This window comes from Hymenobacter sp. H14-R3 (assembly GCF_030063445.1).
In the GTDB taxonomy this organism is placed as follows: Bacteria; Bacteroidota; Bacteroidia; order Cytophagales; family Hymenobacteraceae; genus Hymenobacter.
The window spans coordinates 1-56,518 of sequence record NZ_JASITD010000015.1 but is presented as its reverse complement, the minus strand read 5'-3'; the positions used below and the strand labels follow the sequence as shown (position 1 = coordinate 56,518).

Annotated in this window: 54 protein-coding genes and 1 tRNA gene (1 of these 55 cut by a window edge); 35 read left to right on the top strand and 20 right to left on the bottom strand. The window is 61.8% G+C overall.

Annotated features, from left to right (window positions below; translation table 11 throughout):
* Together ilvC and ilvA are read left to right on the top strand one after the other, a co-directional pair.
* Positions 1-318: the 3' end of a ketol-acid reductoisomerase gene (gene ilvC, locus QMK33_RS14625; RefSeq protein WP_283565344.1), read on the top strand. It extends 744 nt beyond the left edge of the window; only the last 318 of its 1,062 coding nucleotides appear in the window; its start codon lies off the left edge, out of view; the stop codon is at positions 316-318.
* 163 nt (positions 319-481) lie between these two features.
* A complete protein-coding gene (ilvA, locus tag QMK33_RS14620; protein WP_283565343.1) occupies positions 482-1,756 on the top strand; it encodes a threonine ammonia-lyase IlvA in 1,275 nt (424 codons plus the stop codon).
* A 7-nt stretch (positions 1,757-1,763) separates the two neighbouring features.
* On the opposite strand, the gene QMK33_RS14615 is transcribed toward ilvA, so the two are convergent.
* Positions 1,764-3,665 (bottom strand): right-handed parallel beta-helix repeat-containing protein, encoded by a 1,902-nt coding sequence (locus QMK33_RS14615; RefSeq protein ID WP_283565342.1) that lies wholly within the window; start codon positions 3,663-3,665, stop codon positions 1,764-1,766.
* 131 nt (positions 3,666-3,796) lie between these two features.
* On the opposite strand from QMK33_RS14615, the gene pyrG reads away from it, so the two are divergent.
* From pyrG to QMK33_RS14600, 3 genes are all read left to right on the top strand, one after another.
* A complete protein-coding gene (gene pyrG / locus QMK33_RS14610) occupies positions 3,797-5,446 on the top strand; it encodes a CTP synthase (protein ID WP_283565341.1) in 1,650 nt (549 codons plus the stop codon).
* Positions 5,447-5,550: 104 nt separating this feature from the next.
* Entirely contained in the window at positions 5,551-7,344 is a 1,794-nt protein-coding gene (gene yidC, locus QMK33_RS14605) for a membrane protein insertase YidC (protein WP_283565340.1), read from the top strand.
* A gap of 189 nt (positions 7,345-7,533) precedes the next feature.
* Positions 7,534-8,025, top strand: a complete 492-nt coding sequence (locus tag QMK33_RS14600; protein ID WP_283565339.1) for a DUF6438 domain-containing protein — start codon at positions 7,534-7,536, stop codon at positions 8,023-8,025.
* A gap of 33 nt (positions 8,026-8,058) precedes the next feature.
* On the opposite strand, the gene QMK33_RS14595 is transcribed toward QMK33_RS14600, so the two are convergent.
* The gene (locus QMK33_RS14595) at positions 8,059-9,726 is read right to left on the bottom strand and encodes an ABC transporter substrate-binding protein (RefSeq protein ID WP_283565338.1); all 1,668 of its coding nucleotides are present in this window, start codon (positions 9,724-9,726) and stop codon (positions 8,059-8,061) included.
* A gap of 92 nt (positions 9,727-9,818) precedes the next feature.
* Here QMK33_RS14595 and QMK33_RS14590 point away from each other — a divergent pair, with 92 nt between their 5' ends.
* The 9 genes from QMK33_RS14590 (at position 9,819) to QMK33_RS14550 (ending at position 16,681) form a co-directional block, all read left to right on the top strand.
* Positions 9,819-10,499 carry a metal-dependent hydrolase gene (locus tag QMK33_RS14590; RefSeq protein ID WP_283565337.1) on the top strand — a complete coding sequence of 227 codons (681 nt, stop codon included), beginning with the start codon at positions 9,819-9,821 and terminating at the stop codon, positions 10,497-10,499.
* 261 nt (positions 10,500-10,760) lie between these two features.
* Positions 10,761-11,570, top strand: coding sequence for a ParA family protein (locus QMK33_RS14585; protein WP_283565336.1), 810 nt, complete (start codon positions 10,761-10,763; stop codon positions 11,568-11,570).
* An 18-nt stretch (positions 11,571-11,588) separates the two neighbouring features.
* Positions 11,589-11,924: a hypothetical protein gene (locus tag QMK33_RS14580; protein ID WP_283565335.1), complete on the top strand. Its 336-nt coding sequence runs from the start codon at positions 11,589-11,591 to the stop codon at positions 11,922-11,924.
* A 16-nt stretch (positions 11,925-11,940) separates the two neighbouring features.
* Positions 11,941-12,162, top strand: a complete 222-nt coding sequence (locus QMK33_RS14575; protein WP_283565334.1) for a DUF433 domain-containing protein — start codon at positions 11,941-11,943, stop codon at positions 12,160-12,162.
* An 88-nt stretch (positions 12,163-12,250) separates the two neighbouring features.
* On the top strand, positions 12,251-13,231 hold the full coding sequence (locus tag QMK33_RS14570) for a ParB/RepB/Spo0J family partition protein (protein WP_283565333.1): 981 nt from the start codon (positions 12,251-12,253) through the stop codon (positions 13,229-13,231).
* A gap of 42 nt (positions 13,232-13,273) precedes the next feature.
* Positions 13,274-14,026 carry a DUF5683 domain-containing protein gene (locus QMK33_RS14565; RefSeq protein ID WP_283565332.1) on the top strand — a complete coding sequence of 251 codons (753 nt, stop codon included), beginning with the start codon at positions 13,274-13,276 and terminating at the stop codon, positions 14,024-14,026.
* 24 nt (positions 14,027-14,050) lie between these two features.
* Positions 14,051-14,773, top strand: a complete 723-nt coding sequence (dapB, locus tag QMK33_RS14560) for a 4-hydroxy-tetrahydrodipicolinate reductase (RefSeq protein ID WP_283565331.1) — start codon at positions 14,051-14,053, stop codon at positions 14,771-14,773.
* A gap of 101 nt (positions 14,774-14,874) precedes the next feature.
* A complete protein-coding gene (lepB, locus tag QMK33_RS14555) occupies positions 14,875-16,026 on the top strand; it encodes a signal peptidase I (RefSeq protein ID WP_283565330.1) in 1,152 nt (383 codons plus the stop codon).
* Between the two features lie 160 nt (positions 16,027-16,186).
* Positions 16,187-16,681, top strand: coding sequence for an HNH endonuclease (locus tag QMK33_RS14550; protein ID WP_283565329.1), 495 nt, complete (start codon positions 16,187-16,189; stop codon positions 16,679-16,681).
* Positions 16,682-16,749: 68 nt separating this feature from the next.
* Here the strand turns inward: QMK33_RS14550 and QMK33_RS14545 are convergent, their stop codons facing one another.
* Positions 16,750-17,670 (bottom strand): alpha/beta fold hydrolase, encoded by a 921-nt coding sequence (locus QMK33_RS14545; protein ID WP_283565328.1) that lies wholly within the window; start codon positions 17,668-17,670, stop codon positions 16,750-16,752.
* A 197-nt stretch (positions 17,671-17,867) separates the two neighbouring features.
* Between QMK33_RS14545 and QMK33_RS14540 the strand changes: the two genes are divergently transcribed.
* The 9 genes from QMK33_RS14540 to QMK33_RS14505 all read left to right on the top strand — a co-directional run bounded on the left by QMK33_RS14540 (position 17,868) and on the right by QMK33_RS14505 (position 28,739).
* Positions 17,868-19,097, top strand: a complete 1,230-nt coding sequence (locus QMK33_RS14540; RefSeq protein ID WP_283565327.1) for a DUF3298 and DUF4163 domain-containing protein — start codon at positions 17,868-17,870, stop codon at positions 19,095-19,097.
* A gap of 32 nt (positions 19,098-19,129) precedes the next feature.
* Positions 19,130-19,720 (top strand): DUF4202 domain-containing protein, encoded by a 591-nt coding sequence (locus tag QMK33_RS14535; protein WP_283565326.1) that lies wholly within the window; start codon positions 19,130-19,132, stop codon positions 19,718-19,720.
* 61 nt (positions 19,721-19,781) lie between these two features.
* Positions 19,782-20,468 (top strand): precorrin-2 dehydrogenase/sirohydrochlorin ferrochelatase family protein, encoded by a 687-nt coding sequence (locus tag QMK33_RS14530; RefSeq protein WP_349361751.1) that lies wholly within the window; start codon positions 19,782-19,784, stop codon positions 20,466-20,468.
* A gap of 154 nt (positions 20,469-20,622) precedes the next feature.
* Positions 20,623-20,847, top strand: a complete 225-nt coding sequence (locus QMK33_RS23610) for a DUF8507 family protein (protein WP_502867066.1) — start codon at positions 20,623-20,625, stop codon at positions 20,845-20,847.
* 379 nt (positions 20,848-21,226) lie between these two features.
* Positions 21,227-21,541, top strand: a complete 315-nt coding sequence (locus QMK33_RS14525) for a HEAT repeat domain-containing protein (RefSeq protein ID WP_283565325.1) — start codon at positions 21,227-21,229, stop codon at positions 21,539-21,541.
* 446 nt (positions 21,542-21,987) lie between these two features.
* Positions 21,988-23,877, top strand: coding sequence for a 30S ribosomal protein S1 (gene rpsA / locus QMK33_RS14520; RefSeq protein ID WP_283565324.1), 1,890 nt, complete (start codon positions 21,988-21,990; stop codon positions 23,875-23,877).
* A 110-nt stretch (positions 23,878-23,987) separates the two neighbouring features.
* Positions 23,988-24,058, top strand: a tRNA-Cys gene (locus QMK33_RS14515).
* 138 nt (positions 24,059-24,196) lie between these two features.
* Positions 24,197-26,836, top strand: a complete 2,640-nt coding sequence (gene cphA / locus QMK33_RS14510; protein WP_283565323.1) for a cyanophycin synthetase — start codon at positions 24,197-24,199, stop codon at positions 26,834-26,836.
* Between the two features lie 100 nt (positions 26,837-26,936).
* Positions 26,937-28,739 carry a DUF885 domain-containing protein gene (locus tag QMK33_RS14505; protein WP_283565322.1) on the top strand — a complete coding sequence of 601 codons (1,803 nt, stop codon included), beginning with the start codon at positions 26,937-26,939 and terminating at the stop codon, positions 28,737-28,739.
* 18 nt (positions 28,740-28,757) lie between these two features.
* Here the strand turns inward: QMK33_RS14505 and QMK33_RS14500 are convergent, their stop codons facing one another.
* Genes QMK33_RS14500 through QMK33_RS14490 form a run of 3 tightly spaced genes read right to left on the bottom strand, consistent with a single transcriptional unit; the run spans position 28,758 to position 29,546 of the window.
* Positions 28,758-29,063: an SMP-30/gluconolactonase/LRE family protein gene (locus tag QMK33_RS14500; RefSeq protein WP_283565321.1), complete on the bottom strand. Its 306-nt coding sequence runs from the start codon at positions 29,061-29,063 to the stop codon at positions 28,758-28,760.
* The gene (locus QMK33_RS14495; protein WP_283565320.1) at positions 29,064-29,261 is read right to left on the bottom strand and encodes an SMP-30/gluconolactonase/LRE family protein; all 198 of its coding nucleotides are present in this window, start codon (positions 29,259-29,261) and stop codon (positions 29,064-29,066) included.
* A gap of 21 nt (positions 29,262-29,282) precedes the next feature.
* Entirely contained in the window at positions 29,283-29,546 is a 264-nt protein-coding gene (locus QMK33_RS14490; RefSeq protein WP_283565319.1) for an SMP-30/gluconolactonase/LRE family protein, read from the bottom strand.
* A gap of 285 nt (positions 29,547-29,831) precedes the next feature.
* Between QMK33_RS14490 and QMK33_RS14485 the strand changes: the two genes are divergently transcribed.
* The 4 genes from QMK33_RS14485 to QMK33_RS14470 all read left to right on the top strand — a co-directional run bounded on the left by QMK33_RS14485 (position 29,832) and on the right by QMK33_RS14470 (position 33,245).
* Positions 29,832-30,239, top strand: coding sequence for a DoxX family membrane protein (locus QMK33_RS14485; RefSeq protein ID WP_283565317.1), 408 nt, complete (start codon positions 29,832-29,834; stop codon positions 30,237-30,239).
* Positions 30,240-30,323: 84 nt separating this feature from the next.
* The gene (locus QMK33_RS14480; RefSeq protein ID WP_283565316.1) at positions 30,324-31,700 is read left to right on the top strand and encodes a POT family MFS transporter; all 1,377 of its coding nucleotides are present in this window, start codon (positions 30,324-30,326) and stop codon (positions 31,698-31,700) included.
* Between the two features lie 32 nt (positions 31,701-31,732).
* On the top strand, positions 31,733-32,497 hold the full coding sequence (locus QMK33_RS14475) for a creatininase family protein (RefSeq protein WP_283565315.1): 765 nt from the start codon (positions 31,733-31,735) through the stop codon (positions 32,495-32,497).
* Positions 32,498-32,615: 118 nt separating this feature from the next.
* Complete coding sequence (locus QMK33_RS14470) at positions 32,616-33,245, top strand: flavin reductase family protein (protein ID WP_283565314.1); 630 nt, start codon at positions 32,616-32,618, stop codon at positions 33,243-33,245.
* An 85-nt stretch (positions 33,246-33,330) separates the two neighbouring features.
* Here QMK33_RS14470 and QMK33_RS14465 read toward each other — a convergent pair whose 3' ends face one another.
* Positions 33,331-34,335 (bottom strand): MBL fold metallo-hydrolase, encoded by a 1,005-nt coding sequence (locus QMK33_RS14465; protein WP_283565313.1) that lies wholly within the window; start codon positions 34,333-34,335, stop codon positions 33,331-33,333.
* Positions 34,336-34,479: 144 nt separating this feature from the next.
* The gene (locus QMK33_RS14460) at positions 34,480-34,857 is read right to left on the bottom strand and encodes a hypothetical protein (protein ID WP_283565312.1); all 378 of its coding nucleotides are present in this window, start codon (positions 34,855-34,857) and stop codon (positions 34,480-34,482) included.
* Between the two features lie 159 nt (positions 34,858-35,016).
* On the opposite strand from QMK33_RS14460, the gene QMK33_RS14455 reads away from it, so the two are divergent.
* The 4 genes from QMK33_RS14455 (at position 35,017) to QMK33_RS14440 (ending at position 39,436) form a co-directional block, all read left to right on the top strand.
* Positions 35,017-36,114: an esterase/lipase family protein gene (locus QMK33_RS14455; protein ID WP_283565311.1), complete on the top strand. Its 1,098-nt coding sequence runs from the start codon at positions 35,017-35,019 to the stop codon at positions 36,112-36,114.
* 76 nt (positions 36,115-36,190) lie between these two features.
* Positions 36,191-37,156, top strand: coding sequence for a T9SS type A sorting domain-containing protein (locus tag QMK33_RS14450; protein WP_283565310.1), 966 nt, complete (start codon positions 36,191-36,193; stop codon positions 37,154-37,156).
* A 148-nt stretch (positions 37,157-37,304) separates the two neighbouring features.
* Positions 37,305-38,972, top strand: a complete 1,668-nt coding sequence (locus QMK33_RS14445; RefSeq protein ID WP_283565309.1) for an MFS transporter — start codon at positions 37,305-37,307, stop codon at positions 38,970-38,972.
* Between the two features lie 212 nt (positions 38,973-39,184).
* On the top strand, positions 39,185-39,436 hold the full coding sequence (locus QMK33_RS14440; RefSeq protein WP_283565308.1) for a hypothetical protein: 252 nt from the start codon (positions 39,185-39,187) through the stop codon (positions 39,434-39,436).
* 110 nt (positions 39,437-39,546) lie between these two features.
* On the opposite strand, the gene QMK33_RS14435 is transcribed toward QMK33_RS14440, so the two are convergent.
* The 4 genes from QMK33_RS14435 to QMK33_RS14420 form a co-directional block, all read right to left on the bottom strand.
* A complete protein-coding gene (locus tag QMK33_RS14435) occupies positions 39,547-39,960 on the bottom strand; it encodes a response regulator (protein ID WP_283565307.1) in 414 nt (137 codons plus the stop codon).
* A 26-nt stretch (positions 39,961-39,986) separates the two neighbouring features.
* The gene (locus QMK33_RS14430; RefSeq protein ID WP_283565306.1) at positions 39,987-40,202 is read right to left on the bottom strand and encodes an ATP-binding protein; all 216 of its coding nucleotides are present in this window, start codon (positions 40,200-40,202) and stop codon (positions 39,987-39,989) included.
* Entirely contained in the window at positions 40,169-42,538 is a 2,370-nt protein-coding gene (locus QMK33_RS14425; protein WP_283565305.1) for a PAS domain-containing sensor histidine kinase, read from the bottom strand. Before QMK33_RS14425 ends, QMK33_RS14430 begins: the two co-directional genes overlap by 34 nt.
* A 187-nt stretch (positions 42,539-42,725) precedes the next feature.
* Positions 42,726-44,006 (bottom strand): TPM domain-containing protein, encoded by a 1,281-nt coding sequence (locus QMK33_RS14420; RefSeq protein ID WP_283565304.1) that lies wholly within the window; start codon positions 44,004-44,006, stop codon positions 42,726-42,728.
* Positions 44,007-44,319: 313 nt separating this feature from the next.
* Here QMK33_RS14420 and QMK33_RS14415 point away from each other — a divergent pair, with 313 nt between their 5' ends.
* The gene (locus QMK33_RS14415) at positions 44,320-45,384 is read left to right on the top strand and encodes a fatty acid desaturase family protein (protein WP_283565303.1); all 1,065 of its coding nucleotides are present in this window, start codon (positions 44,320-44,322) and stop codon (positions 45,382-45,384) included.
* Between the two features lie 79 nt (positions 45,385-45,463).
* On the opposite strand, the gene QMK33_RS14410 is transcribed toward QMK33_RS14415, so the two are convergent.
* Entirely contained in the window at positions 45,464-46,903 is a 1,440-nt protein-coding gene (locus tag QMK33_RS14410; protein ID WP_283565302.1) for an amidohydrolase family protein, read from the bottom strand.
* A gap of 95 nt (positions 46,904-46,998) precedes the next feature.
* Between QMK33_RS14410 and QMK33_RS14405 the strand changes: the two genes are divergently transcribed.
* Positions 46,999-48,327, top strand: coding sequence for a DUF2254 domain-containing protein (locus QMK33_RS14405; RefSeq protein WP_283565301.1), 1,329 nt, complete (start codon positions 46,999-47,001; stop codon positions 48,325-48,327).
* A gap of 17 nt (positions 48,328-48,344) precedes the next feature.
* Positions 48,345-48,494, top strand: coding sequence for a hypothetical protein (locus QMK33_RS14400; RefSeq protein WP_283565300.1), 150 nt, complete (start codon positions 48,345-48,347; stop codon positions 48,492-48,494).
* 343 nt (positions 48,495-48,837) lie between these two features.
* Here the strand turns inward: QMK33_RS14400 and QMK33_RS14395 are convergent, their stop codons facing one another.
* The 3 genes from QMK33_RS14395 to QMK33_RS14385 form a co-directional block, all read right to left on the bottom strand.
* Positions 48,838-51,006, bottom strand: a complete 2,169-nt coding sequence (locus tag QMK33_RS14395; RefSeq protein ID WP_283565299.1) for a hypothetical protein — start codon at positions 51,004-51,006, stop codon at positions 48,838-48,840.
* 96 nt (positions 51,007-51,102) lie between these two features.
* A complete protein-coding gene (gene eutC / locus QMK33_RS14390) occupies positions 51,103-51,888 on the bottom strand; it encodes an ethanolamine ammonia-lyase subunit EutC (protein WP_283565298.1) in 786 nt (261 codons plus the stop codon).
* A 12-nt stretch (positions 51,889-51,900) separates the two neighbouring features.
* On the bottom strand, positions 51,901-53,289 hold the full coding sequence (locus QMK33_RS14385) for an ethanolamine ammonia-lyase subunit EutB (RefSeq protein WP_283565297.1): 1,389 nt from the start codon (positions 53,287-53,289) through the stop codon (positions 51,901-51,903).
* Positions 53,290-53,522: 233 nt separating this feature from the next.
* Between QMK33_RS14385 and QMK33_RS14380 the strand changes: the two genes are divergently transcribed.
* Entirely contained in the window at positions 53,523-53,645 is a 123-nt protein-coding gene (locus QMK33_RS14380; protein WP_283565296.1) for a hypothetical protein, read from the top strand.
* 958 nt (positions 53,646-54,603) lie between these two features.
* Here QMK33_RS14380 and QMK33_RS14375 read toward each other — a convergent pair.
* The 4 genes from QMK33_RS14375 to QMK33_RS14360 form a co-directional block, all read right to left on the bottom strand.
* Positions 54,604-54,957, bottom strand: a complete 354-nt coding sequence (locus tag QMK33_RS14375; protein WP_283565295.1) for an ISAs1 family transposase — start codon at positions 54,955-54,957, stop codon at positions 54,604-54,606.
* A 161-nt stretch (positions 54,958-55,118) separates the two neighbouring features.
* On the bottom strand, positions 55,119-55,388 hold the full coding sequence (locus QMK33_RS14370; RefSeq protein ID WP_283565294.1) for an ISAs1 family transposase: 270 nt from the start codon (positions 55,386-55,388) through the stop codon (positions 55,119-55,121).
* A gap of 3 nt (positions 55,389-55,391) precedes the next feature.
* On the bottom strand, positions 55,392-55,652 hold the full coding sequence (locus tag QMK33_RS14365) for a transposase family protein (RefSeq protein WP_283565293.1): 261 nt from the start codon (positions 55,650-55,652) through the stop codon (positions 55,392-55,394).
* A gap of 78 nt (positions 55,653-55,730) precedes the next feature.
* On the bottom strand, positions 55,731-56,297 hold the full coding sequence (locus tag QMK33_RS14360) for a GNAT family N-acetyltransferase (protein ID WP_283565292.1): 567 nt from the start codon (positions 56,295-56,297) through the stop codon (positions 55,731-55,733).
* Between the last annotated feature and the right edge of the window lie 221 nt (positions 56,298-56,518).

Genomic DNA, 56,518 nt, shown 5'->3' with positions numbered 1-56,518 from the left:
CTCACCCAAAGCCTCGTGCCGCTGGTGGGCGAAAACGGCATGGACTGGATGTTTGCCAACTGCTCGGTAACCGCCCAGCGCGGCGCCCTCGACTGGAAAGGCAAGTTCCGCGACGCTACCCTGCCCGTACTCAACGAGCTGTATGACAGCGTAGCCAGCGGCGAGGAAGCCCGCCGCACCATCGAGCGCGGCTCGACCCCCAACTACCGCCAGGAGCTGGAGGCGGAGCTGAAGGAAGTGCGCGAATCGGAGCTGTGGGCTACCGGCGCGCAAGTGCGCGAGCTGCGCTCGCGCAGCAGTGTCAGTGTGGAGGCGTAAATCCTTCTATCACCGATTATAACAGGCCGTCATGCTGAGCCTGTCGAAGCATCTCTACCACGCCGCCAGGGTTACCAATCCAACGAAGCGGTAGAGATGCTTCGACAAGCTCAGCATGACGTTCTTTTTTTCTGTACTGACTTAGAACCAGTTCCCTACCCCCATGCCCGACCTGCTCGCCCCGGCGGCCACCGCCGTCACCCTCAAAAACGTGGAGGCCGCCGCGCGCCGCCTCAAAGGCGTGATTACCAAGACGCCCCTTATGCTGAACCTGGGACTCTCGCGCACCTACGACGCGACTATTCTGCTCAAGCGGGAGGACTTGCAGGTGGTGCGCTCTTACAAAATCCGGGGGGCTTACAACAAGATTTCGATGCTGCCGATTACCGTGCCGGGCCGCCAAATCGTGTGCGCCAGCGCCGGCAACCACGCCCAGGGCGTGGCCTACGCCTGCCAGCTATTGGGCTTGCAGGGCGACATTTTCGTGCCAGCCCAGACGCCCGCCCAGAAGGTGGACAAGGTGCGCCTCTTCGGCAAAGACATGGTAACGGTGCACCTCACGGGCCGCACCTTCGACGACTGCTACCAGGCGGCGCAGGCGTTTTGCGACGCGCGCGGCAGCACCTTCGTGCACCCGTTCGACGACTTGGCCATTGTGGAAGGGCAAGCTACGGTGGGGCTGGAAATTCTGAAAGCGGCTCACCACAAGCCGATTGACTTTTGCTTCATGCCCATCGGCGGCGGCGGGCTGGCCTCGGGCTTATCGAGCGTGTTTCGGCAATTGAGCCCCGAAACCAAACTCATTGGCGTGCAGCCACTGGGCGCACCCAGCATGCACGACGCCATCCGGGCCGGGCGGCGGCAGGCGCTGGCCAGCCTCGACACCTTTGTGGACGGCGCGGCCGTAAAGTGCCCTGGCGAACTCACGTTTGAGATTTGCCAGGCCCTGCTCGATGAGGTGCACCTCGTGCCCGAGGGCCAGGTGTGCGAAGACCTGCTGAAGATGTACAACGAGGAAGGCATGGTGCTGGAGCCCGCCGGCACGCTCGCCATCTCGGCGCTGCACGCCTACGCCGACCAAATCAAGGGCAAAACGGTGGTGTGCATCGTCAGCGGCTCCAACAACGACATCACCCGCATGGAGGACATTAAGGAGCGCGCCCAGCGCCACCAGGGCCTCAAACACTACTTCATGGTAACGTTCAACCAAGCGCCCGGCGCGCTGCGGCGCTTCGTGAACAACGTGCTGGCCGAGGGTACTGATATCATTCAATTTCAGTACATTAAGAAGAATAACAAGGAGAAAGGCCCCGTATTCATCGGCGTCGAAGTCAGCAACCCGCACGATGTGGAGGGCATCAAAGCCCGCATGGTGGAGGAAGGCTTTGGGTTTGAATACCTCAATGGCAAGCAGGATTTCCTGAGCCTGTTGGTGTGATTACCAACTAATTGCCCGGCGCGGCCACCGGCGCGGGCGCTGGCGGCCGGCTCCTAATAGCGCCCGCTGCCACGCGCAGCTGGCCCCGCCCGGCGGTGGCCACCTCGGCCTGCGGTGGCTGGTCGAAATACGCGCCAGTTTCCACCACTAACTGCCCTTCAATCAATACCTTGGTGCGTGGCGCCAGCCGCAGCGCGCCGCCTTTTTTAACAACCAGCCGCGAGGCCGGGCCAATATATAACTCCGGCATCCGGCCCGCCTGGGCCTGTAGCAGCAGCACGCTGCCCGCCTCCACCACTACCTGCGCCGCACCCCCGGCCCGCCCAATACGCAGGCCCGACTGCACCACATAGTCGCTGGGGGCGGCCAGGCGCAGGCGGCCAGGCCCCAGCACCACCGTGGGGCTGCTGCCGGTTGAATCGCCCAGCAACATACGGGGGGCATTGATATTCAATGCATTACTATTCAATAGGTTATCACCACCAAACACGACGCCCAGCAGCTGGTCGCGGCTGCCCAGCGGCGGGTTGCTGCCGTAGGCGTAGCTGAACGTGCAGCCGCGCAGCCGGAAGGCACTGGCCGTATCGGGCGCGGCCGGGCGGGCCAGCAGCCAGTAGCTGTGGTGGCCGATGAAGTGGCAGTTGGTGAAGCTCATGCGGCGCGCCTCCTTGTCGGAATGCACCAAAAAGAGCCCGTAGGCCGCCTGCCCGCGGTACGGCCGGTCCTCGAAGGTGCAGCCCACGAAGCGGGTGGCCCCCGCCGCCTGGGCGCAGCCATTGACAAAGGCCCCGTAGAAGCGGCAGTTTTCAAACAGAAAGTCGGGCTGCCGCACCCAGGCCGACCAGTTGGTGATGCCCCATAACAGGCAGTTGCTGAGCACAATATCCTGCGTAACGGGCGGGCCATCGCCGTAGTGGTCCGATACCAGGCCCTGGCCGGCGTTGTCTACGAAGCGGCAGCCAGCCAGGCGCACGTGGCTGACGTAGCCGCCCTCGGGCTCAATGTCTACGCCCGCGCCGGGGTTGGAAAACAGCGCCTTGCCCAGCGCCGGAATCACGACCCGCCCGGTGTAGCTAAAGCTGCACTTGACGGCCCGCAGGCCATTGACGCCCGTGATGGACAGGCCCTGCCGGCCGTTGTAGTCGAAGGTCGAGTTTTCGAGCACAATATCCTCGCGGTTGGGGTCGTCGAGGCGCTTGGCCAGGCGATTGAGCACCTGAACACCGTCGCGGCCGAAGTGGTGCACCGCCAGCCGCCGCAGCGTAATGCGCCGCGAGTCTTGCACAAACACGCCATCGGCCGGCAGCTGAATGCCGGTGTCGCCCCAGTGCCCGCCCACCACCAGGTGCGGGCTGCTGCCATTGAGCATAATATCGGCAACTTCCACGTTATCACACTGTTGCAACACAATGGCGACACCCAGGCCGAAGCCGTAATTGCCATCGGTGAAGTACGCGGTGGCCGCCTCAAACGGCAACCTGGTGGCGGGGTCGAAGGAGCCGTAGCGCAGCCCCCGGGCGTAGCGGATTTCGGTGGTGGCGCTGTCGGCCCCCACTATGCGCAGGTTGCGGCAGCCGCTGAGGGCCAGCAAGTTACCCAGGCTACCGGGCGCGCCAGGGTCGCCCACGAGGTAGGTGCCCGCCGGAATGCGCAGCACAGCCCGCCCCGCCCCGGCCGGCGTGAGCGCCCGCTTATTAAAGAATTCGGCGGCGCGCTGAAAGGCCGGCTGGTCGTTGGCGCGGCCGTTGCCCACGGCCCCAAAATCTTTTTTCAAGTCTTTCTGCAACCCGGCCTGAGCGTGGGCGGGCAGCCCCCAGCCCACCCACAGCAGGGCACTCAAAAGCAAGGGCCCCAGCCAGCCACGGGCCTGAGTAGCCGCGCGCTGGGGCAGTATTTGGGTGTTTTTCATAAGAAGAAAAGCCGGCGCGGCCAGCCGCCAGCCGGGCTGGGCGCGGGCCGAAAGTAGGGCCTGGTTTTGGGGCGGGGCGGGTTGGGCCGGCTAGGGCCGCGGCTGGCCACGCCGTAACTTTGACCCCCGTCATGCCCGAACGCTCCACCTCCCCCAGCGCGTCGGCCACGAAGTATATCTTCGTCACCGGCGGCGTCACCTCTTCCCTCGGAAAAGGAATTATCTCAGCTTCTTTGGCCAAGCTCCTGCAAGCCAGAGGCTTCCGGGTAACCATTCAGAAGTTCGACCCTTACATCAACATCGACCCCGGCACGCTCAACCCCTATGAGCACGGCGAGTGCTACGTAACCGACGACGGGGCCGAAACCGACCTCGACCTGGGCCACTACGAGCGGTTCCTGAACACGCCCACCTCGCAGGCCAACAACGTGACCACCGGCCGCATCTACGACACGGTTATCCGCCGTGAGCGCGAAGGCGCGTTCCTCGGCAAAACCGTGCAGGTAATCCCCCACATCACCGACGAGATAAAGCGCCGGATGCTGCTACTGGGTCAAAATGGTGATTTTGACGTAGTTATCACCGAAATTGGCGGCTGCATCGGCGATATCGAAAGCCTGCCCTTTGTGGAGGCCGTGCGCCAGCTGCGCTGGGAGCTGCCGCCCCACGACTCGCTCGTGATTCACCTCACGCTGCTGCCCTACCTGGCGGCGGCCGGCGAGCTCAAAACCAAGCCTACCCAGCACTCCGTCAGGGACTTGCGTGAGGCGGGCTTGCAGCCTGATATTCTGGTGTGCCGCTCCGAGCACCCGATTCCGCCCGAGATGCGCCGCAAAATCGCGCTCTTTTGCAACGTCCAAATCAACTCCGTCATCGAGAGCCTCGACGCCGACACCATCTACTCGGTGCCGCTGCTGATGCTGAAGGAGGAACTCGATACGCGCGTTATCAGCAAGCTGCGCCTCAACGGCGGCCACGCCCCCGACCTGGAGGAGTGGAAGGAATTTCTGGGCCGCCTCAAGAACCCGACCGAGGAAGTAACCATCGCGCTAGTGGGCAAGTACGTGGAGCTGCCCGACGCGTATAAGTCTATTATTGAGTCGTTTATCCACGCCGGGGCCTTCAACGAGTGCAAGGTGCGGGTGCGCAGCATCCAGAGCGAGCACCTGACGCCCGAAAACGCCGTGCAGCAGCTCGAAGGCGTGGATGGCGTGCTAGTGGCCCCCGGCTTCGGCGAGCGGGGCTTTGAGGGCAAGGTGGCCGCCGTGCGCTACGTGCGGGAAAACAACATCCCGTTTTTCGGCATCTGCCTGGGCATGCAAGTGGCGGTGGTAGAGTATGCGCGCAACGTGCTGGGCCTGCCGCAGGCCAGCTCGACCGAGATGGACCCGCTCACGCCCGACCCGGTTATCGCCCTCATGGCCGAGCAAAAAGACGTGACCCAGAAGGGCGGCACCATGCGCCTCGGGGCCTACGCCTGCGAGCTGAAGCGCGGCTCGCGCGCCGCCAAGGCCTACGGCCGCAACCTCATCAGCGAGCGTCACCGCCACCGTTTCGAGTTCAACAACGAGTACCTCGCCCGCTTCGAGGAAGCCGGCATGTCGGCCAGCGGCACCAACCCCAAAACCGGTCTGGTGGAGGTAATCGAACTGCCCAAAACGGTACACCCGTGGTTTGTGGCCGCCCAGTTTCACCCCGAGCTGAAAAGCACCGTAGAGAATCCGCACCCGCTATTCGTGCGGTTTGTGAAGGCCGCCATGCAGCGCAAAAAAGGGCTGTAACCCCATTTGTCCTTGCGAGCGCAACGACAGCCGTTTGTATTCGCCGTAGCAATCGGCGCGCCTGCCCCGCCGTACCTTTGCCCTTCGTATTCTTTTTATTGTAAATGGACCGCAATCAAGCGACTGGCCTCTTCCTCATCTCGGCCTTGCTCCTGGTGTATTTGTTTTTCTTCTCGCCTAAAGCCGAGCCGGACAAAAACAAAGCCCAGGCAACTACCACCACCGCCGCTAAAACGCCGGTGGCCGCCGCGCCTTCGCCCGGCCTGCCGCCCGTAGTGGTGCTCGATTCGGCCGCCGGCCCGGTGCGCAGCATCGAGCTTAAAAACCCCGAGCTGACGCTGACTTTCTCCACGCAAGGAGGCCGCGTGGCCGCCGTGCGCCTGAACAACTACAAGACGTTCTTCGGCAAGCCGCTCGACCTGTTCGACGCCCAGAGCGCCCGCTATAACACCACCTTCACCACCACCGGCGGGCAAAAGGTGGACTTCGCGGGACTGAACTTTCAGGCCAGCGCTCCGGTAGCTACCGCCGATGGTGGCCAGCAGCTGGCCTTCGTGGCCCCCGTGGGCGGCGGCACCATCACCCAGACCTACACCGTGCCCAAAACCGGCTACGAGGTGAAGTATAACCTCAAGCTGGCCGGCGTGGCCGTGTCGGCGGATCCGCTCAAGCTCAGCTTCGTGGATAACGTGCGCCAGACCGAGCAGGACCTCAAGCAGAACCGCAACCACACTACCATCAACCACTACCAAGCCGCCGGCAACCACGATGCCCTGGCCGAGGCCAGCGAAAAGCCGGAGGAAGTGACCGTGGCCGTGCCCCTGCTGTGGGCCGCCGACAAGCACGACTTCTTCGTAGCGGGCCTCGTGGCCGACTCGCAGCCCTTCACCAGTGGCCAGTTCAACGCCACGGTGAACTTGGCCGACTCGACCTACATTAAGACGCTGAGTACCACGCTGGGCCTACCCGTAGCCGATGTGACGAGCGCGGCCGGCGGCCAGTACCGCTTCTTTTTCGGCCCCAACCAGTTTAGCCTGCTCAAGAGCGTGGCCCCGGATTTCGACCGCAACGTGTACCTGGGTTGGGGCTTGTTCCGCTGGGTAAACCGCTTCGTGGTGCTGCCCGTGTTCACATTTCTGGAGCAGTACATCAGCTCGTACGGCATAATCATCCTGCTGCTGGTAGTACTTATCAAGCTGGTAACGTGGCCGTTGACCTACAAGACCTACGAAAGCCAGGCCCGCATGAAAGTGCTGAAGCCCGAGATAGACGAGATTAAGGCCAAGCACCCCGACGACGCGGCCAAGACCCAGCAGGAGACCATGAAGCTGTACACGCAGTTTGGCGTGTCGCCGCTCAGTGGGTGCGTGCCTACGCTGCTCACGCTGCCCATTCTGTTTGCCATGTTCCAGTTCTTCCCCAACGCGATTGAGCTGCGCCAGCAGCCCTTCCTGTGGGCCAGCGACCTGAGCACCTTCGACAGCCCGATTCACCTGCCATTTACGCTACCTTACCTGGGCAGCCACATCAGCCTGTTCACGGTGCTGATGACGATTTCGACGCTCTTCATGACCTACCAGAGCAACCAGATGAACGCGGCCGCTATGCAGGGGCCCATGAAGTTCTACAGCTACCTCATGCCGCTGGTGTTCTTCTTCGTGCTGAATAGCTTCGCCGCTGGCCTCACGTGGTACTACCTGGTTTCCAACGTGGTAACCTTGGGCCAGCAAGCCCTCACCCGCTCCTTTGTGAACGACACCAAAATTCGGGCCCAGCTCGAAGCCAACAAGGTGAAGAACAAGGACAAGAAGCCCGGCGGCTTCCAGGCCCGCCTGGCCGAGGCCATGAAAACCGCCCAGGAGCGCGAAGCCCAGGCCAAAAAGCCTGGCAAAGCGTAGCTCCAACGCAAACGCCTTCCCAAGCCAAAAAGCGTTCCGCAGTGCCAGGCACTACGGAACGCTTTTTTTTGTGCGTACCTCTGGCCCGGTTTTCGTTTTAGCGCTTGCGCCGCAACTTTGCCGTACCGGGCTCAGTGGTTTACACTTGCCTCGGTCAAGTTATTTTTAAATCTTTCGCCCCTCCCTGCCATGCGTTCTTTACTCTGGCTCCTCGCCCTTTCCCTGGCCCTGCCCGCCTGCGCCCAGCAGAAGCCGCCGCGCAAAACCAAGGCCGTTCGCGCCGCCGCCGTGCCCAAAGAAGCCGCCCCCGTACTCGTGTTTCAGCGCACGCCCTGCAACGGTACCTGCCCGGTGTACACGGCCACCGTTTTTGCCGATGGGCGGGTGGAGTACGATGGCCAGCGCTTCGTGAAGTTCCTGGGCAAGCAAACGCTCAGCCTGCCCGTGGCTACCATCAACGACATCCTGGCCGAGGCTAAGCGCATCAATTTCAGCCAGTTCGACGAGCGCTACTCGGGCCTCACCGTCGACCTGCCGGCGGCCATCATTACGGTGCAGCCAGTAGGCCAGCCCCGGCACGCCGTGCTGGCGGAGGAAGGCTTTCCGCCCAGCCTCAAGGCGTACATCGACTACGTAGGTGCCCGCATTGACCCGTTGACGCAGCAGAGCCTGGAGAAATAAGGCACTTCCCAAGTCGCTGCCGGTAGCTGGCGCTCAATCCTTGCGCACCTGCTCCAGCAGCAGCTGGTTCATGGGGTTGGCCGTGAGGCCGCGCACATTGCGCTGCGTGAGGCGAATTATCTCATCGTAATACAGCGACACCACGGGCGCGTCGCGCACTACCAGGCGGTCCATGGCCTGGTACAGGGCCGTGCGCTTGGCACCGGCCTGCTCCCGAATAGCGCGCTGGTACAGCTGGTCGTACCCCGCTGATTTATAGTGCGTTTTATTGGGGCCGGCGGGGCTGAAATTGGGCGAGTAGAACAGGGCCAGGTAGTTCTCGGCATCGGGATAGTCGCCGAGCCAGCTCTTGGTGAAAAAGGCCGTGCGGCCGTTATCCACCAGCTCCTGCTGGGCCGCCGATTGGTTGATATCAATCTGCACCTGCACGCCCACGTCGGCCCAGTTTTTTTGCAGGTATTCGGCCACGGCCTTGCGCTCGGCCACGGTGCTCAGGCGCAGCTGCAAGGGCCGGCCGGGGCCGTAGCCGGCCGCCGCCAGCAGGGCCCGCGCCCGCTGCGGCTGGTAGTCGTAGCCCGGCACCTGCGCGGCCGAAAACGAGGGCAGCGCCGCCGGCACGAAGCCCGACGTGCCCGGCCGCCCCACGTGGTTGAGCACGTAGGCCAGCATTTCGGCCCGGTTGATGGCGTAGCTCAGCGCCTGGCGCACGCGCACATCGCGCAGCTTGCGGCCCTGGGTGGCTTGCTCGCCGGTGAGCTTGGCACTATCCAATTGAAAGCCAAGGTATTCCGTATTCAGGTAAGGAGCTTTTTGCAGGTTGAAGCGCCCCTGGAAATCACTGCGCACCGAGCCGTCGGGGTTGAGAATGAGGTCGCGCGAGCCCTCGCGGATACCACTCAGAAAGTCCAGCTTGCCCTGCAAAAACGTGAGGAACTCCGTTTTGCGGTCGGCGATGAAGCTGATGGCAACGGCGTCTAAATAAGGTAGTTGGCGGCCCTGCTCATCTTTTCGCCAGTAGGTGGGGTTTTTATGAAACAGCAGCACGTTGCCCTCATCCCACACCTTGAACTGGAACGGCCCGGTGCCCACCGGATGCTCCCGAAAGTCCTTGCCATACTTGGCTACCGCCTCGTGCGGCACCACGTAGGCGTAGGGCATCGTTAATATCCCCAAAAATGGAATAAACGGCGCTTTCATGTGAATGCGCAGCGTCGAGTCGTTGGCCGCGACAAAGCAAGTGTCGCTGCTATTTCCCTGCTTATCTTCCAGCACTTTACCCCGAAATATCCAGCCGCCCGGCGAAGCCGTTTTGGCATCGAGCAAGCGCCGAAAACTGTACACGAAGTCGCGGGCCACCAGCGCCCGGCCCTGACCGCCCGCAAACGCCTCGCTAGCCTGAAACCGCACCCCTTGCCGCAACCAAAAAGTGTACGTGAGTCCATCGGGCGAAATCTGGTAGCGCCTAGCCAGCGACGGCGCGGGCTGCAAAGTAGAATCTAGCTCCAGCAAGCCATTGTAGAGTTGCGCCACGGCCCAGCTGTTGGCCTGGTTGCGGGCAAAGGCGGGGTCGAGTGAGGTGAGCGCCTCGGGCTGGTTGTAGCGAAACACGCGCCGCTCATCGGCCGCCGACGGGCCCGCGCCCGAGCAGGCGGCCAGCAGCGCCGCGCCGGCCGCCACGGCCAGCCCAGCGGCCCGGCGCATTCGCAATTCAGGTAGAAACATCGGTTTGGGGTGTCGGTTGCAAAGGTAGGGGCCGCGCCGGCCCCGGTTTTTCGTTTTTTTCTACCCATTTTATGCAGCTTACCTATTTCGGTCATGCATCGTTTTTGGCCACCATCGGCGGCGTGCGCGTGCTTTTCGACCCCTTCATCAGCCCCAACCCGCTGGCCAAAGCCATCAACGTGGAGGCCATTGAGGCCGACTACATCCTGGTTTCGCACGGCCACGGCGACCACATTGCCGACGTCGAAAGCATTGCCAAGCGTACCGGGGCCAAGGTGCTGGCCATTGCCGAAGTCGCCGGCTACTTCGGCGCCAAAGGCCTCGACGTGATTGGCACCAACCTGGGCGGCAAAGTGGCCCTGCCCTTCGGTACGGTGCATTGCGTGGCCGCCGCCCACAGCAGCTCGTTCCCCGACGGCTCGTACGCAGGCGTGGCCATGGGCTTCGTTATCAAAACCACTGAGGGCCAGACGCTTTACTTCGCCGGCGACACGGCCCTCACCTACGACCTCAAGCTCATCGGCGAGCGCCATAAAGTGGATGTGGCCCTGCTGCCCATCGGCGACAACTACACCATGGGCCTCACCGACGCGCTGGTGGCCGCCGACTGGGTAGGCACCACCGAAATCATCGGCATGCACTACGACACCTTCCCGATTATCGCCATCGACCACGCCGCTGCCCAGGCCGAAGCTAAAGCCGCTGGCAAAAACCTGCGCCTGCTGCGCATCGGCGAAACGGTGGAATTATAAGGCTCCTTGTCCTTGCGAGCGCAACGAAGTGGCGCGCGGTAATCTTTCCTGGTCGGCTGCCTAAATGGTTTACTAACCCAGCGGAAAGGAAAGATTGCCACGCGCCACTTCGTTGCGCTCGCAAGGACGGTCGGGGCCAATTCTGGCTATCTACTTGGCTAATCCAGTTTTTTTAGCCTTATTTTGTAGATTAAACAGCGCCGGTCCCGGCTGACTTATTTCTTCGCGCAACGCGTTTCCTCTGTTATATCGTTTGTTGTTATGGGTAAAATTATCGCGGTAGCCAACCAGAAGGGTGGCGTCGGCAAAACCACCTCGGCCATCAACCTGGCCGCCTCGCTGGCGGCCCTGGACTACCGCACCCTGCTCGTGGATGCCGACCCGCAGGCCAACGCCACCTCGGGCGTGGGCTTCGACCCCAAAGACATCGAAAACAGCGTGTACGAGTGCATGGTCGATGGCATCGACCCGCAGGATATCATCCTGAAAACGAACATTTTACCCCACCTCGACCTCATGCCCTCGCACATCGACCTTGTGGGGGCCGAAGTGGAGATGATTAACCTGCCCAACCGCGAGGAGAAGATGAAGGAGGCCCTGCGCCCCCTCGTCGACCAGTACGATTTCATCATTATTGACTGCTCGCCCTCGCTGGGCCTCATCACGGTGAACGCCCTCACGGCGGCGCACTCGGTTATCATCCCGGTGCAGTGCGAGTACTTCGCCCTCGAAGGCCTGGGTAAGCTCCTGAATACCATTAAGATAATTCAGAGCCGCCTCAACACCAACCTCGAAATCGAAGGTATCCTGCTCACAATGTACGATGTGCGCCTGCGCCTCAGCAACCAGGTGGTGGAGGAAGTGCAGCTGCACTTCCAGCAACTCGTGTTCGACACCATCATCCCACGCAACGTGAAGCTGAGCGAGTCGCCGAGCTTCGGCATCCCCGTCATCCTGCACGACGCCGAGAGCAAAGGCGCGGTGAGCTACCTCAACCTGGCCCGCGAAATTGTGGAGAAGAACAGCGTGGAAGCCAACCCCGAGGAAGCCGCCGAGGATGAGCTGGTGTAAGTAAAATAGCTTACAGCTATGAATGGTTGGAAATTCGCCCTCAATCCGCCCTTCGCTGACGGCCTATTCTCGGAGCAACAAACTGCCGCTTGGGAAACACTAAAAAAGCAGCTGCCTTTGGGGACCATTCTCACTGGCAAGGTATATATTCAAACCCAGTTCGGTGTCTTTTACAATGCCGAACTGGGTTTTCCGGTGCTTCTGAGAGTTGTAGAATTCAATGTAAAGCAAGGGCCAATACTATTCCCGGATGATTACCCGGCGCTGGATAGTGTGCTTACCGGGAGGCTGGTTGGGTTCGATAATGGCAACCGGCAATTGGATGTTATGGCCTATTCACTGACAACTCCTTAGTCTATAATTACCCTTCATGCCTCCCCACCCGCACAACCCGCTCATCAGCACCGACGCTACCGTGCGCTCGGGGCGGCCCTACCTCACGGGCACCCGCATCAGCGTGGCCGATGTGCTCGACTGGCTCAACAGTGGCTTGACGGAGGCCGACTTGCTGCGCGATTTTCCGGTTTTAACCCCCGCCATGATTCGGGCCTGCCTCCACCATTCCGCCGACCGTGGGCACTGGTCGTATTGAATTTGGCAAAGGCTTGCCCTTCGCCCCCTAGTCCGTAATTTTGAAGTTCTGGGCGGGCCGGCCTTTCGGCCCCCAGACCCTTGCCAAGATGTCTGTAGAGAAGAATAACGATAAAATCCAGGCGGCCCTGAACGCCAACCCTGGCGCGGCCAGCGTGGCCAAGCGCCGCCTTGGTGGCCTGGGCCGGGGCCTCAACGCCCTTATTGAGGGCAGCTACGACAAACCCAGCGAGCACCTCCTTGCCTCCACCCCCAACCCCGTGAGCTCGGTGGGCCTGATTCCGGTGGGCCACATTGAGGCAAACCCCTACCAGCCCCGCACGCACTTCGACCAGGAATCATTGGCCGAGCTGGCCGATAGCATTAAGATTCAGGGCATTATCCAGCCCGTAACGGTGCGCCAGCTGGGTACCAACTCCTACCAGCTCATCTCGGGCGAGCGCCGCCTGCAAGCCAGTAAGCTGGCCGGCCTCGACACCATTCCGGCCTACGTGCGCAAGGCCGATGACCAGCAGATGCTGGAAATGGCGCTCATCGAGAACATCCAGCGCGAAAACCTCAACGCGATTGAAATTGCGCTCAGCTACCAGCGCCTGCTCAGCGAGTGCAGCCTGCGCCAGGAGGACCTGGGCGAGCGGGTGGGCAAAAACCGCTCGACCGTCACCAACTACCTGCGCCTGCTAAAGCTGCCGCCCAGCATCCAGATTGGCCTGCGCGACTCGGTTATTGGCATGGGCCACGCCCGCGCCCTCATCACCATCGAAGACCCGCAGCTGCAAGTAGACCTCTACCGCCGCATTGTGGCCGAAGACCTCTCGGTGCGCCGCATCGAGGAGCTGGTGCGCAACGGCTACGGCCGCGCCGAAGCCCCCAACTCCGCCAGCCCCCAGCCCGCGGCTGCGCCCGTGGTGCCCGTGGCCGAACTGCGCCGCACCGAGCGCCAGCTCACCGACCACTTTGGCTCGAAGGTGCAGCTGCGCCCCGGGGCCCAGGGCCGCGGCGAAATCAAAATATCCTTCGATTCGGTGGAGGACATGCAACGCATTCTGCATATTCTGCAACCTGCATAGGTACCGCACTACCAATCGCCGGTCGGCGTTAGCGGCTTACTTATGAAGAACTCCTTGCTTTTTCTGGGCCAGTGGCCCGCCCGTTGCGGCTGGCTGCTGGGTTTCGTGCTGCTGCTGGCCGGGGCGCGCCCGGCCCTGGCCCAAATACCCACCGCCACCAACCCGCTGGAAATCAACCCCGCGGCGCCCGTGCTGGTGCGCCCCGACACGGCCACCGTCCGCCGCAAGCCTACCAAAAAGGAGCGGCGCGCCCTGGCCGCCGCTGACTCGGCTAAGCGCACCGAACGGCTTTTCGGCCTGCACCTAACGCGTCCGCAAAAGGCTGGCATTCTGGCGCTTGCACCTAGCGGTGGGCAGATTTACAATAAGAAGTATTGGAAGCTGCCCATTGTGTACGGCATGGTGGGTGGCCTAGGTTACTGGGTTTATTTCCAGCAAAGCCGCTACATCGAATACCGGGAGGCATACTACATAGTTCGTGCAATTCCGGCCACGACAAATCCTTTACCGCTTACCAGCTACCTGAATAAGGATGATTATCCGAATGCCCGCAAGGAAACGTCCCTAACGAACGTTTACAATAACCTCACCGGCTACCGCAGCTACCGCGATTTGGCCATCCTCATCAGCGCGCTGGGCTATTCGCTGCAAATACTGGATGCCGTGGTGGATGCCCACCTGCACGACTTCGACGTGAGCGACAACCTCTCGCTGAACTGGCAGCCCACGCTGCTGCCGGTACCCGGCCAGGTGGTGCCTGCGGGCGGCATAGCCTTGACCTTAAGCTTAAAATAACTTGTTGCTTAACAAGTAATTAGCATGAAAATACTCCTCATCGGCTACGGTAAAATGGGCCAGACTATTGCCGGCCTGGCCGCCAGCCGGGGCCACGAAATCGCGGGCGTGGTGGACCACCAAACGGGTACCCAGCGCATCGAGGACTTCACCCCCGCGCAGGTCGACGTAGCCATTGAGTTTACGCATCCAGAGGCGGCGTTTGCCAACGTGGCGGCTTGCCTGCGCCAGGGCCTGCCGGTGGTGTGCGGCTCCACGGGCTGGCTGCACCAGTTTGACGAGGCCAGCCAGTTGGTGCAGGACACCAACGGAGCGCTGTTTTACGCCTCCAACTACAGCGTGGGCGTGAATCTGTTTTTCCACTTCAACGAGTATATGGCGGCCAAGATGAACCAGTTTGCGGCCGGCTACGACGTGCAGATGACCGAGATTCACCACGTGCACAAGGTAGACCAGCCCAGCGGCACGGCCCTCACGGCGGCCCACGGCATTATGGAGAATTTCCCGGCCAAAACCACCTGGCGCAATGCCCCCGCCCAGGCCCCGCACGAGCTAGCGATACTCAGCGAGCGGCGTGGCGAGGTAGTGGGCACCCACGAGGTACGCTACGTATCGAGCGCCGACACCATCGAGCTGCGCCACGAGGCCCACTCGCGCGAAGGCTTTGCCCTGGGCGCGCTGCTAGCCGCCGAGTGGCTGCCCGGCCGCCACGGCGTGTTCGGCATGAAAGAATTGCTGGGCCTGTGAAACGGCTTAGCCCGTCATGGCTTCGCAGGCTCGCAATGACGGGCTAAGCCGTTTATTTGTTGGATATTCTACTGGCTGGGTAACGCCCGCCGTCCCGTTTCATGCTTTTTCGCAAAACCGACCCTACTGCCCCACCCCGGCCGCCCAAAACCAAAAGCCGCGAGTGGTTCGATTCGCTGCTGTTTGCGGTTATCGCGGCCACGCTCATTCGCTGGGCCACGTTTGAGGCCTACGTTATCCCGTCGCCGAGCATGGAGCACTCGCTGCTGGTGGGCGACTACCTGTTTGTGAGCAAGTTGCACTACGGGCCCATTACGCCCCAAACGCCGTTGCAGGTGCCCCTCACCCACCAAACGGTGCCGATTCTCAATATCAAGAGCTATTCCGACGCCATTCAGCTGCCCACCTACCGCCTGCCGGGCTTTAGCTCGATTAAGCGCAACGACGTGGTGGTGTTTCACGTGCCGCACGAGGCGCAGTACCCGGCCGACCTGCGCACCAACTACATCAAGCGCTGCATTGCCATTGCGGGCGACACGCTGCAAATTCGCAACGGCGAGATTTTCCTCAACGGCAAGCCCGGCGCCATTGGCGGCTCGCCCCAAACCACCTACTTCCTGGAGGTAGAAACGCCCAACGACGAGGTACGCCAGGCCCTGCACGAGCAAGGTGTGGTGGACTACGACCAGCCCGACGGCATGCCCGCCGCCGGCACCGACCCCGAAACTGGTAAGCTGGGCTACTTCATCAGCTGCCCCGCCCCGGTGGCCGAGTTCTTCAAAAAGCAGCCCTACGTGAAGTCGCTGACCGTGACTGCGCCTGGCGTGCTGCTCTTCCCCGACGTGGCCGATTTCCACGGCTCGGGGGCCATGAGCGCCGTGCAGCGCAAGTGGCAGCTTGATAGCTACGGCCCGCTGCCGGTGCCCAAAAAGGGCCAGACCATTGCGCTCACGCCCGGCAACGCCGCGATTTACTACAAAATAGTGGGCCAGTACGAGCACAACACCAACATCAGCTGGAAGGATGGCATGATTACGCAGAATGGCCAGCCGCTCACCAGCTACACCATCAAGCAGAACTACTACTTCATGATGGGCGACAACCGCCACAACTCGGAGGACTCGCGCTTCTGGGGCTTCGTGCCCGAAGACCACGTAGTGGGCAAGGCCGTGCTCATCTGGCTCTCGCTCGACCCCTTCGGCGATGCCTGGCACAAAGTGCGCTGGAACCGCCTGCTCCATACCATCGACTAAGCGGAGGTAGCGTGGACTTTGTGAGTCCGCGTTTGCAGCAGCCAAAACGCGGACTACAAAGTCCACGCTACAAGCCCCAGCCGGAATTATTCGGCTGGGGTTTTTTGTTCATGTGCATGAAACCTAGTAGCTTGCAGTCTGCTAGTTTTCGCTATCGTATATGGACCAGAAAGTGCTCGTACTCAATGGCGATTACACCGCCATCACCTTATGCAGCGTGCAGAAGGCATTCGTATTATTATTCCTGGATAAAGCGGAAATGGTAGCCAAATCGGAGCACGGGGTGCTGCGCACGATTTCGCAAGCCTTTCCCAAGCCCAGCATCATTCGGCTGGCGCGCTACGTGCGGGTGCCCTACAAGGGCATTGCCCTCAGCCGCCACAATATTTTCAAGCGCGACCAGTACGAGTGTCAGTACTGCGGCTCAACCAAAACGCTGACCCTCGACCACGTGATGCCCCGCTCGCGCGGCGGCGATTCGGGCTGGACCAACCTCGTGGCGGCCTGCTCGCGCTGCAACCACGCCAAAGGCCAGCGCACCCCCTCCGAGGCCAACATGCCGCTGCGTACTCAGCCCAAGAAGCCCACCCTGGCGGGCTTTCTCAAGCTCTCGGCCGGCACCCTCGACCAGAACTGGCACGCCTACCTGGGCTAACCGGGCGAAACGCAAAAAGGGCTTCCCGCTACGTAGCGGGAAGCCCTTTTTTGTTAACTATCAGTCAATTAATACGTGGCCGTAGCAGAGCCGTTTTCAGCGCGGCGGGGCATGGCCTCTGGGCCGTCGGCATCAAAATTATCCCGCACCGGCTGGCCGCTGAGGAAGGTGAGCAAGTCGCGGTTGAGGCGGTCCTTGGCCGTTACGTTCAGGCCGTGGGGCTCGCCACCGTACACCACCAGCTGGGCACCAGCTACTAGCTTAACAGCGCGCTGGGCGCTGTTCTCGAGGGGTACCGTTTTGTCGGCATCACCATGGATGAACAGCGTGGGCACTTTAATACCCTGCAAGTCCTGGCGAAAGTCGGTGTCGCTGAATGCTTTGGCGCACTCGGTGGTGGCGCGGGGCGTGGCTTGCAGCGCAATGCTCTGGCTCCAGTCCAGCATAGGCTGGCTCACGGGGTGGCTCAACACACCCACGCCGTAGAAAGCTTTGCCGAAATCGGCCAGGAAGCCGGGGCGGTCCTTGCCTATACCCTCAATCATGCCATCGAAGGTTGATTTGTCAACCCCATCGGGGTTACCGTCGGTCTTCAACAAGTAAGGCGTTACGGAGCTGATAAACACTACTTTGCTCACGCGCGCGCCTTGGTGGCGGCTCATGTAGCGGGCCACTTCGCCGCCGCCCATCGAGAAGCCTACGAGGGTTACGTCTTGCAGATTTAACTCATCGAGCACGGCCTTCAGGTCGTCGGCCAGCGTGTCATAGTTGTAGCCGTCCCAGGGCTTCGACGACTTGCCAAAGCCGCGGCGGTCGTAGGCAATCACGCGCACGCCGTGCAGCGGCAATTCGGCCAGTTGAAATTCCCACGACTGCAAGTCGAGGGGCCAGCCGTGAATAAGTACCACGGGCTTGCCCTGGCCGTAGTCTACATAATTGATTTCTACTGGTTTTCCGGCAGCGTCGCTGCCTGCTTTAATGAAGTTCATATAAAAAGAAAAGGAACGGGAATGGAAAGAGAATGCCCTGTACTTACGGCTCAGCTAAAGCGAAAGACTAACAATGCCCAAATTTTATAGTGGATAGGCTAGCTGCTTGGTTAACATTGGCTAACGACTCAGGCTTTCCGACAGCGCCCGGGCGCGCAGGCAGCTGGCAATCGTGGGCTGCCCCGTTCTTTTGCGGCATGAAAACCTCCCTTCTGGCCCTGGCTGGGCTGCTCAGCCTGGCCGCCTGCAACCCGCCCACCACCTCTACCCCGGCGGCCACTACCCAGGCACCGGCCGGCCAAAAGACTGCTAGCCAGCCCATAGCCAACTCGCCCGGCACGGCCTACCAAGTGTATCGGGGGCTGCTACCCGGCCAGGCCGACAGCATTACGCTGCACCTCGTTGCGGCTCCGCAGCCCCTCTATGATGCGGCTGGCCCCAGCAGCCACGGCAGCTACTATGGCCCCGATGGCCACCCCTATGAAGTGCAGAGCCAACCCAGCTCGCCCGACAGCCTCGTGCTGGCCGACCTCAGCCCAGAGCACGGGGCTGGCCCTACCGGTAACGGCCCGGTTTGGCGCTTGCGGCGGCAGCCGGGCGGCGGCCTGGCAGGCCTGCTGCAGGGGCAGGCCGTGCGCCTGCGGCTAGTGGCCCCGCCGGCCGGCAGCCTCACGTTTGCCGTGCGCTACCTGGCCGATTCGCTGGCCGCGTACCCGGAAGACCTGGAGTCGCCGAAGGCCCGCTTCAGCCTGCAAGCGCTGGTACCGACTGGTGGAGCTGCCGCCGTGTGCCAGACCTTGCAGGCCAACATCTTGCGCGATTTGCGCGGCGATACCCTTAGCACCCTGGCCGCAACTACGCTGCCCGCGCTTTTCAAGCAGCAGCGCGACACGTTTTACCAAGAATACCGCGAAGACGTGGCCGATGTGCTAGCCGCCACCAGCCCCGACGAGCGCCCGTCGGCCACCCTCAACTACGCCAATCAGGCAGCCACCTACGTGCTGCACCAGCAGGGTAACTTGCTGAGCCTGGGCTTTTTCAGCTACTTATACACCGGCGGGGCCCACGGGCAGAACGGTACCCTGGCCGCCAGCTACGACCTACGCACTGGCCGCCGCCTGCGCTACAACGATATTTTTAGGCCCACCGCCGCGGCTCAGCTGCCCAAGCTGTTGGGCCAGGCTGTGCGCCCCCTAGTGGGCCTGGCGCCCGGCACCCCGCTCGGTAAAGGCCTGTTTGTGAGCCAAATGCCCGTGACGCACAACGTTTTTTTGACGGTGGGTGGCGTCGTTTTTATTTACCAGCCCTACGAAATCGCCTCCTATGCCCAGGGCGAAGTACGCGTGTTTCTACCCCTCTCGGCCGTGCGGGCGCTGCTGCGTGAAGACCTGCCGCTACCTGAAGCCAGCTCGGTAGCCAACCGCTGATATTTTATTAACTATCAGTACTACAAATACTTATGCCTAATACTTCCCGTCTGGCCGAAACCTTCCGTCTGTTTGACGCTGCCAACAGCGAAGACCTCAACCTCGAAACCGACGCCGCGGGCCAGCCCATTGCCAAAGAAGTGCTCTACGCCCAGCGCATGAGCGCCGGCCTGGCCCGCGTGGCCCCCGATGCGCCCGAGGCTGTGCAGCTGGCCGCCCGCGCCCAGCACATCAGGCGCTGGGCCATTCCACGGGCCGAATTCCCCCTGACGCGCCCCGGCTACCACCAGTGGCGCAACGCGCTCAAGAAATACCACGCCGAGCTGGCCGGCCAGCTCATGGCCCAGGCCGGCTACGAGCTGGCCACCATCGAGCGGGTGCAGCAGTTGCTACAAAAGCTACGCCTGAAGGACGACCCCGAGATGCAGCTGCTGGAAGACGTTATCTGCCTGGTATTTCTGGAATATTATTTCCTGCCCTTCGCCGCCCAGCACCCCGAGGAGAAGATAATTGAAATAATGCGGAAAACCTGGCCCAAAATGACGGAGCGCGGCCACGCGCTGGCCTTGCAACTGCCCTTCACGCCCGAGGCGCTGGCCATTATCGGCAAAGCGCTGGGCTAGCTTTTACAGGCTGCGCCAGGCTCAGCCAAATCGTAACTGTTTATTTTCTATTCCTGAAAAAATGTCTGCTCAAAACCCTCTTTTTCCCGCCTTTCTCAAGCTCGAAAACCTGCGCGTATTGCTAGTAGGCGGCGGCAACGTGGGCCTCGAAAAGCTCACTGCCATCCTGCGCAGCAGCCCCGAAACGGCCGTCACTATCGTCAGCCTCAGCTTCTTGCCCGAACTGCGCGCAGTAGTTGCCCAGCACCCGCGCCTGCGCCTGGTAGCGCGCGGTTGGCAGGAAACCGACCTCGACGCCGCCGATATCGTCTTCGCCGCCACCGACGACCCGGCCCTGCACCGCCGCATCAAAGCCGCCGCCCGCGCCCGCCGCCTGCTCGTGAACGTAGCCGACACGCCTGACCTCTGCGATTTCTATCTCTCCTCCGTGGTGCAGAAAGGCCAGCTCAAAGTGGCCATTTCCACCAACGGCAAGTCGCCCACCGTAGCCAAACGCGTGCGCGCCGTGCTCGAAGAAACCCTGCCCGACGAGTTGGACGACGTATTGCAGCAAATGACCGTCATTCGGGGCCGGCTGGCCGGCGACTTCGCCGCTAAGGTGAAAGCACTCAACGCCGTAACGGCCGGGCTGGCCGGCGGTCAGGCGTATGAGGCGCCCGCCACCAAGCGCTGGCGGCGCGTAGCGGTGGGGTCGTTGCTGGCCGTGGGCACGCTGCTGGCGGGGCGGCTGTTTCGGCGTCCAAAGTAAGACACATTAAGTGAGCGACTTACGTAATTCACACTTACAAAACAGATAGACGGTGTCGCTGCCCAGCTCAGTAGAAATAAGTGCGCAGGAAATTCAGGCGATAATCTTGGAAAAGACTGCCAGCAGGTAATTTGCGCCGGCTAGTTCCGCCGAGTTGGCTACGTTACTGGGTCGCCCGGTATCACTCCAAGAGTTGGCCGATATCCGGCACCTTATCGGCCTGTATTATGCCGAGCGGGCAGCCGATTTGTTTGATGCCCAGTGGACTGAGAAGGGCTGGACCAATGAAACCATGCACGAATGGCTGCGGAGTACCTGCGTACAGCCCACGGCTGGCCGAGTGCATGAGGGTCGTTTTAGATACCAACGCTGCTGCTAACCAGCATCGGTCGGCAGACGGCCTTCCGGCCAATCTTTGATGCTATTATGCGTCAGCGTCTTACGTTAGTCGTCAGTACCGGCATCCTGCTGGAATACGAAGAAATTATCGCCCAGCGCACCACCCCACATTGGCCCAAAATGTGTTGGCAGCCTTGGGCAACCTCCGCAACGTGAGCCGCCACGAAGTGCGTTACAACTAGCGCCTACCCTTCCCCGACCCCGACGACCAGAATTTTGTAGATGCCTACGTGGCTGGGCAAGTTAACTACTTGGTCAGCAACGACCGCCATTTTGCTGAACTACGAACGGCCGGCTTTCCACAGGTGCGGGTGGTATCGGCAGCGGAGTTTTTGGGAATATCAAGTATTATTCAGTAGATGAGCAAACAACGTCTTTCCAATCGAGAGCAACTGCGCAAAATGCTGAAAGGAAAAGAACCGGGCTCTGTTTTGAGTATCGAGCTTATAGCTACCCAAGCTATACTTGCAAAATCACCAGAGAAGGCAGTCTCTGAGCTAATTAAACTCCTCAGCTCGGTAACCCAACAAGCATCGAAGCACTTCATTGCTGAAGCTTTGGGTACAACAAAAGACCCGCGAGTTATTCGACCATTACTAAAAGCTGCGGCCGACCCCCAGAACGAGACCTATAGAAGCAATTTTATATGGCCCTTAGATAAGCATAATGTATGACTGTACTGCCTATTTACCGCAGATTGTTGATTTGCTCCTAACAAGAGTAGGGTTCGACGAAGTTACTTGGTCTTGCATAGAAGTTATTCGCAAAATGAAAGGCCATTTCGAGCCAGTGATAGCCAGAAAGTACATTCGCAAGCTGCTAGCTGAGATTCAACTTCCGCTGAATGAGAAAGACTTAGTAGCTACTCATGCTAACCGTTTGGAAGCGGCTGACAGAATTATGTGTGGCTATTTCAACCAGATAGCCCGTACCTACTGGGCGAAGTGGAACAAAAGCGAACAGCCTATAACGGATGTTAGCAAACCCACCTGAAAACCCGTACCTTTGCGGCCCTGTCAAGGCGGCAGGCCGGGGGCTTACCCCCTTCGGAACCAACTCAAAATGCGCTTCGCCCTGGGTTCCGGCGGTGGCGTTCAGTAGTTTAGGAACCTGCTATTACATGGCAGAATTGATTGACGATTTCGACTGGGACAATGTCGATGCCAGCGGCTTTGGTGGTAACTACAACGCCGACCAGCGTGCTGAGCTGGAAAAAATGTACAGCGATACCCTCACCACCGTTCAGGAGGAAGAGGTAATTAAAGGCACCGTGGTGGGCATGACCGACCGCGATGTTATCCTCAATATTGGCTTCAAATCGGACGGCCTCGTACCCCTGAGCGAATTCCGTGACCTGCCCGACCTCAAGGTTGGCGACGAGGTGGACGTGTTCATCGAAGACCAGGAGGATGCCAACGGCCAGCTCATCTTGAGCCGTAAAAAAGCTAAAATCAAGCAGGCCTGGAACGCGATTTACGCGGCCCTGGAGAATGATACCGTGCTGGAAGGCGTGGTGAAGCGCCGCACCAAAGGCGGCCTCATCATGGAGATGGATGGCGTAGAAGCCTTCCTCCCCGGCTCGCAAATCGACGTGAAGCCTATCCGCGATTTCGACATCTATGTGGGTCGCCGCATGGAAGTGAAAGTGGTGAAAATCAACGCCGCATTCGACAACGTGGTGGTGTCGCACAAAGTCCTGATTGAGAAGGACTTGGAGCAGCAGCGCGAAGCCATCCTCAACAACCTCGAAAAAGGCCAGATTCTGGAAGGCAACATCAAGAACATGACCAACTTCGGCGTGTTCATCGACCTCGGCGGTGTCGATGGTCTGCTGCACATCACGGATATTTCGTGGGGCCGCATCGCTCACCCGAGCGAGGCATTGCAGCTCGACCAGAAACTCAACGTGGTTGTGTTGGACTTCGACGAGGCCAAGAAGCGTATCTCGCTGGGCTTGAAGCAACTCACGCCTCACCCATGGGACTCGCTGCCGGCCGACCTCGGTCCAGGCTCGCGTGTGCAGGGCCGCATCGTGAACGTGGCCGACTACGGCGCCTTCATGGAAGTGGTACCGGGCGTGGAAGGCCTGATTCACGTATCGGAAATGAGCTGGAGCCAGCACCTGCGCAACCCGCAGGATTTTATCAAGCAGGGCGACATCGTGGAGGCAGTTGTACTGACCCTCGACCGTGAAGACCGTAAGATGAGCCTGGGTATCAAGCAACTGACCGAGGACCCGTGGACGCGTAGTGACTTCGCTGAGAAGTTTGCCGTGGGCACCAAGCACAGCGGTGCCGTGCGTAACCTGACCAACTTCGGCCTGTTCGTAGAACTGGAAGAAGGTGTGGACGGCCTCGTGCACGTATCGGACCTGTCGTGGACCAAGAAAGTGAAGCACCCTTCGGAAGTGGTAAAGGTTGGCGACAAACTCGACGTAGTAGTACTCGAGCTGGATATGTCGGCCCGTCGCCTCGCCCTGGGCGTGAAGCAGTTGGAGGAAAACCCCTGGGATACCTTCCAGACGGTGTTCACCACTGGCTCGGTACACAAGGCTACCATCACCGAGAAGTCGGACCGTGGCGCAGTACTCGAATTGCCTTACGGCATCGAGGGCTTCGCCTACCCCAAAGGCTTGGTGAAGGAAGATGGCTCGAACGCCGAAAACGGCGAGCAGTTGGACTTCCGCGTTACCGAGTTCTCGAAAGATGACCGTCGCATTGTGCTCTCGCACACCGCGGTGTACAACAAAGAGGACGAAAGCAACAAGTCGACCAACTCGAAGTTCGCGAAGAAGTCGCCCAACGCTGGCCAGAGCCAGGGTGAAGGCAAACTGAGCGACCTCAAGAAGCCGGCCGACAAGAACACCCTCGGCGACCTCGACGCCCTGAGCGCCCTGCGTGACCAGCTTGCTGGTGCCGAGCGCCAGACTGCTGAGGACCGCCTGAAGGCCCGCGTTGATGCCGAGGTGCCCCTGGCTGGCCCCTCGCCCGACAACGCTGAGATTTCCTAGTGCAACCCCAGTAGGGTAAAACAGGAAGCCCCAACCGCAAGGTTGGGGCTTTTTTGTGCGCGTTAGATTTGGCAATACCGGCTTTTTTCGTACCTTTGTGCCCCCAAGCCGGTAACGTGACCGAGCGGCTAGGTAGAGGTCTGCAAAACCTCCTACGGCGGTTCGAATCCGCCCGTTACCTCTAAAGCCCCCGCTGCTTCTTTCTGAAGTGTGGGGGCTTTTTCGTAGCCAGTTTACCGTAAAAGCACGAAGTAAGCCCGGCGCTGCCTACATTGCTATACCGCTGGCAGGGCCGGCGGCTTACCCCCGTTTTGGCTATATGAAGATTATTGACCTCCGCACCATGCGCGGGCCGAGCTACTGGTCGGTGAAGCACTACCGACTGATTGTATGCAAAGTTGATTTACAAGAACTTGCCGGCGAGTGGAGCAATACCATTAATGGGTTTGGCGAGCGGCTGACGGCTTTGCTGCCCGAGATTGGGCAGCCGCACGCGCAAAGCCTCCCCACCAGCAAGCAGCTGGCCAAGCACCCGCCACTCACCCAGGAGCAATTGGCCGATGGCGAGCCGCTGGGCCACGTAGTGCAGCATGTGGCGCTGGAGCTGCAACGCCTGGCCGGCATGCCAGTATTCTGGGGCAAGAGCTACCCCGCCCGTGAAGAAGGCGTCGAATACGTGGTATTTGCCTACCAGGAAGAGCGGGCCGGGCGCTACGCTGCCCAGGCCGCCGTAGAACTGGTAGAGGCCCTGTGCAAAGGCGAGGAATTCAGCCTCAAGCCCGTGATTGACGAGCTGCACGACATTCGGGAAGAGGAGTTTTTCGGGCCCAGCACCTGGAGCATCGTGGCCGAGGCCGCCTCGCGCAACATTCCGTACATCCAGCTGAAAAACAGCAATATTATTCAACTCGGCTACGGCGTAAACCAACGTCGCATCTGGGCTACTACGACCAACCTCACCTCGCACGCGGGCGTGGAGGTGGCCGGCAATAAGAACCGCACCAAGGCCATGCTGGAAGACGGCGGTGTGCCGGTGCCGCGCGGTACAACGGTGTACTCGGAAGACGGCCTGCGCGACGCCATTGAGGAGTTGGGCTTCCCCATCGTGACCAAGCCGCTCAACGGCAACCACGGCAAGGGCGCCACCATCCGCATTGTGAACTGGGAGGATGCCGTAGAGGGCCTGAAATTTGCCAAGGAATACTCGCGGGCCGTGATTGTGGAGCAGTTTGTGGAGGGCGACGACCACCGCCTGCTCGTGGTGAACGGCAAGCTCATTGCCGCCGCCCGCCGCACGCCCGCCGCCGTAGTGGGCGATGGCCAACTCACAGTGCAGCAGCTTATTGACAAAATAAACGAGGACCCACGCCGGGGCGTAGGCCACGAAAAAGTACTCACCTCCATTAAAGCTGACCAGCATACGCTGGACATTCTGAAGGGCCAGGAGCTAAGCCTGGAGTCGGTGCTGCCGGCCGGCCAAACCTTGTATCTCAAGAGCACGGCCAACATCAGCACCGGCGGCACGGCCACCGACGTAACCGACCTGGTAGCGCCCTACAACGTGCTGCTAGCCGAGCGCGTGGCCGGCATAGTGGGCCTCGATATTTGTGGTATCGACATGCTAACCAGCGACATCGCCATTCCGCTGAATGAAACGCGGGGCGCGGTGATTGAGGTGAACGCGGCCCCCGGCTTCCGGATGCACATTGCGCCTACTGAAGGGCTGGCCCGCAACGTGGCCGCGCCGGTGATTGACATGCTGTTTCCGGCCGGGGCCGCGACGCGCATTCCGATTATCGCTATTACGGGCACCAACGGTAAAACGACCACCACGCGCCTCATTGCGCACCTGGTGAGCAGCATTGGGTATAAGGTGGGCTTTACCACTACCGATGGCATTTATATTCAGGGGGTTCAGCTACAAAAGGGCGACTGCACGGGCGGGCAAAGCGCCGAGTTTGTGCTGCGCGACCCTACTGTGAACTACGCGGTGCTCGAAACCGCGCGCGGCGGCATGCTACGCTCGGGCCTGGGCTTCCATACCTGCGACATCGCGGTGGTAACCAACGTGGCGGCCGACCACCTGGGCATGCGCGACATTCACACCGTGGAGGAGATGGCGGCCGTGAAGGGCGTGCTGCCCCGCACGGTGCAGAAACACGGCTGGGCCGTACTCAACGCCGACGACAGCCTAGTGTACGAGATGGGACGTAACCTCGACTGTAAGGTAGCCTATTTCTCTATGAATGAGCATAATCCGCGCATTCAGGAGCATGTGGAGGCCGGCGGCGTGGCAGCAGTGTACGAGGAAGGCTACATTACGATTTACAAGAACTCATACAAGCTGCGTATCGACCGGGCGGCTGAGTTTCCGGTTACGTTTGGCGGCCGGGCCACGTTCAATATTGAGAATGCGCTGGCGGCCGCGCTGGCCGGCTACCTGGCGGGCTTTGACAAGGACGCCATCAAAACGGCGTTCCGCACGTTCGTGCCCTCGGCTACCAAAACGCCGGGCCGTATGAACCTGTACAAGTTTCCGCGCTTCGAGGTGATTGTGGATTACGCCCACAACACGGCGGGCATCGGCAAGTACGCCGAGTTTATGAACGCCACCACGGCCACCCGCAAAATTGGCGTGGTGTCGGGCCTGGGCGACCGCCGCGATGAGGATACGCTGGGCTTCTCGCGCATTGCGGGCCGCACGTTTGACGAAGTTATTCTGCGGCAGGACCGCGATTTGCGCGGTAAATCGGCCGAGTTTCTGCGCGAGATAATGACGCGGGGCCTGCGGCTGGACAACCCGGAGCTGCCCATTACCTATATCGAAAACGAGCTGGAGGCCATTGACCACGTGCTGGCCACGGCGCCCGATGGGGCGGTTATCACGCTGCTGACCGAGAACATTGCGGGCGTTATCAAGAAGCTCGACGAGTACGAGGCTAGCCTGAAAGCAGAATAAGCATAGGCAAGAGCAAAGCCACCTGTTCTTGCGAGCGCAACATTCTGCTTGATGCGCTCGCAAGAACAGGCAAGTTTTTTAATCAACAACGTTTCAATTAATGAAATACTTTGCGCAGGCGGCCGTTGCGGCGGCGCTCGGGCTGGCTAGCTGCCAGTCGGGCACTTCTTCAGACAAGGCCACGGCCGGCACCAATGTTGGGAATAAGGACTTAAGCGGGCTGTTTGGGCAGTATTGGGAAAAGCAGTCGCGCCTCGACCCGCTGGCCGCCACCGGCCAGGGCGACAACCGCTTCAACGACCAGCTGCCCAACGACCAGACCCAGGCCTACCGCGACACGCTGCGCACGTTTTACCAGAACTACCTGACGCGGCTGGAGAAATACGACCGCAACACGCTGGACGACAACGACAAAATAAGCTACGACATCTTTCAGTACGAGATGCAGCAGCGCCTGGCCGGCCTGAAGCTGAACACCTGGATGCTGCCGTTTCAGCAGTTTTGGGGGCTGCCCATTACGCTGGGGCAGTACGGCGCGGGCTCGGGCAACCAGCCGTTTAAAACCGTGCAGGACTACGACAACTGGCTGGGTCGGGTGCACGGCTATACGCTGTGGGCCGACTCGGCCATCGGCAACTTCCGGCGGGGCATGAAGGCGGGCGTGGTATTACCCAAAGCTTTGGTGGTGAAGATGATACCACAGATGCGCGGCAAAGATATTATCGTTACTGACCCTGCCAAGTCGCTGTTTTACGGGCCGATAGCGGCCCTGCCGAAGAGCTTTTCGGAGGCCGATAAAACGCGCCTGACGGCGGCCTACAAAAAGGCGATTCTGACCGAGCTGGTGCCGACTTATCAAAAGCTGGGCAACTTCCTGGCCACGGAGTACCTGCCGAAGTCGCGCCTCACGAGCGGCATTGCGGCCGTGCCCGGTGGGCCGGCTATGTATACCTACGCCGTGGCCTACTGGACAACCACGAGCCGCACACCCGCCGAAATCTACCAGACGGGCCTGAGTGAGGTGGCCCGCATTAAGGGCGAGATGGAGAAGGTGAAAACCCAGGTTGGCTTTAAGGGCGACCTGCCGGCGTTTTTCCAGTACCTGAAAACGGACAAGAAATTCATGCCCTACAAGTCGGCCACGGAGGTGCTGGACGCGTTCCGCAAAATTCAGGCGACCATCGACCCCAACCTGAAAAAGATGTTTGGGCGCACGCCCAAAACGCCGTTTGAGATTCGGCAGACGGAGGCTTTCCGCGCCGCCTCGGCCTCGGCCGAGTATAACTCGGGCTCGCCCGATGGCACGCGGCCGGGCATTTTCTACGTGCCAATTGTGGATGCCACCACGTTTAACACCACCTCGGGCATGGAGTCGCTGTTTTTGCACGAGGCCATTCCGGGGCACCACTACCAGACGTCGTTGCAGCAGGAAAACCAGGGCCTGCCCAAGTTTCGGCAATTTGCCTGGTACGGCGCAATGGGCGAAGGCTGGGCTTTGTACAGCGAGAGCCTGGGCAAGGAACTCGGCCTCTATACCGACCCCTACCAGTACATGGGCGCGCTCGGCGACGAGATGCACCGCGCCGTGCGCCTGGTGGTAGACACCGGCCTGCACTCGCGCAGCATGACCCGCGAGGAGGCCATCAAATACATGATGGCGCAGGAGCCCATCAGCGAAGACGGGGCCACGGCCGAGATTGAGCGCTACATGGCCATTCCGGGCCAGGCGCTGAGCTACAAAACGGGGGCGCTCAAGATTCGGGAGCTGCGCACCCGCTACGAAAAGGAGCTGGGTAGCAAGTTCAAGCTCAGCGACTTCCACGATGAGTTGCTGAAAGATGGCGTGATGCCGCTGGCCGTACTGGAGAAGAAGATGGACGCCTGGGCGGCTAAGCAGAAGTAGCTGGCAGTCAGTTAGGACTTACCGAACGCCTCGTACGCACATGGGCACCGTAAACACCGCCTCCGAGGCGGTGACGAACAGCGTGCGCATATCCTTGCCGCCGAAGCAGAGGTTGGCCGTCCAGGCGGCGGGCACATTGAGGTGGGCGATGCGCTGGCCGGCGGGGCTGTAGATGGTGACGCCCTGGCCGGTGAGGTACACGTTGCCCTGCTCGGCAAGGGTCATACCGTCGGAGCCTTGCTCTACAAACAACTGTTTATCAAGCAGTTTACCCTTGGGGCCGATGCGATAGTGGAAGGTCTTGTTGCCCTCAATATCAGCCACCTAGAGCGTGCGGCCGTCGGGGGGGCCGATGAGGCCGTTGGGCTTGCGCAGGGTGGTTTCGACGGCAGTGGGCTGCGCCGCGCCGGGGGCCAGGTAGTACACACACTGGCCAATGGGCGGGCGGTTTTGGTCGGTCCAGTAGTCGCGCTCATAGTGGGGGCCGGTGAAGTAGAGGCCACCTTTAGGGCTGACCCACACGTCGTTGGTACTGTTGAGGCGCTAGCCTCGCACCTGGGCTACCAGTACTTTTTCCTTACCGGCGGGCATGATGGCCCAGAGCTGGTTTCGGCCGTCGGCACAGGCGATGAGGCTGCCCTGCTTGTCAAAATACAGGCCGTTGGACCGGCCGGCGGGGCTCAAAAAAACGCTGAGTTGGCCGTGGAGGTCGTACTTCCAAATTTTATCATTGGGCTGGTCGGTGAAGAAGATATTACCCTGGCGGTCCACGGCGGGGCCTTCGGTGAAGGCAAGCTGCTTGGCCACTAGCTGCGGCGTGAGCGAGCCGGCAAACTGCGCCTGCCCGGCCGCCGTGGGCGGGGCAGACGCTACCTACGCAACCGCTCCGCCAGCCATCTGATGGCGAAATACTGTCATGTGCGGGTGCTATAAACGAGGAGAAAGGCCGCAAACAGGGCGGCCAAGCGATGCCGGCCGGGCAACCAACGTTGCGCCCGGCCCGCAAAAGTTACTGCTTGTGCGCGGGCTAGGCGGCTAACCCAGGTAGCCACCGTGCGTAAGCTAAGCTGGCACTAGGCCATCTCCTACCTTATGAAACTTAATAACTTCGAATTGGCCTTTGTGCTGGGCCGCCTGCTGCTGGGACTTAATTTCTTGATGCACGGGCTGGTACGCATTCCTAAGCTAGACGTTTTTCAGGCGGGTATTCTCAAGGAGTTTGCGGCCGCGCCACTGCCGGCGAGGCTAGTGAGCGCCTACGCCACCGCGCTACCGTTTGTGGAAGGCGGCGTGGGGCTACTGCTGCTGCTGGGCTTGTGGACGCGCCCGGCGCTGGTGGCATCTATGCTGGTGATAATGAGCCTGGTATTTGGCAGCAGCCTGCTCGAAAAGTGGAATCTGGTGGGCGACCAGCTGGTGTACGGCCTCTACATCATCACGCTGGTGCTGCACTTGCAGCGCAACCGCCTGTGTCTCGACGCAGTAGCGGTACCGGCGTAGGTAAACCTGGGGTAGCGAGCGCGCAGTGGATGCTGGCAAGTACCTTGCCGGCCGTTCCTTACCAACTTTCGCGGGCCGCCCTGTATGCCTACTCCTCCCCTGCCGGCCGCGTCGGCAGCCTTTCCTCGCGCCGTGCCGTTCATTATTGGCAACGAGGTGGCCGAGCGCTTCAGCTACTATGGGATGCGGGCCATTTTGCCCACGTTTTTGGTGGCGCAGTTTTTCAACCCTGGGCACAGCGTGGCCCTTACGGCCGGGGCCGAGGCCCGCGCCAACGACTTTGTGCACTCGTTTGCGGCGCTGGGCTACGCCCTGCCGGTGCTGGGCGCGCTGCTGGCCGACTGGGTGCTGGGTAAGTACCGCGTAATTCTTTATCTATCAATACTTTACTGCGTGGGTCACGCGCTGCTAGCCGCGTATACCAACGACCTGGCGGGGTTCCGGGCGGGGCTGCTGGTCATTGCCATCGGCATGGGGGGCATCAAATCGAGCGTAACCGCCAACCTCGGCGACCAGTTCGACGCCCGCAACGCCCACCTGCTGCCCAAGGCCTACGGGTGGTTTCAGCTGGCCATTGACGTGGGCGCGGCCCTGTCCACGTTCTTTATTCCGGAGCTGTATGCCCGCGCCGGGGCGGCCTGGGCCTTTGGCGTGCCGGGCCTGTTGATGGGCGCGGCGGCGCTCACGTTCTGGCTGGGGCGGCGGCACTACGTGCGGGTGCCGCCCACTGGCCTGCTAGCGGGCCTGCGCCACACGCTGGGGCCTGGCGAGGGGCGCGCCGCGCTGCGCCGGGTGGGCGTGGTTTTCCTGTTTATTCCGGTGCTGTGGGCCTTGTATGACCAAAGCGTGTCGGAATGGGTGCTGCAGGCCGCGCACCTCGACCGCCACTTGTGGCCCGGCTACGCGCCGCTGCCCGAGCAGCTTCAGATTCTGGGTATCGTGTTTGGCATCGGGCTCAACCCGCTGCTCACCTACCGCATTTACCCGGCCCTGGAGCGGCGCGGGGTGCGGGCCACGCCGCTGCGGCGCATGGGGGTGGGCATGGTGCTGGTGGCGGTGGCCATGTGCGTCATTGCCGGGGTGCAGCACGGGCTCGACGGGGGCGGCAGCCCCTCAGTGTGGTGGCAGGTGCTGGCCTACTTTATAGTGGCAGGCGGCACGCTCATGGTGGCCGTAACCGGGCTGGAATACGCCTACACGCACGCGCCGCCGGCCCTGAAAAGCCTCACGACCTCGCTGTGGCTGCTCACCATTGCGGGCGGCAACTACTTCTTGGCCATTATGAACGCCAGCATTGCGCGGGGCGGCTTCTTCGCCCGGTTTCAGGGCGCTAACTACTACTGGTTTTTTGTGGGGCTGATGGCCGTGAACGTAGTTTTGTTTGCCTTGGTGGCGGCGCGGCTCACCCAAAAAACGTACGTTGGCGCAGAGCCGCCGGCCCCGGAGCCGCTGGCCGAGTAAGGTCTCCTATCCATTTTTGACCCGCATTGCGTATGCCCAACCGCCCCTACATTCTGGCCGAAACCACCTGGCAGGCCGTAAAAGACGCCGCCTTTGAGGTGGTTATTTTGCCCTGGGGCGCCACCGAGGCCCACAACTACCACCTGCCCTACGGCACCGACAATATCCAGTGCGACTACGTAGCTGCCGAGGCCGCCCGCCTGGCCTGGGAGCAGGGCGCCAAGGTGGTCGTACTGCCCAACATTCCGTTTGGGGTGAATACCGGCCAGCTCGACATTACCCTCGATATAAACCTGAACCCCAGCACCCAGCTGGCCGTGCTGCGCGACGTAGTACGAGTGCTGGCCCGCCAGGGCATTCCCAAGCTGCTGGTACTAAACGGCCACGGCGGCAACGATTTCCGGCAGATGCTGCGCGAGCTGCAAGCCGAGTTCCCGGGCGTGTTTCTCAGCACGGCCACGCTCTTCCGCATCGTGGACCGCAGTCAGTTTTTTGACGCGCCCGGCGACCACGCCGATGAGATGGAAACCAGCATGATGCTGCACATTGCCCCCGACCTGGTGCGGCCCCTGGCCGAAGCCGGGCCGGGTACCGGCAAGCAGTTCCGCATGCGGGCGCTGCGCGAGTGGGCCTGGGCCCAGCGCGACTGGAGCCAGGTGAGCGCCGACACGGGCGTGGGCAACCCGGCCGCCGCCACCGCTGCCAAGGGCGCGGCGTTTCTGCAAGCGGTTACCCGGCAGCTGGGGCAGTTTTTGGTGGAGCTGGCCGCAGCTGATTTGCGCGATTTATATGAGTAAATTCAGCCTCTTCAACAGCCGGTGGCGCCGACTTTGTAGTCCGCGCTTTGTTTGTTCCTGACGCGGATTACAAAGTCCGCGCTACACTTGGCTAAACCTATCCTCCTAAACCTCTTCCATGCAGCACATTACCGCGGCCGACATCTCGGCCTTTGAAAAAGTATATCGCCTCAACTTCGTTAATGGCCTGCCGGGCTACAAGCCGGCCAACCTGGTGGGCACGGCCGCACCCGATGGCCGCACCAACCTGGCCATTTTCAGCTCGGTGCTGCACCTGGGCTCCGACCCGGCGGTGCTGGGCATGGTGACGCGCCCCACCACCGTGCCACGCCACACCTACCAGAATATCAAGGACAACGGCGGTTGCTACACCCTCAACCACGTGCCCCTGAGCCTGGCCGCGCAGGCGCACTACACGTCCGCCAATTTTGAGGACGTGTCGGAGTTTGAGGCCTGCGGCTTCACGGCCGATTTTCGCGACGGCTTCCCGGCGCCCTACGTGGCCGAAAGCGCGGTTAGCATTGGGATGCGCCTGCGCGAGGAGCACGCCATATTTAACGGAACCGTGCTGCTGGTGGGCACTGTGGAGCACGTGTACCTGCGCCCCGAGGCCCTGCGCCCCGACGGCACCCTCGACCTGGCCGCGCTAGGCGAGGCCGCCATCTCGGGCCTCGATGGCTACCACGAGGTGCTGCCGCCCGTGCGCTACGGCTACGCCCGGCCGGGCCAGTTTCCGCAGCCGCTTTAACGAAGGTAAAAACGGGCAAGCTTTATTCATAATTTACTTATAATCAATAAATTATGAATAAAGCTTACGTATTTTTCGGCTTAGGCTAAGCCGGATGGTTGCGGTAGGGTGCGCGGTACGGGTGCTTACGCTTCGTTTTGCGGGTGGCGGCGGCCAGCCCTACCACTGTGAGTAGGGTAGCGGCAATTGCCAAACTCTTCACCAAAGGGCTCACTACGGGCGGCGGCACCGAGCGCACGCCGCTGGCATCGGCCACGGCCGGCTGGTGGGCGTAACGGCCTACTTTGGGGCGGGTTTGAGTGTTGAAATTCACGGCCAATTGCGCTAGCTGGTGGCGTAGCTCATCGCCGTGCATGGCAATGCCGTGGCCGGTGGCGGCTACCTCGGGCACCAAGCTGAGCAGCGCGGCCACCGAGGTGCGGGCGGCGTCCCAATCGGGCGTGAAATAGGCCGGTGGGCCGTGCACCACCTGCTTTTGAGAAAACGTAGCCAAGCCCGACTCGCCCACCACAGTAGTAAACGCATCGCCAACTACCAGCACTTTCGTAGCCTCGTGGAAGAACGAAACGTGGCCCGGCGTGTGCCCCGGTGTGTGCAGCCAGCGCCAGCCGGGTAGGCCAGGCACGCTGCCATCGGCGGGCAGTGGCTGCACGCGGCCGCCGAGGTCATAGGGGCTTTTGGGGTACAGAAAGGAGCCCCAGGCCATGAGCCCCCCCCCCACGGTGGGGTCGGGCGGGGGGTAGCCCGAAAGGCCCGTGAGGTAGGGCAGCTCTAGCGGGTGCGCGTATATGGGCACCTGGGGCCAAGCCTTAGCCAGGCTTACGAGGCTGCCGGCGTGGTCGAAGTGCCCGTGGGTGAGCACGATGGCTACGGGCGGGTTGTCGGCCCCAAACACGGCGGCGGCGTGCTGCTTGATTTTGCTGGCCGAGCCGGGCAGGCCGGTATCAACCAGCACCCAATCGCCCTGGGGCTGGCTGGGGTCGGCGGCCACGTAGTAGAGGTTCACAAACACGTCGCGCAGCACGTGCAGGCCGGGCACTACGGTAGCAAAGGCTGGCGTGCTGGCGCGGGAAGCATGGTTGGAAAGCATAGGCGAAGGGACTAAGGACAGGGACAGAAGATGAAAATAGTACGGCACTTAGCCCAGTGAGTTCCGGCCGCCATCCACGCAAAGAGCCCACTACCAAAGAGGTAATGGGCTCTTGCTGTTCAACTTATGTCTAATTTGAGCAACTTACATGTTACCCGACTTATCCTGGCTGGTTTTGCTGTCTTTGTTGGGCTGGTTCTGGTCCGTGGAGCCCATTTTGCCGCTGGCGGTTTGGGGCGAGGTGGCGTTGTCGCCGGCCGGGGCCGCGTCGAGCTTGTCCTGCGCCGAGCCATTTTTGATGGCCGTAGCCGAGCCCTTGCCAATGGGCTTGGTCACGGTTTGCCGGTTGTTGATGCTGTCGCGGTCCACATCGGTAGCGGTGTAGCCGCGCGGGTTGCTGAAGCCTTCGCGCGACTGAGGGTTTTCACCGGGGCTGAGCGAGGCGTAGTCGCAGGCGGTGAGCAAGGTGGCGGAGCTGCCTACCAGCAACAGGGCCAGGACAGAGCGAAAAGAAACTTTCATGCGGATAGCGGGGGAGATTACTACTACAAAGATGCGGCCCGGCCGCCAATACTTGTTGGACGTAGCAACCAGATTTTGGTTGCCGCGGTATCTAGCAGCAGCGCCGAGTTGTTCTTTACCCAATACCCAATACCCAAGTACCCATTACCCCTTGCGTCTATGCTGCGCCGTACCCTTGCTACCCTGGCCCACGCGGCGCTGCTGCCCGTGCGCGGGGCCACCCTGCTCTACCAGGCGGGGCGCGCCCACCAGCATTTTTTTCAGCCGGTGCTCAACGGCGCGCTCGGCGACCAGCTGGCCGCCCGCCACGATGCCCGCACCATTGCCCTCAGCTTTCGGCGGGGCGGCCACGACGTGCCCGTGGCCGAGCTGGGCCTGAGCGAGGCCGCGCAAAAGACCGTCATTTTTCTGCACGGGCTCATGGGCGACGAGCTCATCTGGCAAACCGGCTTCCAGGACGAGCCCGGCGAGCCCCTGCGCTACGGCCCGCGCCTGGCCGCCGAGGCCGGCTGCCGGCCCCTGTACCTGCGCTACAACTCGGGCCTGCACATTTCCGAAAATGGCCGCGCCCTCAGCCAGCTGCTTACCGAGCTGGTCGAAACCTACCCCGCCGCCATCGGCGAGCTGGTGCTGGTGGGCCACAGCATGGGCGGGCTCATTATTCGCTCGGCGGGCTACTATGGCAGTAAATTACCTGTTGAAGGTCCCGTCAAAAAGAAAAAGCTGCGCACTGCGCACCACTCGCTGCGCACTGAAAAAGCGTCCTGGCTGGCGCACCTGCGCAGCGTGTTTCTCATTGGCGTGCCCAACGAGGGCTCGTACCTGGAGCAAAACGGCCTGCTGGTAGAGCGCCTGCTGCGGCGCATCAACCTGTTTCCGACGCGCTTTCTGAGCCAGGCCATTGCGCGGCGCTCCAACGGCATCAAGGACTTGGGCCAAGCCCTGCTGGTGGATGAGGACTGGCAGCAGCCCGACGACCCCGCCCTGCCCCGGCCCCGCACCGTGGTGCCCCTGCTGCCCGGCGTGCGCTACCACGTGCTGGTGGGCGACTGGCTGCGCGCCAGCCGGCCCCAGGTGCTGCGCGATTATTTTGGCGATGGCCTGGTGGGCGCGGCCAGCGGCCGGGGCCAGCTCTTTGCCGACGAAACCGAGCTGCCGCCTGGCACCGCGGTGCGCACCACCCGCTTTGGCGAGCAGCACCACGGCGGGCTGCTGCGTAATTCGGAAGTTTATCAATACCTTAGGCAGTGGGCCTGAACAGGTTGCGCACAGCTACCCCTAGTACCCAGGCAGCTCCCCTCCCCTTACTTTTCCACGTTAACCACTAATTCGCATGAACGCATTTCTTTACGCTATTGCCTTAGCTGGCAGCTATTTAGCTACGCTAAGCGCTACTGCCCAGACAATTACCAACGCGGGCTTCGAAACCTGGGCCACCCGCGGCAGCGCCGAGGCCCCCGCCAACTGGCTGACCACCGATGATATCTATGCTGCCTCGGACCCAGGCTATACCTATAATACTGGTACCGTTACCAAATCGACGGATGCCCATACGGGCTCCTTTGCCGCCAAGCTCACCAACATCTCGTTTCAGGGCAACAATGGCGCTTCGTTTGTGCAGGAGGGAGTTTTGATACTAGGCTCCAAAATCAGAGCCACCCCTGTCTACGAAGGCTACCCCATTGGCGGCGTGCCCAGCACCACGCGCCCCACGCAGTTTCAGTTTTTTTATAAGCTAACCGGCCCGGCCTCCGATGTGGCCATCGCCACACTGCTGCTCACCAAAAAAAGCGCTACCGGTACGGTGCCCGATATCATCGGGGGCGGCACCCTAACCCTGGCGCCCACTATGGGCGGCTACGTGGGGGTCACGATTGATATCCCCTACTCCTCCACGGCCACGCCCGACTCGGTGCGGATGCAGTTTAGCTCGGGCTCGGCTAATACGCCCACGCAAACCAAGATAACGGCGGGCTCGGTGCTGCTGCTTGATGATATTACGCTGATTGGGGGCGCGCTGGCCGTGCGCGCCGATGCTAGTACGCAGGCCCAGCTCACGGTGTCGCCCAACCCCAGCCCAGCCGGGCGCTTTCGCCTCAGCGCGCTCCAGCAGCCGGCCCTGACCTCGGCGCCCTACGCGGTGCTCGACCTCACGGGCCGGGTGGTAGCGCAGCAGCCCGCGCTGGCGGTGCCCAGCCCCGTGCGTGACATTGACTTAAGTAATTTAGCCACTGGCGTTTACCTCTTACGAGTCGATTCCAGGCAAGGCGCGCTGGTGCGGCAGCTTGTGGTGAAGTAAGTCTATTCCTTTCGTTTTTACTTCGGTACCCTAAAACCTCCCGCGCAGCTGCGGGAGGTTTTTTGGGCTTAGCGGCAGCGGGGCCGGCGGCCGCAACGCACCCCGGGCCGGCTAACCAGCGTACTGTGAAATAGCTTACTGCTTCTGCATGACTCCTACGCTTCCTTTGCCCGCGGCCGGGCCCCGGCCTGGCTTGCGCACGCCGTTTACCTACAGCCTGTTTCGGGCCATCTGGATTGCCTCGCTCGTGAGCAACGTGGGCACCTGGATGCAGAACGTGGCTGGCGTGTGGCTCGTGACTACCCTCACCACATCGGCCCTGCTGGTGGCCCTCATGCAAACGGCCACCAGCCTGCCGGCCTTTTTGCTGAGCATGCCGGCCGGGGCCATCGGCGACCTCATCGACCGGCGCAAGCTGCTGCTTTTTACGCAGGGCTTTATGGCGGTGGTGGCGCTGGGGCTGGGCGCGTTTGCGCTGTCGGGGGCCATTCGGGCCATTGATGTGCTGGGTTTCACGTTTTTGCTGGGCATGGGCGCCGCCCTCAACGGCCCCATCTGGCAAACGGTGACCACCGAGCTGGTGCCCCGGCCGGTGCTGCCATTTGCCATTACCCTCAACGGGGTGAGCAACAACATTGCCCGCGCCATTGGGCCGGCCGTGGGCGGAATTATTATCGCCTACTACCAGCCGGGCTGGGTGTTTGTGCTCAACGGCGTGTCGTTTATCGGCACCTGGCTAGTGGTGTATAACTGGAAGCGGGCGGTGCAGCACGAGGGTGGCCCGGCCGAAAACTTCTCGGGCGCGCTGCGGGCGGGCATTCGCTATGTGAAGTACTCGCCGCCGCTGGTGGCGGTGCTGGTGCGCACGTTTGCCTTCTCGTTTGGGGCCAGCGCCATGTGGGCGCTGCTGAGCGTAGTGGTGGCGCGGCGGCTGCACTTGCAGTCGGGTTCCTACGCCGTGATGCTGTCGTGGCTGGGCGCGGGCGCCGTAACGGGCGCGCTGCTGATTGGCAAAATCGGCCACCGCTTCAACATGAACCGGCGGGTGCTGGTGGGCTCGTTCGTGTTTGTGGGCACCAACCTGTGCCTGGCCCTGGTAAACAGCGAGTACTGGCTGTTTCCGGTGATGTTTCTCACCGGCACGGCCTGGCTCATTGCCATGACGAGCTTTAGCACCAGCGTGCAGCTGCACGTGCCCAAGTGGGTGCAGGCGCGGGCCGTTAGCATCTACATGCTTGTTTTTCAGGCTGGTATGAGCATCGGCAGCATAGTATGGGGCGAGCTGGCCGACCGGGCCAATACGGAGGTGGCGCTACTGGCGGCGGCGGGCTGGATGCTGGCCGGGCTGGCCCTGGCGCTACCCTTCCCCATGCACCAGCCCGATGGCCTCGACTTCAGCCCCGCCGAGCAGTGGAGCGACCAGCTCCCCGAAGGCGAGGAAACCATTGACCCCGACGATGGCCCCGTGATAGTGATGATAGACTACGACGTGGCCCCCGCTAACCACGCGGCCTTCCGGCTGGCGGCCCAGCACCTCACCCGCCTGCGCCTGCGCGATGGCGCACTGCGGGCCGGCGTATTCACCGACGTGGCCCAGCCGGCCCGCATCACCGAGTTTTTTTACGTGGCTACCTGGGCCGAGCACGAGCGCCAGCACCACCGCTTCACCCGCGACGACCAGCAGGTGGAGGCCGAGGTGCGGCGCTTCCACCAGGGCGAGGCCCCGCCGCGCGTTACGCACTTCCTGTCCTTCCCGCGCACTGCCAATGTGGAAGTGGCCGCCCCGCCGCTGCAAGTGGCTGGCAGCGTGCAGTGAGCGTACTCTCCAAAACCGTGGGGCCGGGTACTTACGTAGAGCCCTGGCCCGGCCAGCTCTGGCACCCATTTTGCCAAACTACCTGTCTTTACCCCGCTTTGTAAGTAGTGAGCTGTTGGCTTTTAGCTACTAGCTTTTAGTATTCGTTTAATACTCTGGCTAACAATCTCTTGCGAACAAGCCGACGCAAAATTAATTTCGACCAGCTACGTATGCACCGCTTTCTACTCCTGTTTTTGTGCGCGCTCTTCACGCTGGGCGAGGCCAGCGCGGCGCTCAGCGCGCCACCGGGCCGCCATCGCCCCCACTACACCGCCTACAAGCACCGCGGGGCGGCCCGCAAGCGCTGGAGCCGCATGGGCGTAGTGGGCCGCTGGCGCTACAAGCGCCGCTACCAGAAAGCCCACCCCCGGCGCGGCGTTATCAAGGTAGGCCGGCCCCGCACCACTATGCCCCGGCGCTAGGCAAGCCTTTAGCCCGCGTGCCAACGCTTATTTTATGCAAGCCGATTTTAGCAACTATTTGATTTATGAATACTTATAAAATAAACAAATTTATTCCCTACCGCGCGCGCCTACTGGTTCGGTAGTTGGCGCTGAAAGTGCAGCTGAAGAATGTTCGCAACCTTTTCCTTGGTGAGGGGCTTGCTGACGAGGCCGGCAATAGAGAGCTCATCGAGGCGGGCCAGGTCGCGGGCATCCATGGTGGTGGTGAGCATGATGATGACCGTGGCCGCCCGCTGCGCGGCGGGCAGGTCTTGGTAGGCTTCCAGAAACTGGATGCCGTTCATGCCGGGCATGTTCACGTCGAGCAGGATGAGGGCGGGCTCCTCGGGCGCTACCTGCTGCACCAACAGGTGCAGGGCCTGGGCACCGTTTTCGGCTACCAGGAGCCGGTCGGTCACGTCCAGGCTCTTGAGCAGCAACTCGTTTAAAAAATTATTGGTCGAATCATCGTCAACCAACAGGATACTGGATAGCTTTTCCATAGAATATTGGTGGCGTAAACCCGTGCTTAGCGCCCGGTGGGCAGCGACACGGTGAAGGTGGAGCCCACCCCCAGCTGGCTCTGCACCGTGAGGGTGCCGCCGGCGTTTTCAATCATTTTTTTGACCATGTACAGGCCCACGCCCGAGCCCGGCACGTGGGTGTGCAGGCGGCGGAACATGCGGAACAGCTCGCCCTGCTGCGCCTTGCTCAGGCCCAGGCCATTGTCTCGCACTTCGAGCACCGTGCAGCCCACCGCGTGGTGGCAGCGCAGCAGCAGTGGGCCGGGCGGCCCTCGGCGCGGTATTTCACGGCGTTACTGAGCAGGTTGTACACGATGCTGCGCAGGTTTTTGGCCGAGAAGTGCACGGTGTGGCAGCCGTCGAGGTCTATGGCCAGGGTGGCGTCGGCCGCCGTGAGCTCGGGCAGGATGTCGAGGCGCACGGCCTCTACCAGGGCGGGCAGGTCCACGGCCTCGGCGGGCTGGCTCTGCTCCTGTTGCAGGCGCGAAATGTCGGTGAGGTGCCCCAGCGTTTGCTGAAAGCGGCTCACGGCCCCGGCCATCATATCGAGCAGGCGCGGCACCACGGCGTGGTCGAGGGCGTTGGCGGGCAGGTGGTCGCGCAGGGCCAGCAGCAGGCCTTCTACGTTGGTAATGGGCGACTTCAGGTCGTGCGAGGCGGTGTAGACAAACGTGTCGAGGTCGGTGTTGGTGCGCAGCAGGCGGGTGTTGCTCTCGTGCAGCTCCTCGTTGGTGGCCTGCATTTCTTCGTTGATGGCGGCCAGCTCCTCGTTCAGGTTTTGCACCTGCTGGCGGGCTTCCACCTGCTCGGTCACGTCGAAGCCGAAGATGGACACGCCCGCAATGCGGCCCTCCTCGCGGTAGGCCTGGTAGGTGAAGTCGAAGTAATACGTACCCCACGGCTGGCCGGCCTCGGTGGGCGGCACCACTACCGGCATCTCGCGCCGAAACTGCGCCTCGCCCGACCCGTGCACTTCGTCGAGCAACGCTAGCAGCGCCAGGGCCTCGGGCTGCACCTCGGCCAGGGTGTGGCCCAGCAGCTGGCGGCCCGGAAACAGCGCCTGGTAGGCCGGGTTGAGGTACTCGATGCGGTGCGATGGCTCGCGCAGCAGGCAAATAACGGCCGGGGCCTGGGCAAAGAGCTGGTGCACGTTTTCGCGCTCCTGGCCCTGCCGCCGCACGGCGGCCAGCACGGCGGCTTGCAGCGTATCGGCCTGCTTGCGCGCGCGCGCACTATCGGTTACATCCAGCACAAAGGCCAGAATACCAGTTGTTTGCCCCTTTGCATTAAAGAGGGGCTGGTAGATAAAGTCCATGTACCGCGTTTCGGGCTGGCCAGTATCGTTATCGTGCAGCATAATGGGGGTGCCCGTGCCGCTATAGGGCTGGCCGGTGGCGTACACCCGGTTCAGCAAGTCGACAAAGCCCTGCTCTTCCACCTCCGGAAACACCTCGACCACCTTCAGGCCCAGCGCGGTGCGGCCCGCCGCCAGGGCCTGGTAGGGGGCATTAAAGAACGAGTAGCGGTGCTCGGGCCCCGTAAGGGTGGCAATGGCGGCCGGCACCTGGCCCAGAATCTGGCCCAGCAGGGCCTGCTGAGTGCGCAGCTGCTCGCGCTGTTTTTCAGCTTCTTGCAAGGCAACTTGCAGCTCAGCGGTGCGCTGAGTTACGCGGGCCTCCAGCTCCTCATTGAGGGCCTGCACCTGCTGGCGGGCCTGCACCTGCTCACTTACTTCGGTGGCCACCACCATGGCCCCCGTAATACGGCCGTCGGCGGCGCGCACCGGCAGGTACACGAAGTTCCAGTACACGGTATCGCGGCGGCCGTAGCGGTCAATGGTCGAGGGCATTTCCCTGGCCACGTACGGCACGCCGGTAGCCATTACCTCGTCGAGCAATTCCTCGTAGCCCTGCCCCTTTATCTCGGGCAGCAGCTCCAGCAAGGGCGTGTGCAGGGCCTGGGTCTGGGTACGGCCCCACAGGGCGCACACCAGCGGGTTAGCCAGCTCAATAATGTAGGTGGGGCCGCGGTACACGGCAATGGCCACCGGAGCCTGCTCAAAAATGCGCTGCAACTCGCCCCGCTGGGTTTCGGCGGCGGCCAGGGCGGCCCGCTCGCCGGCCTGGCTGACGCGCAAGGCTTCTTCTACGGCCGTGCGCGGCTGCTCGGTACCATCGGTAAAGCTCACCAGCAGCCCCTCGGCCAGCCGCCGGGCGGCTACCTGGTAGTAGCCGTCGTAGCCATTGGCCTGGTACAGCATTTCGAAGTGGCACACCTCGCCGCCGGCCAGCCAGGCAGCGCAGTGAAAGGCAAACGAGCCGTTCTCGCGGCTGCCCGGAAACTGCTGGGTATACGTGGTCACCGGCGGGGCCGGCAGCCGCAACGTGCGCTGGGCAGTGGGGTTGAGGTAGGCAAAGGCAAAATCTGCCACTGCCCCGGCCGCATCGAGCTGCGGCGTTAAGTACACCACGCCATTGGGCAGCAGGTCGAGCAGGGCTGGTAACAGCTGCGGCGTGGCAGGCAGCCCCGCCGGAAGCAACGCCAGGGAATCAGGCATGCGTAAAAAAACGAGTAGATGGAAAGCTACCTGCAAAAATACGGCCAGTGGGTAGGCCGGCTAACCCAGCAGCCCCGACACTACCGCCTGCTAAAAGCTCCGAACCCGACTCCCTGGCAGGGGCCGAACTCGGAGCTTACTTTCAACTACTTGTTAATCTGAATTTTACGCTAATAGTTACCGGCGCTTACCACGAGCCGCTGTTGTCGCTGCCCCCGTCGAAGCCCCCACCGCCCGTGTCGTCCGACGAGGTGTCGTCGTACGAGGAGTTGTCGGAGGAGAAATAATCGCCCGAGGAATCGCTGGCCGCGTCGTTGCCCGAGAAGTAGTCGGGGCTGTCGTTGCCAGCGCCCCCATTGCCGCCGCGCGAGGAGAAGTAGTCGCCCGCCGCGCCGGTGCCGGCTGCACCGGCAGCCCCCGCCGCGCCGGCTCCCAGGCCCGGCGTGTCGCTGTTGTTGCTGAGGTGCTGCGCCGAGTCGTTGCCACCGTGCGACGACATGCGGTTGCCGATGTACGCGCCCGCCGCCGCCGCCGCGCCCGTGGCCAGAATGCCGCCCATGCTGCCTATGCCGCCGCCGCTGTTGTTGCCCTGGTTGTTCAAATTACCCGGCCCCTGGTTGCCACCCTGGTTAGGGTAAAAATTGGGCTGATTTGGGTTCTGGTTCGGGCGGTTGGTGCCACCCTGGTTGGGGTAGAAATTGGGCGTGCCGCCGCTTTGCGCAGCGGCGCTCTTGTTGCGAAACATCTTGATAACGAACCACAGGATGCCGCCAATTACCAGCGCGCCAAGGAGCAGCGTGCCCATGCCGATGCCCGACGAAGCCGGGGCCGCTACTTCGCTCTGCTGCGCGCCCACCGGGTCGTTGGTCACCGGCGCGGCCGAGTTATCCGATAAGTTGGCGCTCGTGGCAGCCGGGTTGGTAGCCGCCACGCCGCTAGCCGCCGCCCCCGCCGTTGCCTTGCGCGGGTCCGAGCCGGGGTTGGCCGTTACCAGCAGCGTATTGAGGCCGCTGCGCAGGCCGGCAAAGTAGTTGCCCTGTTTGAAAGCAGGCGTCATTTCACCAATAATGCGGCTGGTAACGGCGGGCGTTATCACGCTGGCCAGGCCCGAGCCGGGCTGAATGGTTACTTTATGCTCTTGGGCGCTCAGCAGCACCACTACGCCGTTGTTTTTATCGCGCTGGCCCACGCCCCAGGCCGTGCCCAGCGCCCGGCCGTAGTCGGCCACGCTGCGGCCGCCCAGGCTGGGCACCGTGACGACGACTACCTGCGTGCCCGTTTTTTCGGCGTAGCTGCGCAGGCCGCCGTCCAGCTTTTTGGCGTCGGTAGCGCTCAGCAGCTTGCCCTGGTCCGTAACGAAGGTGAAGGGAACGGGGCGGGCCGGCAGGTCGGCCGCCGTTTGGGCCGCGGCTGGCTGGCCCAGCCCAACCCCGGCAAGCAGCAGGGCAATAACTACGAAGCGATACATGGCAAAGGGAAAAGGTGAAGGAGTACCTTCTACGCAACAGCCGGCCCCGTGGCTGCCCGCGCCGCGGTGGGCGGCCCGGTGGGTACGACATTCGGGCATTCCGCATTTTGGTGCACTTACCCGCCCGGCGGGCCGTTGTAATTTTGTGGCTGGTTACGCCGTCAATCCCAACACAATTGCGGTTGCGTAGTTACCCTGTCAAAACCCCCGGCTTGTGCATCGTGCAGAAGCTTACCGCAGTTGCCGCCCGGCACTACGGCACCGCCCCAGCGGCCCGCCTTTTAGTAGGTAATCAGCTGGTTATTAACATAATATGCTTTTGCCTCGTTTTGCGCCCCCGCGCTCCTTCCACGCCGAACTCAAGCGCCGCACGGCCGAGTACTTCACCACCACGGGCAAGGCCCAAACCGGCAACTCGTCGCTGCTGGGCAAGGCCCTGCTGCTGGTGGGCAGCATGATTGCGCTCTACGTGCACCTCGTGTTCTTTACTCCGCCCACCGGCTGGGCCCTGGCCGAGTGTGTGCTTATGGGTACCGTGCTGGCCCTCATCGGCTTCAACGTGATGCACGACGGCGCGCACGGCAGCTTCAGCCGCCACAACTGGCTCAATAAAACGGCGGCCTTCACCCTCAACGTGTTTGGCGGCAGCAGCTACATGTGGGATGCCAAGCACAACACCGTGCACCACATGTACACCAACATCGACGGCGTGGACGACGACCTCGACATCCGGCCCTGGATGCGCCTCACCCCCGAGCAGCCGCGCCACCGCGCCCACCGCTTCCAGCACCTGTATTTCGGCTTTTTCTACTGCCTGCTCTTCATCTCCTGGGTGCTGTTTACCGACTACCAGAAGTACTTCAGCCGCCGCATCGGCAGCGTGGCCCTCAAGCCGATGAGCACCAACGACCACCTCATTTTCTGGGGCTTTAAGGTCCTGAACCTGGGCCTCTACGTGGCGCTGCCCATTTACATGGTGGGCTGGGCCGGCTGGCTGGTGGGCTTCTTGGTGGCCGGCGCAGTAGCGGGCTTCGTGCTCAGCATCGTGTTCCAGCTGGCGCACACCGTGGAGCAGGCGGCCTTCCCGGTGCCCCACGAAACCACCCGCAAGATGGAAGACGATTGGGCCATTCACCAGCTGCGTACCACGGCCAACTTCGCTACCGATAACCGCCTCATTAGCTGGTTAGTAGGTGGCCTCAACTTTCAGGTAGAGCACCACCTGTTCCCCAAAATCTCGCACGTGCACTACCCCAAGCTGAGCAAAATCATCCGCGCCACGTGCGAGGAGTTTGGCCTCCCCTACCAGGAATACCCCAAAATGCGCTACGCTGTAGCCTCGCACGTGGCTTTCCTGCGCCAGATGGGCCGGGCGTAGAACCGTCGTTTCAAGCGGTAGCGTGGACGTTGAGAGCCGGCGCGTAGAACGACCTACGCGCCGGCTCTCAACGTCCACGCTACTTGTTTTTAATAGCCGCCAGCATGCGCCCCAAATCGGCCCGCGCGTACAGCTTGCCGCGCGACACCACGGCCTCAATCTGGCGCGTGTTGGTAATATCAGCCAGCGGATTAGCCGTAAGTAGCACCAGGTCAGCATCTTTGCCCTCGGTAATGCTACCGCTACGGGCGGCCACCCCCATAAACGTAGCGCCGTTGAGCGTGGCGGCCCGCAGGGCCTGCGCGGGCGTGAGGCCGGCCTGCACCAGCAGCCGCAGCTCGTCGTGCAACGACGCGCCGGGGTAAGTAAACGAATTGAACGGCCCGCTGTCCGAGCCGGCCAGAATAGCAACGCCAGCCGCCTGCATCTGCGGCACCAAGGTTCTGAACCTGGCTTCCAGCTTTTGCGAAAAGGCCCGCGCGGCGGCCGACTGCTGCCTGGCCCCGGCCAGCCGCTTGGCATAAGTGCGCTGGATTTTGGGGTCGATGTAGGCCCGCAGCGTGTCGTGGGCGTGGTCGTTTTCGGCTAGCCCGGCCAGCGTGTGGCCAATGGCTAGCGTAGGCACGGCGGCCGTGTGGTGGGCCGCCATAAGCCGGAAAATACGTTGCGCAGCGGCCGGGCTATACGTGTCGTACACGGCCGGCAGCAAGGCAAATAAACCCAGTGGCTTACTGGTAGTCAGGCTATTGCGCACCAGGGCCGTGAGGCTATCCTCCTTACCCGAGCAGGCCTTGAACACGTAGTACAGGTGCTCGGTGGCGTCGAGGCCCCGGTTCACGGCCTCGGCCAACGTCACGGAGTAGGGCATGTGGCCGGTGGTTTTCAGGCCCCGCTGCTCGGCCTGCGCAATGGTTTCGAGGTACGCCTCGCCCGATAGTTTGCTGTCGTAAATCTTCACGTAATCTACCCGCAGCTTTTGCAGCGAGTCGAGCGCGTGGCTTACCTGGGCGGGCGTAGTCACCTCCAGCGAGCCGGGCCAGGTAGCGCCGGGCCCGTCAATTTTGGGGCCCGAGGTGAAGAGGCGCGGGCCGGCCAGCGTACCCGCCGCTTCCTCCTGCCGCCACTGGTAAATAAAGGGTGTGAGGTCGCCGCCCGCGTCGCGCACCGTGGTAATGCCGTGGGCCAGATACAGCGCGAGGCTCTTTTTATTGGCCGCCGCCAGGCTGTCGCCGCCGCGAAAATGCACATGCATGTCCCAGAGGCCGGGCAACAGGTAGCGGCCGGTGCCGTCCACGGTTTGGCGGGCGGCGTAGCGCCCCGTAGCGGGCCCCACGCGCACGATTTTGCCGCCGGCTACGGCCACCGTTTGGTCGGGCCGCAGCCGGCCGGCGGCCACGTCTACTACGCTTACATGGTTGATAACCAAGTCGTAGATTTTGGCGGGTGGCGCGGAGCGGCGGGCCTCACGGGCCAGCAGCGCGGTGGCGGGCAGGGCCAGCAGCAGCAAAGTTTTTTTCATGAGGCGGGCCCCGAAAGCAGGCGGGCCGCAAGGTAGCCGCCCCCGCCCCAACCGCCACTGGCAACCCCACCCCTACCTCAGCAGTATGCCCGGCTATGAATAAATTACATACGCTGTGGCGCAACATCAACGACAGCCTCTGGTTTGTGCCTACCCTGATGGTGGCCGCGGCCATGGTGCTGGCCTACGGCTTGGTCAGGCTCGACATGAGCATCGAGCACGGTTGGGTGAAGGACTATCCGCTGCTGTTTGGGGCCGGGGCCAGCGGCGCGCGGGGCGTGCTCACCGCCATTGCGGGCTCCATGATGACGGTGGCTTCGCTTGGTTTCTCGCTCACGCTGAGCACGTTGGGGCAGGTATCGAGCCAGTACACCTCGCGGGTGCTGCGCAACTTTATGAGCAGCCGCGTCAACCAGATGGTGCTGGGCTCTTTCGTGAGCATTTTCGTGTATTGCCTGCTGGTGCTGCGTACCATTCGCGATGGCGACGAGGGCGGCTTCATTCCGCCGCTGGCCGTAACGGGCGGGCTGATTTTGGCGGTGCTAAGTATTGGGGTGCTGGTGTTTTTCATCCATCACATTGCCTCTATTATGCAAGCCGGGGTCATCATCGAGGGCGTAGCGGAGGAAACGGAAGCGGCCATCCGGCGCTTGTTTCCGCAAGAGTTGGGCACCGCCGCCAGCGAGCCCGCTCAGCAAGCACTTTTCGAAAAGGCCGATAAAATGACCTGGGTACCCGTGCCGGCTGAAGCCACTGGCTACGTCCAACGCATTAATGAAGAGGGGCTTATAACCTTAGCGCGCCGCCTCAATGGCGTGGTGCGCATGGAGCGCGGCGTGGGTGGCTTCGTGGCGCAGGGCGCGCCACTGGCCTCCATAGCTTCCTATACTGGTGGCCCGGCCCTCACGCTCACCGATGAGCTACTGGCCGAGCTGAACGGCCAGTTTAGCACCGGCCGCCAGCGCACTACCGAGCAGGATGCCGGCTTTGGCGTGCGCCAGCTCGTCGATATCGCCCTCAAAGCCTTGTCGCCGGGTATCAACGACACTTCCACGGCCGTAATGTGCATCGACTACCTGGGCGCGCTGGTTGTCAGCCTGGCCGCCCGCCGCTTCACCGACCCGCTGCGCACCGACGAGGACGGCCCGGTGCGCATTATCACGGTGCAGCCCTCGTTTGCCACGTTCGTCAACACGGCCTTCGACCAGATTCTGGTGTCCGGCGAGGGCAACCTGGCCGTGTACCTGCGCCTGCTCACGGCCTTGGACACGGCCGCCAGCCGCACCCAAGTGCCCGCCCGCCTAGCCGTGCTGCACGCCCACGCCACCCGCGTGACCGAGGCCGCCACCCAAACATTAACGGCCGCTTACGACCGCGACCAGGTGCAGGCCCGCGCCCGCAAAGTGCTGCCCCGGCTCTCCTAAACCACCCCAATTTTACCTTGGTAGTAAAGGACTTGGCCGTGGCCGAGCTACTGGTGTTTATGGGCCTGCTGGCCCCGCACTTCCGGCTGGCCAATCTTCTGGCGCATCCGGGACTGGTGCAGGCGGGCAGCGCGGCCGTTTGCCATCTGGTTTTACCTGGCCATTGAGGGCGTGGCCCCGGTGGCCGAGGAAATAAGAAAGCCGCGGCGCACCATTCCGCGGGCCTACGGCCCCGGGCTATTTGCACCGGCACCACCGACCAGGTGATTATCCTCTCGATGCTGAGCGCGGTGGTCATGTACAGTATCAGTGTGCTGAGCCTGTGCAGGTTGGGCTGCGAGCCGGAGCTGACGCGGCCGTTTCGGCTACCTGGCAGTGCCACTGGCCGCGCTGACGCTTTCGCCACTAAGGCATTGTGCAATAGTGCGTTCAGTTGTTTTAGAAAATATTTTGCTAACTAGAGGGTCGGGGGTAAGGCGCTCCGCTAGAGTACATGCGCGCAACCCCACATCAATTCTTTCCCTCACTCAGCTTTTGGGCCAGCGGCTGCGGCACCCCCGCGCTATTAAGCAAGCCGCTCACCAGCGCCTGCCGCCACAGCACAAATACCGCCGAGTGCAGGTCGCGGTTGCTGCGCAGGCGGCCGGGGGCCAGCTTGCCACTGGCGCGCGGGTTATTGTTGCGAATGAAAAGAGCATTGGCTGCGCCGGACTCTATTTTAGCTAGCAAATTGGTTTTCAGCTCATTGCCTTTACTTTTCAGCACGCGCAGGTGCAAGCCAGAATACTCGGCCCACATAGTGCCATCGGCCTGGTGCAGGTCAGCGTGCAGGGCGAAGCGCATGGTGCGCAGTTGGCCGCTGCTGAACTCAAACAGCCGCGTGGGGCCAATCATGGGGTTGAGAATGGCAAACGGCGCGGCCCCAAACGTGCCCGTGACCTGGTGCCGCCCCAGCGGGTCGAGCAGCGGAATGCGCAGTTGTAGCTGCATTGGGCACTGCCCTTGCAAGGCCGCGGTGGCCGCGCCGGTGAGCGGGTGGGCGGCCGTCATGCGGCGTGGGTCGTTACTGAGGTTGCGCAGCGCACCGCTGAGGTTAGTTAGCGTGATGTGGCCTACCACGGGGCTGCGCGGGCTGCGGTAGGGCAGGCTGATATTGGCGGCCTGCACCCGCACTTCGGCAATACTCACCAGCAGCGGTAGGCGGCGCACGGCCAGCGGCGTGAAGATGGACGGCTGGCTGGGCAACGGCGCGCGGCCGTCGCTGGCGATTTCGACCCGCGGCCGCTCGGCCACCAGCTGGCGCACTACCAGCTCGCGCTGCCGGGCCAGCCGGCCAAAATCCAGCCCGCGCAGGTGCAGCGCCGGCAGCCGCACCACCAAGTGCACCGATTGCTCACCCTTGCGCCGGTCTTGCTCGGCGGCCGAAAAAGTGGGCTGAACGGCCAGGCCCCGCAAGCTGAGCGTTTGGCGCCGCGTGTCGAGGCGCAGCCCACTGGCCGCCAGCCGGTAAAAGGGCGCGTCGTACCCGGCCATGATGCGCCCGGTGGCCACCTGCCAGGCGTGGGCATAAGCCACCCGGCGCGGGTCGCGGGCCGCAGCGGCATCTACTTGCAGCGCAGTGGCTTGCACCATAATATTGCTTATCACCGAGGCCAGGCCGGGGCCAACGGTGCGCACCGTGCCGTGCCGCACGCGCAGGCTCGCCAGGCTGGCCCGGCGCAAGTAAGGAGCCAGCAGCTCGTGGAGCGGTTGGCTGGGCGCGCAGGGCGCAGGGCCTTGCACCAGCAGCTTATCAAGCGTCAACGAATCGGCCACAAAGCACTTTTTATGCTGAAGCACAGCTGTTTGCCAGCCCGTGAGCCGGAGCTGTGGCAGCCAGAGGCGGGTGGGTACCTTAGCCGCCGTGAGCACCCGCAGCGAATCGAGCGCCAGCCGACCAGCGGCAAACTGGGCGTGGGCCAGCTGCGCCCCCCCGCCCCCCGTGCGCACGGCCACGCCGCGCAGCTGGCCCGCCAGGTAGGCCGCGTAGGCGGTGCGCTGCGTATCGGCAGCCCCGGCGGCGCTCAGCAGCACGTCGTGAGCCAGGAAGTCGGCGCGGGCCACGGCTGCCAGCGTGCCAGGGCCATCGGCGTAGCGCACGCCCACCCGGCACAGGGCCAGCAAGCCGAGCCGCAGGCCCGCAATACGCCGCGGCAACTTCTTGTATAATAGTTTCTTATCATTGAGTAACTGCCGGGGTAGGCCGGCGGGTACGTTCAAAGCAATGTCGGCCAGCACGAGGCTATCCACGGGCACCACGCCGCCGTGCAGCAAGGCTAGCACGCCCAAGCCGCTGAGGCGCGCGGTGCCCACAGTGAGGTGCAGCCGAGGCAGCGCTGCTGGCCACGGGCCGCGCCAGTGGGGTGCGGGCTGCATCTGCAACTGGCTCATTTCCAGGCTGCGGCTCCACAGGTGCGTGCGCAGCGCCCCAATGCGCAGTTCATACGCACCGCGGCTTTGCTGGCTGGCCTGCTGCTCCAGCGTGCGGCGCAGCCAGGGGTCGAGCCAAAGCGTAGCGGCCAGCCCAGCCAGCAGCCCCAACGCAACCAGCAGCCCGCCCCACCGCAACCAACGGCAAAGACGGCCCCGGCGGGTGGCAACAGGACGAGGGCCGGCGGCCGGCGGGGCAAAACGAAACATCAGATGGGCACTAAACAGCCCCCTAACGGTAACGCGCGCCATGGCGCCGACAAGCATTCAAAAAATTATCTCATACTACTACTAATCAACTACTTATTAACTTTTTGAGCCCTCCGCTAGCAAACCAAAGTCATCTTTCAGCCGCACGCCGGAAAGCTGCCGCCGCCGGGCTTCAGCCAGCAGAAAAAACAGCTTGGCGGCCGCGGCCTCATAGCCCAGGCCCTCGGGCCGGATATTAGACACGCAGTTGCGGGCCTCATCGGTGAGGCCGGGCTGGGGGCCGTGGGTGAAATATGCGCCCAGGCTGTCAGGCGCGCTCAATCCTGGCCGCTCGCCAATGAGCACTAGCACCAACCGGGCTTGCAGCAAGTGCCCCACCTCATCGCCGAGGGCTACCCGTGCCTGCTCGGCCAGCACCAGCGGCCCCAGCTGGAAGCTCGCCTGCCGCAGCGCGGGCACCAGCAGGCGCAGCAGCGGCAGCACATGACTATTGACGGCAGTGGCCGACAGGCCATCGGCCAGCACTACCACCAAGTCACGCCCCCCGGCCGCCTGGCCCATTAGCTGCGCCCGCGAGTCCTCGGCCAACTGCCGCCCAAGGTCGGGGCGCTGCAAATATTCCTGCCGCGTAGCAGCCCGGCTATGCACTTGAACAAGAGGCAATTGCAACTCAAGCAACTCATTCATTAGCTGCGCGTTATCCAGTACCGAATACACCGCGTCGCGGGCGTGCGCGTGGGCCAGCTTAAAAGCCAGCGCCTCCCGCAAGGGCACGCTGGTGCCACTACGCCCCAGCGCAATGCGGGCGGCCGTGAAGGAATTCAGGCTGGCCCAAGGGTCGGGTGCGGAATTTGCGGCGGCAAGCTCGGGCAAGTCAGGCATGGTTACGGATGGTTAAGGGCGCAGCGCGGGCGGCAGCTGCTTCAGTAATTGGGCCGCCGTTGCGGGTAATTGCCGCCCGCTCTCGTCAAAAATACCTTGCTGCGCCAGCCAGGCTGCAAACTCGGGAGCCGGGCGCAGGCCCAGCACCCGGCGCAGGTACAGGGCATCGTGAAACGAAGTGGACTGGTAGCCGAGCATGATATCATCAGCCCCTGGCACACCCATAATAAAGTTGCAGCCTGCCACGCCCAGCAACGTAAGCAGGTTGTCCATGTCATCCTGGTCGGCCTCGGCGTGGTTGGTGTAGCACACATCCACGCCCATCGGCAGGCCCAACAGCTTACCACAAAAGTGGTCCTCCAGCGCCGCCCGAATGATTTGCTTGCCATCATATAGATACTCGGGGCCAATGAAGCCCACCACCGAATTGACGAGCAGCGGCCGGTAGTGCCGGGCCACGGCGTAGGCCCGGGCCTCGCAAGTCTGCTGGTCGAGGCCGTGGTGTGCATTGGCCGACAACGCGCTGCCCTGCCCGGTTTCAAAATACATCACGTTGTGGCCCAGCGTACCGCGCCCCAGCGCCAACGTGGCTTCCCAAGCTTCCTGCAACAAGCTGAGGCTGATGCCAAAGCTCCTGTTGGCCGCCTCGGTACCGGCAATGGACTGAAACGCCAAATCGACAGGTGCCCCCCGCCCAATCAGGTCGAGCGTAGTAGTAACGTGGCATAGCACGCACGTCTGGGTCGGGATTTCATACTGCTGGCGCACCCCATCCAGCATTCGTAGCAAGTCACTCAGAACCCGCACGTTATCAGTAGCCGGATTAATGCCCAGTACGGCGTCGCCGCTCCCATAAAGCAGGCCATCGACGAGGCTGGCCGCAATACCGCGCAGGTCGTCAGTAGGGTGGTTGGGCTGGAGGCGAGTAGCCAGGTGCCCCCGCAACCCGAGCGTATTACGAAAACGCGTAACCACCTCTATGCGCCGGGCCACGGCAATCAGCTCCTGGTTGCGCAGCAGCTTACTCACGGCCGCCACCATCTCGGGCGTGAGGCCAGCAGCCAGCGCCGCCAGCGTCAGCCCATCGGCTGCGTCCGACACCAGCCAGTCGCGCAACTCGCCCACCGTGAAATGCGCCAAGGGCGCAAAAGCCCCCGCATCGTGCGTGTCGATAATAAGGCGTGTCACCTCATCCTGCTCATAAGGCACCAACGTCTCGCTCAGGAAGTTACGCAGCGGCACATCGGCCAAGGCATACTGGGCGGCCACGCGCTCCTCATAGGTGGCGGCAGCCACGCCAGCCAGCACGTCGCCCGCCCGTAGCGGCGAGGCACGCACCAGTAGCGCTTTTAAATCTGCAAACTGGTAGGTGCGGACTCCAATAGTATGACGATACGACATATTGATAGAAAATGCTGTGATTCCCAGTAAGACACTAATCGATTATTTAATATAACATACTAATTTAAAGCTAATTACAGAGTTCGCTCCCCCAGTCATTCATACGTGACACATTATTACTCGTTCATTTTCTCCTTCCATAACTGCTTAACCTAACGTAATGCCCACCGGCATAAACCAAGTGCTTGACTAATCACGTATAAGGCGCACATTCCTTTTCCCCCATCCCCATCATGGCCGCTTCCGTAAAAACCCCCAGCCACACTGACCCCGAAACCAAGAAGAAAGAGAAGGATAACGAAGAGGTTATCAAGGATAAGCCTTCAGGCAAAACTGTAAAGACCCAGAAGAAATAAGTAGTTGTCTCAACCACCTGAAAGGCCCGGTCAAGAATTTGGCTCGCCCTTACCCAAATATCGAAAAGCGCCGGCCGATTGGCTGGCGCTTTTTTTAAGCATTGCTCATCAAATAGTTGCGTAACCAGCTTAACGCTTTTAACGCGCAGGCCGCGATGACTAAGTCAGAGAATTTGCCAGCCGCGTAGGTCATAATCTGTGCTATCCAAATGCCTGCCTAACACGGCAAGGGCTAGCTGCACGGCGCGCACCATATCACAAGAGTGGCTACTATAATAGCACAGCATTCATAAATTCGTGGCCTCCTTGGCAGGATTGCCCAGCACTAACCAGCTTTGCTCACGCAGGCCCCCTAGGGTCAGGGCCCCAAGACTGAGCACAGCCTAAAGGGCGTACTGCTATCTGCAGTTGCCACTTTTCGAATACTATCCCCGTTTTCAGAGCCTTATGGAAATCTTTGACAAGCCAGTAGCGGGTAGTAGGACCAGCTTAGAGCATAAGGGAAAGGCGGACAGGTGCTGGCCGCAGAGTAAACACTACCCCAGCGTGAAGGCTCGCGCTCAAAGAACCATTTCTTTTCAACCCCACACTATGTTGCCGCACACCGGCTCACGCCTACCGATGGTCCCACCCAGCCATTGCGAAGCCCGAAATACCCGCGCTAAACTAAAAAATACTTGGGTTGGCGCACGTGGATTTGCTAGTCTACTAGGCTCAGCAATAACAGCGTGGGTCGCTTAGCGGTCGGGTCGGGGCTGGCGGCGCGCAAGGTAGTGGCCACCAATAAGTACCATAACGCAACTTACGTGCATATCCGAAAGATACCGTCAGCCCACAAAAGAAGCACTAACCACTTGGTCAGTGCTTCTTGAATTTTGGGTGAGGCTAGGCTAAGGAAGTAGCCGAACTTTACGGATTATTAGGGCCGCACCAAATATCAGGCCTTTTGTAGTAGTTGCTAAAGGTACTCATTGTCATAGGCCGCTTGTTTACGCTTTCGTTTGAGGCTGATGGCTTGTGGGTCCTGGACCAGCAAATACAAGGGCGTTTTGCGTAAGATATTGGCGTTAAGCGCTGCATGGCCTGTTCGTAAGCGCGACTGGTCTTCCTTGAAGGTGAGGTCGAGTTGCCAGTGCAACTGATTTTCCACCGCCCGGTGCCCCCGGATGAGGTGTGCGTAGACCGCCGGGTCAACGTCCGTTAAGGAGCTGAGGTAGAAGCGTTGAGCGCGGGTAACGCCTTGGCTCGTGTACCCCTCGGTTTCCACCAGCACGAGCGTGCGCAGGCCTCGACCAGGGCCAGGTCTTGGCAAATGCGTATCGTACGCCGCTCCCCCCGCCCGTGGCCCTTGTCCAGGCTACGCCAGGCCGGCAAGCAGGCCGTGCGGGCCAGTAGGTGCTCGCTATCCTGTTTGTACAGGGTTTTGGCGTTCTTCTTCAGGGCAATCACGTAGTCGGCTCCGCGCGCCACAACCTATCCCACGATGCTCGGCTGACAAGCAATGGCATCGATGGTGACGATGCTGCCGGCCACGTCGAGGGCGTCGAGTAAGGCCGGAATCGCCGTTTTTTCGTTCGTCTTCGCCCCAATCTGGGTTTGTCCAAAGCGCAATTGCGCATTGGCTACCCACACGCTGACCGTGCGCACCAAGGCATGGCGCTGGCCGGCGGGGGTGGTGGCGCGGTGTTCCTTGCCATCGACGCAGAGCTGCCGGCCGGCCAACGACCCAGCGCAGGCCCGCAAGGTTTACTCTAACTCCTTTGGATCCAAGCGCTTGAGTAGCCGTTCCAAGGTATCCTCGGACGGGATGCCGTTGGCAAAAGCCAAGCCTAGTTCCGACCGCAAAAAGTCGAGCAGGGCACGGCCATAGTCACGGATTTCCGGTAAATCGTCACAGCCGGCCAACGTGCCGCAGAGTAGCAGACCTAGCATATCAAGCAGTTGATGTAAGCACCGACCCTGTACGCGCGGGTCCGTCAACTGGGCAAAGGAGGCGAAATAATCCATCCCCGAAACTAGCCTATCACTCGCTTACATTTGGTGCGGAAGCTCTAACGGATTATTGACTAACTGTATAAGTACAGCCTATGCCACATCTTGCAGCCGCGGGTCAGCAGCAGGCTCTACTGCGCGCTCAAAGCGCACGTATCCAGCAGGACCAGGGCCGACCAGCGCAAAACCATTATGAAGCAATGCCTGCTGCGAAGCAGGATTATCAGCACGAGCATGAGCCACCAACCGATGCACCATACCCGTAGCGGCGGCCTGTTGTACCAATCCGCTTACTAGTTCGATACCTAATCCTTGGCCCTGCCAGTCTACCGCAATAGAATAACTTATTTCAGCCGAGCCATCCGTATCGGGCGGTCCCATAAAACCTCCCGCGCCCATTAGTGTTCGGGGCACATCACCTTCAGCTTTGCGCAAAGCATACCAGTTGTACCAGCCGGCAGCATCACGACCTCCTATTGTGAGTTGGTCTAGAAAGTAGACCATTGCACTGCGGTCGTAATCACTAGGTGGCCAGTTTTCCGGTACTACAGCCCCCAATAAGGTAGAAAAATATTGCGGCTTGTGCAGTTCAGCGGTGAGCAAAGCCCGGCTAGCAGCCAGAATCGTAAGGCGAGGCGTTTGGGTGATTAGCGGAATCATAACCAGCTTATACGGCCCATACCAACGCATGGCGTACTATTAGCTAAACTTTACCCTATACTTTTCTAAGTAACAGGCCTCCAAATTTCTCCACAAACGGGAGAGCCCCCTGCCGGGCGCTGATAAAAGCGCTTGGCAGGGGGCTCTCTGTCTAAAGTTGGCGGCGACCGACTCTCCCACCGGTGAAGGCAGTACCATAGGCGCACCGGGGCTTAACGACT

Coding starts and splice junctions, on each gene's coding strand:
- QMK33_RS14570 (WP_283565333.1), top strand. CDS start 12,251: ATGTCTGTAGAGAAGAATAACGATAAAATCCAGGCGGCCCTGAACGCC.
- QMK33_RS14585 (WP_283565336.1), top strand. CDS start 10,761: ATGGGTAAAATTATCGCGGTAGCCAACCAGAAGGGTGGCGTCGGCAAA.
- QMK33_RS14595 (WP_283565338.1), bottom strand. CDS start 9,726: ATGCGCCGGGCCGCTGGGCTGGCCGTGGCGGCCGGCGCGGCGCTGCTG.
- QMK33_RS14575 (WP_283565334.1), top strand. CDS start 11,941: ATGCCTCCCCACCCGCACAACCCGCTCATCAGCACCGACGCTACCGTG.
- QMK33_RS14590 (WP_283565337.1), top strand. CDS start 9,819: ATGCAGCTTACCTATTTCGGTCATGCATCGTTTTTGGCCACCATCGGC.
- QMK33_RS14440 (WP_283565308.1), top strand. CDS start 39,185: ATGCACCGCTTTCTACTCCTGTTTTTGTGCGCGCTCTTCACGCTGGGC.
- QMK33_RS14425 (WP_283565305.1), bottom strand. CDS start 42,538: ATGCCTGATTCCCTGGCGTTGCTTCCGGCGGGGCTGCCTGCCACGCCG.
- QMK33_RS14485 (WP_283565317.1), top strand. CDS start 29,832: ATGAAACTTAATAACTTCGAATTGGCCTTTGTGCTGGGCCGCCTGCTG.
- QMK33_RS14535 (WP_283565326.1), top strand. CDS start 19,130: ATGCCTAATACTTCCCGTCTGGCCGAAACCTTCCGTCTGTTTGACGCT.
- lepB (WP_283565330.1), top strand. CDS start 14,875: ATGCTTTTTCGCAAAACCGACCCTACTGCCCCACCCCGGCCGCCCAAA.
- QMK33_RS14600 (WP_283565339.1), top strand. CDS start 7,534: ATGCGTTCTTTACTCTGGCTCCTCGCCCTTTCCCTGGCCCTGCCCGCC.
- eutC (WP_283565298.1), bottom strand. CDS start 51,888: ATGCCTGACTTGCCCGAGCTTGCCGCCGCAAATTCCGCACCCGACCCT.
- QMK33_RS14540 (WP_283565327.1), top strand. CDS start 17,868: ATGAAAACCTCCCTTCTGGCCCTGGCTGGGCTGCTCAGCCTGGCCGCC.
- QMK33_RS14395 (WP_283565299.1), bottom strand. CDS start 51,006: ATGTTTCGTTTTGCCCCGCCGGCCGCCGGCCCTCGTCCTGTTGCCACC.
- yidC (WP_283565340.1), top strand. CDS start 5,551: ATGGACCGCAATCAAGCGACTGGCCTCTTCCTCATCTCGGCCTTGCTC.
- rpsA (WP_283565324.1), top strand. CDS start 21,988: ATGGCAGAATTGATTGACGATTTCGACTGGGACAATGTCGATGCCAGC.
- QMK33_RS14480 (WP_283565316.1), top strand. CDS start 30,324: ATGCCTACTCCTCCCCTGCCGGCCGCGTCGGCAGCCTTTCCTCGCGCC.
- QMK33_RS14460 (WP_283565312.1), bottom strand. CDS start 34,857: ATGAAAGTTTCTTTTCGCTCTGTCCTGGCCCTGTTGCTGGTAGGCAGC.
- cphA (WP_283565323.1), top strand. CDS start 24,197: ATGAAGATTATTGACCTCCGCACCATGCGCGGGCCGAGCTACTGGTCG.
- QMK33_RS14450 (WP_283565310.1), top strand. CDS start 36,191: ATGAACGCATTTCTTTACGCTATTGCCTTAGCTGGCAGCTATTTAGCT.
- QMK33_RS14580 (WP_283565335.1), top strand. CDS start 11,589: ATGAATGGTTGGAAATTCGCCCTCAATCCGCCCTTCGCTGACGGCCTA.
- QMK33_RS14505 (WP_283565322.1), top strand. CDS start 26,937: ATGAAATACTTTGCGCAGGCGGCCGTTGCGGCGGCGCTCGGGCTGGCT.
- ilvA (WP_283565343.1), top strand. CDS start 482: ATGCCCGACCTGCTCGCCCCGGCGGCCACCGCCGTCACCCTCAAAAAC.
- QMK33_RS14615 (WP_283565342.1), bottom strand. CDS start 3,665: ATGAAAAACACCCAAATACTGCCCCAGCGCGCGGCTACTCAGGCCCGT.
- QMK33_RS14360 (WP_283565292.1), bottom strand. CDS start 56,297: ATGATTCCGCTAATCACCCAAACGCCTCGCCTTACGATTCTGGCTGCT.
- QMK33_RS14475 (WP_283565315.1), top strand. CDS start 31,733: ATGCCCAACCGCCCCTACATTCTGGCCGAAACCACCTGGCAGGCCGTA.
- QMK33_RS14420 (WP_283565304.1), bottom strand. CDS start 44,006: ATGTATCGCTTCGTAGTTATTGCCCTGCTGCTTGCCGGGGTTGGGCTG.
- QMK33_RS14530 (WP_349361751.1), top strand. CDS start 19,782: ATGTCTGCTCAAAACCCTCTTTTTCCCGCCTTTCTCAAGCTCGAAAAC.
- QMK33_RS14565 (WP_283565332.1), top strand. CDS start 13,274: ATGAAGAACTCCTTGCTTTTTCTGGGCCAGTGGCCCGCCCGTTGCGGC.
- QMK33_RS14465 (WP_283565313.1), bottom strand. CDS start 34,335: ATGCTTTCCAACCATGCTTCCCGCGCCAGCACGCCAGCCTTTGCTACC.
- dapB (WP_283565331.1), top strand. CDS start 14,051: ATGAAAATACTCCTCATCGGCTACGGTAAAATGGGCCAGACTATTGCC.
- pyrG (WP_283565341.1), top strand. CDS start 3,797: ATGCCCGAACGCTCCACCTCCCCCAGCGCGTCGGCCACGAAGTATATC.
- QMK33_RS14470 (WP_283565314.1), top strand. CDS start 32,616: ATGCAGCACATTACCGCGGCCGACATCTCGGCCTTTGAAAAAGTATAT.
- QMK33_RS14445 (WP_283565309.1), top strand. CDS start 37,305: ATGACTCCTACGCTTCCTTTGCCCGCGGCCGGGCCCCGGCCTGGCTTG.
- QMK33_RS14405 (WP_283565301.1), top strand. CDS start 46,999: ATGAATAAATTACATACGCTGTGGCGCAACATCAACGACAGCCTCTGG.
- QMK33_RS14365 (WP_283565293.1), bottom strand. CDS start 55,652: ATGGATTATTTCGCCTCCTTTGCCCAGTTGACGGACCCGCGCGTACAG.
- QMK33_RS14380 (WP_283565296.1), top strand. CDS start 53,523: ATGGCCGCTTCCGTAAAAACCCCCAGCCACACTGACCCCGAAACCAAG.
- QMK33_RS14385 (WP_283565297.1), bottom strand. CDS start 53,289: ATGTCGTATCGTCATACTATTGGAGTCCGCACCTACCAGTTTGCAGAT.
- QMK33_RS14550 (WP_283565329.1), top strand. CDS start 16,187: ATGGACCAGAAAGTGCTCGTACTCAATGGCGATTACACCGCCATCACC.
- QMK33_RS14415 (WP_283565303.1), top strand. CDS start 44,320: ATGCTTTTGCCTCGTTTTGCGCCCCCGCGCTCCTTCCACGCCGAACTC.
- QMK33_RS14525 (WP_283565325.1), top strand. CDS start 21,227: ATGAGCAAACAACGTCTTTCCAATCGAGAGCAACTGCGCAAAATGCTG.
- QMK33_RS14435 (WP_283565307.1), bottom strand. CDS start 39,960: ATGGAAAAGCTATCCAGTATCCTGTTGGTTGACGATGATTCGACCAAT.
- QMK33_RS14545 (WP_283565328.1), bottom strand. CDS start 17,670: ATGAACTTCATTAAAGCAGGCAGCGACGCTGCCGGAAAACCAGTAGAA.
- QMK33_RS14410 (WP_283565302.1), bottom strand. CDS start 46,903: ATGAAAAAAACTTTGCTGCTGCTGGCCCTGCCCGCCACCGCGCTGCTG.
- QMK33_RS14455 (WP_283565311.1), top strand. CDS start 35,017: ATGCTGCGCCGTACCCTTGCTACCCTGGCCCACGCGGCGCTGCTGCCC.